Source organism: Roseivivax halodurans JCM 10272 (assembly GCF_000521785.1).
Lineage (GTDB): Bacteria > Pseudomonadota > Alphaproteobacteria > Rhodobacterales > Rhodobacteraceae > Roseivivax > Roseivivax halodurans.
Map to the genome: position 1 here is coordinate 1 of NZ_JALZ01000021.1, position 43,094 is coordinate 43,094.

A 43,094-nucleotide genomic window follows, 5' to 3' on the forward strand; every position below is an offset into this window, starting at 1 on the left:
GACTTCTTCAGCAGCCTGCTAATCGTGAATATTAGGTTGAAGGCCTACGATCTTGAGCAGGGTAACCTGCCGCGACAGTCGCTTAGTCCTCGTTCTGCCTCGCAGCCGTTCTGGCACCGCGCAGAGGATGGGGGCTTCGAGCCCGTTGCGGAAGAAGAAAATTCTCGCTGCGTGCGCTTGCAGCGGCATTTCTATTGCGGGGCAGCGAACCTTCATGCCGCATCGCAGCTGTGGATCCGGTCGCACGAAGTGGGTGCAGCGAAACCCTCGGGAGCGGCGACCGCAGCGCGGGAATTTCTGCCGTTCGACGCGCGTGCTCGGTTCACGATGCAGATGCGCACTCACCCTGGAGGAAGGGCATAGACCCGACCTTCGCTGCGCATCGCATGAATGACCGCGACGCGCAGATAGTGACCTTTGCAAACTCAATGCGAGCAGCATAGCCCGAGAGGCGCGACCTGTCCTATCCGGAAATTCGCCAGGAAGGTCATCGCTGCGGTGCGGCTTCGCCGAACCGGTCGTTCGTTACGGCGGGCAGCGCCACCTTCCAGCCCGAGGCCCGTGGTGCGGCACGTCGCAGTCATTGCCTTGTTTGGTCCAAGGTCGACCTATTCAACCAAAGCGGTCGAGTACGTTGGTGGCGCTCGATACTAACATCCAATTCAGATATCCTCAGACAACCTTGGGGTACTAACGTTCTCACGGACCGAACGTTCAGTTTTGGACCGCCAGTAGGAAAGGGCGTCGGATGTTTGAATTGTTCGCTCTTTCGGAATATCGTTTGATCGAACATCATTTAGAAACTGTGTCGCTTGATCTGTCACAGACCCAAAGAAATGACCGACTTCATTGACATATGCCGCTTTCCGTGGAATACCGAGATATTTCAAACTCCACTGAAGTAGCGCATTTCGCAAGGCGGCCTTCTCTCTCCAATTCTCAAAATCAGTAGAGGATTCATTGGTACAGCCTTTGTGCATTTCCAAAGCAAGCTCGACTGTATCATCAGAAAAGTAATCTAGAGTGGTGTTTAGCGATGGATGCTTGGGTTCAACGGCATGAAACAGATGCCGATCGTCACCTTGCTGGTTCCGCCCGAGTCTAATCCGTTGATACGGAGCTGCGTTTACACCCCACCCCCCGGTAGTTGTAAGTGCGACAATTGGACATCCATACTTTTCTTCAAGGTAGCCAATCACCTCGGGACTAAAGCAAAGTGCTGAGATTAGCTTTCCGAATTTGAGCTTGTCGTAGGGCGGGATCGGAGTTGAAATCGTTACATGAGAAACGTGCAACAATCCTTTGTCACGTCTGGCTTTGGCCTCAACGTCTGGCACCCAGTCATCACCAATCTTATTTCTGATAGGCCCCCAACCCACGTGTCCATCTCGCGCACCATTAAAGTAAACTGGCGACGACAAGCCGATAATTCCCGCTAACGGGCGCGCTTTTACGGAAGCGTCGAAAATACAAAACCTTGCAAAACGTCCGCGAGCAACTTTAGATGCCATAGATTGTTGATGTGCGAAGTATCTAAAGAGTGCTAGTTGATCCGGATCGTCGGAGCACTCTACTATTTCAGGCTCAAATCTATCAGTATCAATATCAAACTCGGTGCTGAATATCCCTGGAAAGTCCTGCTCGAAATTATCCAAAAATTGCCTGTTTTGCTCTAACCTAGATTTCGAAACAGCGGCTCGAAGCGCTTTAGATGCCGTTCTATTGTAAAGAACCGACCACGAAAAAAACGCTTGCTTTCCGACTATTACTAGTGAGATGTCATATCTTCCAAACGCTCGAAGGTCGCGATGGAAGCTTCGAAGGAAGTTGTACTCTGGTGTTGTTCTGCCATCCTTTTCCAGAGTTGAAGATACAACTATGCTTTTATGTTTCATCATTTCTCAAATGCTCTAAGTCTACAAATGTTACTGCACCAGAAGGGTGCTGGTAGGGCACTGGAGGTTGGTAAGCAACGATATTCGTTAGCACCCAAGCATATGTCTTGCTGTTACCGAACTCGTCCGCATATGGTAGTTCCATCGTTTGCTCAAGTTCGGCCAAATCATTAGGGCCGATTTCAGGCGTGTTGAACATTTTCTCTAGTGTCAATGGCCCCAAAACATCCGCGAGAGTAGCTTCGCCAAAAACATGACCACTTCGCGATTTAATAAGGCCAATCCGGCCCCGTATCTTTGTTTGGAAGCCTCTTATCTCCCAACACTTCTTTTGTGCAACAATATCAGTCAAATAGGGGTCTCTTATCATCAGCCCCCTACCGGGTGGACCGATGCTCCCCCAAGTAACCGCCGGAGGGTCCTTGAACAGGGATAGTTGTTCATTTCTAGATAACGCAGTCAACAGAGTCTCCCAATCAGTGCTAAGAGCGTTTAAGTGGGTTCACTGCGCCGGTCCATAGCCAAGTCGCGAGCCAAAACAGCAAAACCGAAAACATTAAGCATGCAATACCTTGTCCAACGTCTTGCCGCATCAGAACGGCGGCGGCTCCTGCTGAGACGAATGCGAAAAGAGCTGCTAGCATCGTAAATAATAGGCGCCCGCGGTTCTTTCTTAACTCCAAAGTCACTTCGATTGACGACCCGGCTGGATACGCTCCCTCATGGTCAGGAATTTCCGTCTCAACAACAAGTTTAGCAAACCTGCTATTCAGAAAGTTAATCTGAGAAACGCCAACTTTCAGTTGATCGGATGCATTGCGTCTAAGCTTCACGTTGTGATCGGGCAGAACCAGTAGCTTTGAAGTATCCTCTTTGACACTAATTGCAGCGCGAGGAGGCAACTCTTTCTCTTCTGCATTAGGAATGTAGTTCCGGACCGATACGGCGTACTCGTTCAGATCATCGACTAGAAAGTCACTATGAAAGCTCTGAATTGAACCAATTTTATTGGTAACCCTTTTTTGTAGTTCCATGTCGGTATTTTCGCTGTTTGAAGAGACTTTGGAAAAGGCATTAAACCTCCAAAACACATCCCCCTCAAACTGAGATGGCGCGCTTGCAAATCTATCCACCACGAGCGGCCAGTTTTTCTCGTCACATTTCGAAAGCATATCAATATCAATATTTTCAGGACACTTTGATACCCACTTGTAGGCCTGCTCACGATCGAAAGGTAGTTGCTTTCGATTTTCTAGCTCTTTAATCAGCTTTGGCAGCTCAGGATTGTCGGGCGAAACGAACTCATCCATTTCGAGATGTAAATACAGATTGTCCCGTTCGCTCTCCGCGTGTGCATCAACGCCAAAATTAACAACGCTTGCGTACCTTGTCGGAATAAAGATTGCATTGTCAAAAGTGAGCATAAAACTAGGGTCTTTCGCACCCTTGGAGTAGTCCCTCACTTGACCATAGAGTAGTAAGGCTGGAATGGGTTCTCGACTACGCAACAGTTGCTCAGCTTCTGCTTGCGCCCCGTCTGTCCATAGTTTTCTCTCATAGTCATATCGAATTATTGCACCTGTGGGGCTTGCCAGTACCTTGTGAACGTCTCCATAGTAGTCAGGCTTGGTACATGTATCGAAGATTATTAACATATCAATTTCTCAAGATTTTATGGACTATTGACTTCAAGCAGATCAATTACGGATACTTATAAAAACATTCTAGTCGAAAAAGGCGCGCAGGACAAGGTGCCCGCAACTTTGAGATGACCAGAGTCGCCGCCCCCCCCCGAAAACGATTCAAAATCTGTGACATCTCAACTTTCAGCATCACCCATCACATAACACCTTTCAATGTTAGCGTATCACTGGCCCAACGTCCATCGGAACGACGACACAAGTGGTCAATAGCTCAGGGTGCTATACTGCCTGACTGTGGTGTGGTGGATACGATATTGCTCGATCAGGATTTAATTTAAGCGATCTGTTTCTAAGATCGTTTGGGCTTTCGTGCCTTCTGCAGCATTCGAAATTCTGGGCTTCGAGCGGTCATGCGGTTGTACAGAAACTTCATAGGTTTCGGCTTCTTCTGAACGTCCGGTCTTTTGGAACCGCACCGGTCACCATGCACCTGCGGAAAATAGCTGCTCTGCGGCCTTAAACGGCTCAAGTTGGTTCTCTTCGTCAAGGGCGGTGAGCACTTCCGCTTCGGGCTGCCTGCTGACTTCGCTTCGGGCGCCCGAGGTTGGAGCTGATGCTCCACCGCCACGATGACCACGCTGCATCGCCGCAGGTCGGCTTCGAGCCCCTAGCTCCCTGTCCCACTCCGGTCGGGACGGCTATATTGGATCAAGTCCCAGCGATTTCCCCACGGGTCCTTCCAGACGACGACCCGCCCGTTGAACTGGCCCCCGTTTCGACAGGACACTTGGGCATAGCCATGGAGGCTTAGGCATATGCCTGAGCACGTGCCTATGTCTGAGATAGAGATCATTACCGATGGCGGCCGTCTGCGCCGCTGGCCTGCCACGGAGAAGCAGCGGATCGTCGAGGAGATGTTGGAGGATGGCGCCAGCATCTGTGTCGTCGCGCGCCGGAATGGTGTGGCTCCAAACCTGTTGTATCGTTGGCGTCGCCTGATGCTGGACGGGGGAGCGGTGGCCGTGTCCGAGGATGATGATGTGACCAGCAATCGCGCTGTTCGGTAGATGGAGGATCGCATCCGCGAGCTCGAGCGCCAGCTCGGCCGCAAGACGCTTGAGGTTGAGATCCTCAAGGAGGCACTCGACAAGACGCGCTCAAAGAAACGGATGTGGCTCGCGCAGTCGCAACCGAAGGGCGGTTCCCGGTGAAGGCCGTGGCCGAGACCCTGGGTGTGTCCCGCTCGAACCTGCATGCTCGGCTGAGCGGGAGCGTGAAGCCGCGGCGGCGCTATCACAAGGCGCAAGACGCGGCGGTGCTGCCGTTGATCGAGGCGCTGGTGGCGGCGCGGCCAACCTATGGCTATCGACGTATCACGGCGCTTTTGAACCGACGGCTGCGGGCGGAGGGCGCGGCGCCTGCGAACCACAAGCGCGTATATCGCATCATGGAGGCCCATGGCCTTCTGCTGGCACGAACTCATGCCGAGAGGACGGAGCGTGTCCACGACGGAAAGGTCGTGGCGATACGATCCAACCTTCGATGGTGCTCCGACGGGTTCGAGTTCACCTGCTGGAACAAGGAGATCATCCGCGGCGCATTCATCATCGATGCACACGACCGCGAGATCATTTCCTGGCGTACCGTGGCTGGCGCCGGCATCAGCGGGTCCGATGTCCGCGACATGATGCTGGAGGCCGTCGAGGCCCGGTTCGGCGGCTACCGCGCGCCACATCCCGTCGAGATGCTCAGCGATAACGGCTCGCCCTACACTGCCCACGACACCCGTATCTTTGCGCGTCAGCTCGGGCTGAAGCCATGCTTCACGCCGGTAAGGAGCCCGGAGAGCAACGGCGTATCGGAGGCATTCGTGAAGACCCTGAAGCGTGACTACGATCACACCACTACGGGGTCAGTTTTCCACGCCGGGTCACAGTTGGGGACAGGCGGGACATTCCGCCTATTTCCTCACGAGGAAGAGGATGAAACTGCCGAGCAGCTGGAAGCTGTAGATCAGCTTCATACCGCGCGCTGCGATTTCGGCGCCGTTACGATTGACCGTGAGCAAATTGTATCCCTGGGGGACGGCATTCAGCAAAACCTACCGGGAGCTCGAGTGGTCGTAGTCGTGTCAGCCGACACTGAGCGGGCCATCTACCTAGATGAGTTCAAGGCTCAGCCGCCTGCAATTGATCGCGCAAAATTTGTAAGGATCGTTGGACAAAGTCCGCAAACGCATGTCGGAAACCGGACCATTATTGTTGAGTTCGGGCCGTTAATGAATTTCGTATCCATCCAAGCAACAGACGAGGCATGGGTGCTCGGAACTCGGGAAAAGTTGAGGCGGGAAATCAAGCCCTATGAAAACTTCTACGTTACGAGTTTCAAGGCCTACGGCATCGGAATAAATCAATTACTGTTGGCGTGGGCTATCGCATTCGTTCCTGGCCTTGGTTCACTTCCAATGCGCCTTCTATACGTCGCCGCGACGGCCATTATCATTATGTCTATTTTTCAGATCCACAAGAGATACATTCCCCTCGCCACCATCTACATCACCCCCAAGAAGCCAAACCTCTTCCAACGCGCTGGACCGGCACTCGGCTCTTGGGCGGTCGCTGCAACAGCGGGATTAGCTGCCGCATTGCTCGCTGCCTACCTTCAAGGGGTGTTGGGATTCGGTGGACCCAAATAACCTGCGACCCTCGATCGTTATGGCTCATGTAATGGGATCGAACCGAGAAACCCATTATGTTGCAAGTTACTTGCAATACATTTGATGGGTGGTGCTGCCGGAGAGGATCGAACTCTCGACCTCGTCCTTACCAAGGACGCGCTCTTCCACTGAGCTACGGCAGCGCATCTGGTGCCCTCGGCTGGACTCGAACCAGCGACCTCTCGCTTCGGAGGCGAACGCTCTACTCCAACTGAGCTACGAGGGCAGGGCGCCGCGGAGAAAAGCGCGGCGCGTGTGGGGCCGGCTCAGACGGCGAGCACGGATTTGACGATGCCCGAGGCGGTGCGGCCGTCGTAACGGCCCGCATGCTCGGAGCTGAGGGCACCCATGATCTGGCCCATATTCTTACCTTCGGCCGCGCGGGCCTCGGCAAAGCCGCGCAATTCGTCCTCGGTCATCTGCCGAGGCAGATAGGCCTCGAGCGCCGCCTTCTCGACGAGGAGTTTCTCGCTCGGGGCGCCGCCGGTATGCCAGATCGTCTCATCGATGCTCTTGAGGAATTTCTTGACCACGGCCACGACTTCCGCGTCCGTCATGGCGCGCGCCGGGCTGAAACCCTTCGTCTTCGTGTCGATCTCGCCGATCAGGGTCACCAGGCCGCCCGCCTCGGGCGCCTTAGACTTGCGTGCGGCAAGCGCGTCGGCGCGAATGGTGTCGAGCAGGCTCATGGGGATCTCCTTGGAATGGCCGGTCGAGGAAAAGCATCTCGCCAGAAGGCGTCGCTCGATGAAGTCTACCTGGATGTTTGCGAAAAACAATAGCAGACGCTGGGTCAGAATTGGCTTCCCGTCGAGGGTTCGAACCTCGGTTTCGAGAGTCAGAGTCTCGCGTCCTACCGGTTAGACGAACGGGAAACAGGCAGAGCCTGATCGGGATCGGACCCTCATCCGAAACCGGAAGGTTCCGTCGTAGAGGAGGCCGGCCTCGGCCAGCTGGCAGGGCTGGGTCGGTGATCCCGCAAGCGGCGCGGATCCGCGCCACGTCGAGCAAGGTCTTTTTCGCTGCGATGTGGCTGGGGGCGCAGAGCGTCGACCCGTTCGACAGGTAATAGCCACCGTCCGTATATAGCTTGCGCTAGAGCACGTGGTGGGCCGCATCCCCGGGTTCCCCGCAGATGATGCAGGCATGCCCGTCGCGGGCAAAGACCGCCTCCTTGAAGGCGCGCCGATCGAGAAGCGCCTCCGGCATGGCTCCGTCCTTTCCGTGGTTCGGTTGTTCTCGACGATCATCGGCACGAGGCCGGCGAGGGACGGGCCCGGGCTGCTGACCCGCTTCCCGTCCTGCTCTCCACTTGGCCGTTACTGACGGCCGCTAAGCCGCGGTCTCGCACCGACCGTTCACCCGGGGCAGCACTCCCGGTCAGCGATTCTGCAGAGATTGCCCAGGGGGTGCCTCCAAAGGTCCCCCTATAGCCCGCCGGCCCCGTGCGGATGATCGTGTGTGTCGTGTCGCAAGAGGCGGGATCCGCCTCGGTGCCCGGTCAATCGACCGTGCAGGTCTCCATCAGCTCCTGCAGGAGCCGCGTGTTCTCGACCTCCTCGGGGTCCTGGTAGGGGCCACGCGCGGCAAAGTAGGATGCCGCGGCCTCGAAGCCGGGATCGCGCTCCGCGAGGCCGAGAGCGATGGCCGCCACCGCGTAGGCACGACCGGCCGCGAGCGGCAGCTCGTGGCTCGCGAACGTGTCGGCGAAGACCCTGGCCGTCTCGATCTCGGTATCGGAGACCGGAAGCACGAAGTCCGCGGGCATGTAGCCCGTGTCGTCGACCCCGCGGATCTCGAGATAGTCGAGGTATTGCTGTCGGGCGCCGAAGGCAAAGAGCATCCGGGTTGCGGCCGGGCTCAGGTCGGCGAGGTACTGCCGGCCGCGACCATAGTACATCTCGAGACGCCCGTCGGCCGCGAAGGGCTCGAAGCAGCGGTCGCACATCGTGCCCCGCGGCGGGACGCCGGCGGCGCCGATGGTCCACACGTAGCGTGCCATCTGCCCGCCGATGCCGTGAAGGAGGACGCCGTCATGTTCCCAGTCGCCGCCGCGCCTGCGGCAGATGCCGCAGCCGGCGTCCTCGATATGGCACGACGCGTAGGCCTCGCCCGGGATGTGGATATTGTCGTGGCCCGCGCGGCCGGGGCCGGTATCGCTGGCGAAGGTCGGACGGTCGGACATGGTCGCTCCTCGAGGCACGTTACGGTCGAAGCCGATGTCTCCGGCCGGTGGGCGGCATGACGACCCGGGACGAAAGAATTCCGTCCCGGCAGAATTGGTGGTGCGAGGCAGGACTCGAACCTGCGACATTCGGCTTATGAGGCCGGCGCTCTACCACTGAGCTACTGCACCATGGTCCGGCGCATGGCTCCGGACGGGTTACGAGGCGGGTACCAGGGCCCACGATAGTCTGGCGGAGGGAGCGAGATTCGAACTCGCGGGACCCGTGAAGGTCCGCCGCCTTTCCAAGACGGTGCAATCGACCGCTCTGCCATCCCTCCATGAGATGCGGCCTGACGGAACTGGTGCCGGACGAGAGGATCGAACTCCCGACAATCTGCTTACGAAGCAGCTGCTCTACCGCCTGAGCTAGTCCGGCCAAGTGGTTGCGCGGGCAGGATTTGAACCTGCGACATGGTGGTTATGAGCCACCCGAGATAGACCGGACTTCTCCACCGCGCGCGACAATGGCTCGCGGGAGCCGCTGTCGGACGAGGTGCCTGCCGGTATGCTGGTGCCCAGGGCGAGACTCGAACTCGCACGGCCTTTCGGCCACCGACCCCTCAAGCCGGCGCGTCTACCATTCCACCACCTGGGCATTGGCCGCATGTCGCTGCGACCGGGCGATCCGTTGGTGCCTCCGGAGGGATTCGAACCCCCGGCCAAACCGTTATGAGCGGCCCGCTCTACCGCTGAGCTACAGAGGCGCAATCGAAGGGCAGGGCGCGCCGTGACGCGCCCCGAGACGACCCTGCCCTGGGCAGGGCCGCCGAACTGGTCCCCGTGGCCTGGTTGCAGCCGTTTCGCCTCCGGTCTCGAGCCCGTCGACTACTTTGGCCTCCACCCCCGTGCGAGGGTTGCCGGGTAGCTACTCCCGGCGCGCCCCGCAGGTGGCTTGCAGGCGTCCTCCGCCCTCCACGGACGGTGCTCTGCCGGAGCTGCACGGAGATCTCGCGAGGGCCCGGGGGCCGGGCCCTGTCTCTGGAACTGGGGCGCCCTACGGATCGCCTGTCGGCTCCCCGTTGTCTTGGTCCCGGCCGACGCCCAGCCGTAACGCATCCGGTTTACCTGGCCGCGCCTGTCCCAAACCGGAAAACGGGGCAGGCCGGAGATTGGTCGTCCCGGGAAAAGTTGAACTTCCGACCTCTCGCTTATCAGGCAAGCGCTCTATCACTGAGCTACGGGACGATATCGGGTGGGCGTCGCTCTTTCTGGTGGGCCGGGATGGATTTGAACCACCGTGGGTTTCCCCGCCTGATTTACAGTCAGGTGCAATTAGCCGGACTCTGCCACCGACCCACGAGAAAGAGCGATGCGCCGCGTTTCACGCGCGCGGCGGGACGTTGGAAAGCGGGCGCCGGCGGCGCCGACCGCGATCAGCAGCGGATCTGGATCTTGTCCTTGCCGACCAGGATCTTCACCGGCGCGCCGTCAGCCCGGGCGAAGGTGAACTCGATGAGATCGAGCACCTCTTTCAGCCGCGCGGCCCCGTCGGGTTCGGGGCAGGAAAAACCGATGCGGCTGAGCGCCGCGAACCGCGGTTTCAGGAACCGCTGATGGTTAAAGTCCCTGTCCCAGGTGATCAGCGTCCGGCCCGCAGCCATCGCTGCTGCGGCCACGACCGGGTCCTTGGCATCGGCGGACATGATGTCGCGCACGCGCACCAGATCGTGGCCGTGGCCAATCAGCAGCTTCGGGACGGACTCGGGAACGTTCTGATCAGTGAGGAAACTGATCGTCGTCCCGGACAGCATCAGGCGGCATGGGAACCGTCGAACGTGCGAGCGGCTTCAATGTCATCCGCCGACAGGTCCGGAAATTCTTCCAGGATCTCGTCGGTACCATACCCACACTCGAGATACCGCTTTACGGAGGCGACCGGGATCCGGGTGCCTTCGAAGACCGGCTGGTTGTTCTGAACGAACCGGCCGCTCAGCACATGACCATACGCGCTTTGGCCCCGGCGGTTCAGATCCTCGATCGCCCGCTTGGTGTCGGAGATCGCGACCCGCAGCGGGATGTCGAAAACGCGCTGTCCGCCCACCACCTCTCGGCGTTTGTCGTCTCGCGGGTCATCGAAGACCACGCGCTTGCCGAGCACGTAGAGGACCGTTGCCGTCCACTTGTCCTCACCCAGGTGGGCGAGTTCGGCGGCGACCTTGCGAAGGTGCTGCATCGGCACACCGTTCTCGTTCCGGAGCGCGTTGAGCACGCGGAGCGAGACGATATCCCGGAATGAGTAGACCCGGCTGTAGGCCTGCCTCCGGTCCTCGGGGGCGTAGCTCGGGCGCAGGAAACCGGACCGATCCCAGTCGCGCAACTGGTAGATCGATACGCCGGTGAGGCGTGCTGCGTCCTCCTCGGAGAAGGCACCTATCAAATCGGTCTCGGTCACGGCGCTTCCTCCGGCGATCATCGGACCGCCATGTCGACAATGGCCGAGGTCCGGGTCACGGACAATGCTGCTTCTGAGCGGCGTAGCCCGGCGCCCCCGCTAGGCCCCGGAGGGAGTGATAGCGGGGAGAGGCTCGCTGCGCTTCTCGCGCGCGGCGCGCATCCAGGCGAGATCCTGGTCGAGGTCGACATTGACGACCAAGCCGGTCAGATCCACGATCCGGTCAGTCGCGCCCTGCGCTGCGAGCACGTGGATCTCGCGCAGAAGCTTGCGCAGGCGGGCCACCTTGGCCGCCTCGATCTCCTCGGGACGGAAGGCGTCATAGGCCGCGCTGATGGCGCCGAGGCGCTCCAGTTCGGCATCGAGGCCCTCGGGTGTGGCCGCGGGCGCCAGGCTGACGCGCAGGCTCGAGGCGCCGGCGGCCAGGCGATGTTTCTCGATGACATCATCGAAGGTCATGACCGGCTCCTCTGGTCTGCTTGGTATTGGCAAGGGTGGCCGGGATCGAACCGACGACATCCGGTTTTGGAGACCGGCGCTCTACCATCTGAGCTACACCCCTATCGTGCCGCGGCCTCGGCCGCGGCGGCTGTATCTGGCGTCCCTGGAGGGAGTCGAACCCACGACCTCCGCAGTAGGAATGCAGCACTCTATCCAGCTGAGCTACAGGGACACGTTCATCTGGACCGACCCCGGGGAGCATATGGCGCTTCGACCCGGGCGGGCCGCAATCCTGGCCGGCAGCGCCGTGGCGCCGCCGGCTTATCCATGACCCGGCGCGGACCGCCCGCCCGCGATCCCGTGTCGGGACCGGAGGGATTCGAACCCATCGACGCCCAGAAAAGGACGCGGCCATGAATGCTGGTCTGGAGGCCACGCGTGGTGCGGGACCTCCCGGAAGTGGCGGAGAGTGTGGGATTTGAACCCACGAGGCCCGTTAAGGCCTGGTCCGTTAGCAGTGGACTGGTTTCGACCGCTCACCCAACTCTCCAGGTCTCCCGCAGGGCACGGGAGGGTATGCGAAAATGGTGCCCACGGACTAGATTCGAACTGTCGACCTGCCGATTACAAATCGGCTGCTCTACCACTGAGCTACGCGGGCATCTTGGTCTCCAGCTCCGCTGGTGTTGGCTCCCCAGGCAAGGATCTTGTCGGCGGCATGGTCGCCGGTGCGCCCTTCGGGCGTCCAGCTCCCTGCCGCTTCGATCCCCGCCCGGTCTCACGCAACCATCCCCCGGATGGTTGCTTGCTCTCCAGCTCGGCTGGTGTTGGCTCCCCAGGCAAGGATCGAACTTGCGACACACTGATTAACAGTCAGCTGCTCTACCGCTGAGCTACAAGGGAATAGGCGCCGAAGCGCCGGTTGTTCGGTGAATGGCTCAGGCCCCGTCCGGCGAAGCGATCTCCGCGGCGTCGACGATGCTGATGCCGTAGTCCTCCGCCTCGACGAGCCAGTCGCCGGGCTTGCGCGGGATCCGCGTGCTCTCGCCATCCCGCCAGTCGAGGCTCCAGAACGTGCCGCCGGCGAAGTCGACCGACGGCTGTCCGCCCGGTATCTTCGAGAAGGCGATCTGCGCGTCGAGCGGCAGGTCCTTGACCCGGTTGCCCGGACGGATCCGGTAGCAGGCAGTCATCCCGATCAGGAAGTCGTAGCCTCGAAGGTCGTCGCATGTCCCATGTCGGGGCCCTTTCGAATTGGAACCGTCTCCAGGAGTTGAACCTGAATCTTCGCGGCCACAACGCGACGCTCTACCATTGAGCTAAGACGGCATGTGTGTCCGGAAGGACGGTATGGCCAGCCCCAACCGAGGGGCGAACCGTGGCGTCGGGATGACGGCACGGCCGGGGCTCGAACCCGTTTAACGATGCATCGCTCGGCCAGTGAGCCGGGATCCAACCGGCATGAACTTCGGACGGCGATCGCCTAAGGGGTCAGGCGTTCGGCAGCGGCTTCGACATTGCGGGCATCGATCTCCTCGAGCGCGTCCGCGAACTCGTTCGTGAGCCCCTTTTCAGAGATGAAGCGCAACGCAAACCGTTCGAGCCGCGCGCCGAGCTTCGGGTTGCTGGCCGCGAGATGTTCGACGCGGTGATCCGCGTCGTCGTGCGTCCAGACATCCATCAGGAGCTTGTCGGGCAGGGACATATCGGTCTTCCTTTGACTTGCGGTTTCCGGTCTATCCTACCGGGAGTTCAAGAAAATTGTCCTGCGCTTGTCTGCGGCCGGGAGCGCGCGAGGCGCTCGACCGGCGGTATTGTTGGTGAACGGTCTGGGGGTCGAACCCAGGACACCCTGATTAAAAGTCAGGTGCTCTACCACTGAGCTAACCGTCCATGGTAGCGGGCGACGGGGTCGAACCCGTCACACCGATACCGGTGGTCTGGTAGGGGGTGACGGGATCGAACCGCCGACATCCTGTGTGTAAAACAGGCGCTCTCCCAGCTGAGCTAACCCCCCACGGTGAACTTGGCGGGCGAGGTCGGATTCGAACCGACGGGCCGCGGAGGCGGCCGGCAGGGTTCAAGCCTGCTGCAATCGACCGCTCTGCCACTCGCCCGAGAATGCGGTCGTGTATCGAAGCCGTTGGCTGGGGTGGCTGGGTTCGAACCAGCGGTACACGGTACCAAAAACCGTTGCCTTACCAGCTTGGCTACACCCCACCATCTCGGCGTCCGGCGCCGCCGGGGGCGCCGAGGATCCTGGCGGACAGGGTGGGGTTCGAACCCACGGAGCCCTTGCAGGCTCGCCGGTTTTCGAAACCGGTGCATTCGACCGCTCTGCCACCTGTCCATGAGGTGCGGCCGCAAAAGAAACGAGAGGCGCGGGTCGAAGGCAGCAAGATGCCCCGCCGGGTCGCTTACTCCGCCCCCTTCGGGTCGGCCTCTCGCCATGCACGGGCAGTCGCGGGATGCGTGGTCCCGACCGTCGCGCAGGCATTCTGGAATTTCGGTTGGCGCCTCTCCTGGTGAAAGCGGACGCCGGGCTCGCCCCCGTTTGTTTTACCTCGCCGAGGGCCTGACCGCGGTCGTGCCGCCCGAGGGCCGGATGTCGGCTTCGTCCGCGTCGTGGCGGCACGCCGATCGATCTCCGGCGAGATACTGGAGCGGCAAACGGGTATCGGGCCGGCAGCATGGTCGGCGCGATAGTCGCTCGAACCGGTGGCGCTCCGCGCGCCTTCCTGCTGCTTCGATCCCCGTCGCCAGGTTATTGGAGCGGCAAACGGGGATCGAACCCGTGACCCCCACCTTGGCAAGGTGGTGCTCTCCCTCTGAGCTACTGCCGCATGTGCCGGCGTCCGGACGGAACGCACCCTGCCTCGCGGATCATGGTGGCGTTCCTTGCGGAACCGGCGATCCCGCGTCTGTCGCGCGGGAGTTTTGGTGGACCTAGGAGAATTCGAACCTCCGACCTTAGCGTTCGCAACGCGGTGCTCTCTCCACTGAGCTTCCGATCCAATTCTTTATTGCTGAGAGACCCGAGGAAAAATCGATTGTTTCTCACTCAAGGGTTGTTTTGTCAGGGTTCATTCGGGATCGTCCCGAGGTAACACTTTAAAAAGTCAGGACTTCACGTGATCTTTCGGAAATACCTCGTCGGCGGCGCCATCCTTGCGATGCTCGGCACATCGACGCCAGCTCTTGCCGCGGGAGAGCCATGGAAAACATCCGCACCGCGTGGGATGACCACACAGCATCAGCAATATGCAGCCGCTGCCCGACAGGTTCACGCCCAGGTCGGAGCGGCACGCTTTGGATATAATCCGCTGCAAGCGGACTGGCGCTACCAGGGGGATCGCCTCCCGACGATGCCCATGTCGAACATGACAAAAGTAGCGGTCTCTTCGGCGATCAATGGACGTTACCACGTCTACCGCAAATATGGTCAGAACTCTTGGTCCGTGCGCTACTATGCTGGTGGCGGAAGGACCTACTTCTGCGAATCCGACAGCCGCGGAAACTACTCCGAGTTCGAGAAAGATAGATACGTCGATCCAACGCCTTTCGGACTTGCCGGGATCATGCATTGGCAAGGTGGAACGCCGCCGGCACTAGAGCGTTTCGGTTGGCCAATGGCTGCCAATCCGTCCACGGGAGAGGTCACTATGTACGGGTGGTACCGAGGCGACTGGATCAGTGAGCCTGGCTGGCTTCAGGATGAATACGCGGCCGGCTTCGCGAAGAAGTGCCCCAATCTGCCGCGCGCCAGCTCGGTAAACAACAACCAGCGCGGCGATACGATTAGCGAGATCGCCCAGGGTGCGCGAGGTTTCCGTGGCTTCAACGTCGCCTTCCCGAACGATCCGCGCAATCCTCTGACCGCTGGTATGTATTACCATCTGTATCCACCGGCGCGCTGATCCTGCAATTGTTTGGTGGACCCTGTCGGACTTGAACCGACCGCCTCCTGCTTGCAAAACAGGCGCTCTCCCAGATGAGCTAAGGGCCCATGGAAGGCAGGGCCCTCACTGAGAGAGCGGCTGCCCGGCGGCCGGTCAAGTCGGCCGCGCTCGTTGCTCGAAACCCTCCCCCGGAGAGTTTCGCGATCCGATGCCCCTCGCCCCAGATGAGCTAAGGGCCCGTGGTGGCAGGGCCCTCACTGGAAGAGCGGCTGCCCGGCGGCCGATCAACTCGGCCGCGCTCGTTGCTCGAAACTCTCCCACGGAGAGTTTCGCGATCTGATGCCCCTCGCCCCAGATGAGCTAAGGGCCCATGGAGGCAGGGCCCTCACTGAGAGAGCGGCTGCCCGGCGGTCGATCAAGTCGGCCGCACATGTTCTCGTGACGGAGCCCCCGAAGCGGCACCGACCCCTCACCGTGCCGGGCAAGGGTGGGGCCCCGTCAGAAGAACATGATCGAGTGCAATTGGAGGTGCCGCCCGGAGTCGAACCGAGATGCGTTCCGGCCGAAGAGACGGCCGGATGAGCATCCATGTTCGCCTCGGGGGTTCCAGCTTCCATTGGAGATGGAGGTGCCGCCCGGAGTCGAACCGGGTCCCAGTGAAGGGGCCATGGATTTGCAATCCACCACGTTACCGTCCCGTCCCGGCACCAGATCCGCCCATGACCCCGGGCGGGAGGGAGTGGCGCTTCCCGAGAGACTCGAACTCCCGACCTTCGCGTTCGTAGCGCGACGCTCTGATCCAACTGAGCTAGGGAAGCATTGCCCCGCAGGGGCGGTCGTCTTGGTGCGGATGGGGAGACTCGAACTCCCACGACCTCCCGGTCACCGGTTTCTGAAACCGGCGCGTCTACCATTCCACCACATCCGCGTAACTGTCGTCGGCCGTTGTTTACCGGGTGGCCGTCCCCGTTTGCGCCGCGGGCGCTTGCCGGGCCCCGGACAGGACGGCCGCCGCGCTCACCCCTGAGAGGGAACGTGGCGGTCTCGCGCCCTGTCCGGGGCCACGAAACTGGTGCGACGGGATGGGATTGAACCACCGACACCCTGGGCTTCAACCAGGTGCTCTACCAGCTGAGCTACCGACGCATGCGCCCCGGCGGTGTGCCGAAGCGGGGAAGACGATGGTTTTCCGTGGGGCCCGGGTCCCTCCAGGATCTGCCAGGATCCCGGCTTCGCCCACTGGCATGAACCGCCCTTCCACGGGGCGCCCGGGCTACCCGGAAAACCATCGCCATGATGATCTGGAGCGGACGACGAGGATCGAACTCGCGACATCCTGCTTGGAAGGCAGGTGCTCTACCGGCTGAGCTACATCCGCAGACGCTTCTTCACCCCGGAAGAAGCTGATTTTCTTGCAAGGCCTGGTCGGAGTAGCGGGGTTCGAACCCACGACCTTCCGTCCCCCAGACGGACGCGCTACCAGGCTGCGCCATACTCCGATGACCAGGTCTTGAAAGAAAACCGCGACCGAGATCCGGATAATCGGACCGAGGCGGGATTTGGCGAAGCGTACGGGGATCGAACCCGTGTTCTCCGGCGTGACAGGCCGGCGTCTTGACCGCTCGACTAACGCTCCATGCGGCCCCGGGACGGCTGCTATATTGGTCGGGGTGAAAGGATTTGAACCTTCGGTCTCCGCGTCCCGAACGCGGCGCTCTACCAGACTGAGCCACACCCCGTCGTCCGCCTCGCGGCGAACCTTGTCATTTCGCTTCATGGTCGGGGCGAGAGGCTTCGATCCTCCGACCTGACGCTCCCAAAGCGCCCGCTCTACCTGGCTGAGCTACGCCCCGCCGACTGCGAGAAAAGAAAGACAAGTTTGTTTATGACACTCAACGTGATCCTTCATCGAAACGCCCCGCCATGTCGCGGCGCTCGGAAGAAAGCTCGGATGACGCGCGGGGGCCGACCTCGGCCGGCCCCTGCACATGGCACATGGGATCGCAGAGCCAACCCCTCAGGGGCGGGTGCGATCATCAGACCCTGACTTGGCATCCGGATGATCGGTCAGCGACTGGGTCGCGTCTTCCTACCGGGAACAGGGTCTTCCGCCAGCGATGTCAAAGAGCGCAGATCCGGAGCATGGAGCTTCGAGTCTGACCGGCTGCGGCACGTTCTTCTTTAGGGGGAAGGGTGCAGGTCGCCGGATTTTGGTGTGGGACGACCCCGCTTGGCGGGAGGTCCGATCCGGCGTGTTCTGCTGATCTACTGGCTGGTGAGCCTCAGCTGCCGGAAACGAGGGGAATGGACTGGCCAAACCATCCGCGAGGGTCATACCCTTGCGAACTGGTATTGCCACAGACCATTGGCATGGAGCGCCGGGACGTCGCGAGAAGGTCGCGCAGTGTCGACGATGCGTGTGCAGCGTGGCGTTTCATGTCGCGTCCTCCTTTCCGTCTGTGGCGCCCATCGGGCCCTGGTTTCGGCAGTGACGAGCGGTGTGCCCGTTCGATCTGTGGAGGAAGTTAGATCAAGGCGATGACATTGAAAAGAGGAAAAATGCTCTTCGGGCAAAGAAAATGCGAAAAACGCTTTATAGCCGATAGGCGGTCACATGCAGAACATCCTCGATGTCCCAAGTTTTATTGAGTTTTCCGGGACGGTTTACTGTGCCACGCCGTGATGGCCGCAGGAAGCGGCGCTGCGGCATGCGGCGAGACAGTTCGCGAAAACCGATATGGATATGGATTTTCGCTGCCGCCTCATAGCCTGGTCCGGTTAAGCACGAGGACCTCGCATGACGCTGGATTCACCCGGGCGGGAGCCCACGCATATCGAAATCGCTCCGGACGTCAGAGCCTGGAAGGTTGGCCGCAGTTATCACATCGCGTTCCCGTACCATCCGGAGGCAAAGCGCGTGATGGACGGGCTCGACTCCGCCTACTGGGCGCCGGCGGCGCATTGCTGGATCGCCGGCGCAAACCGGCACGGGGAGATCGAGGCGGCGCTGCGCAGGATCGACGCCATCCTGGGCCCCGACCGCCATGTCAGGCGCCAGGCGCGAGAGGCCGCGGCGCCTGGCAAGCTCGCGCGCACGCTGGTGCCGGTCGACGACGGCCTCGAGGCGGGGCAGGTCCGGCAGATCGATGGCCGCCATGTAACGGTCGAGCGCTTCGGACGGGAATTTCCGGCCGGCCGCGGGTTCCGGCGTGCGGGGCGTCCCGAGCTCGACGGCAAGATGATCTGCTACGCCTATCACCGGCCAGCCACCGACGCCGAGATCGAGGCATTCGAGGCGCAGCGCGACGAAGGCGACCCCGACCTCGAGATGGCCCCCTGATTTTCGGCGGTTCTTGCGGAACGGACCGGCGTGGCACAGTGCGGGCAACGAGGCTTGCCCCCTGATGGATGAGGCTCGCCCCCGTTGAGCGAGCGCGAGGTTTCTCGAACCGGAGACGCGGCGCCGGCCCGCCGACAGCATTGTGCCCGAAACGGCCCGCCGGCTTGTCCGTGCGGGCCGTTTCGGCGTCTCGCCCCGGGGAACAGCCCGGGATGCTGACCCGATCTCCGACCGGAATCCTCTCGGCACCGCATTCGGCACCCCAGTTGGGCTCGATTAGCGCCGTCATGGCGTTACCGCCCTTATTTCATTGGACCGGGCGGTTTTACTGGTATCGTCGAAAATGCGTCATCGCCCCTGAATGCGGCCCATGAGCCGATCTCGCCGTGTGTCGCTGGAGATAAAAGTAAATAAACTCAATGAGGTAACGGCGTTACATGGCGTTACACTTCAAGATACAGACGTAAGTGGTTGAAAAATATGTCTATTATCTATCTATCTATATATGTAACAAATAAATATAAATAAATATATGAAGAGAGAGAAAGATCCACCCAGAATGACAGAGATAAATACACACTTCTCCGCCGTTACGGGCGATACGGCGTTACATGAGCCTTAAAGCACTGATAAATATAGGGAAACACCGTAACGGGGCCTGAAACAGGCCATTACAGGGGCTCGTCTGGCGTTACGCTCTGTAAAATGCGAAAATGTAAGTTGGCGTTGTCAAGGCTTGTGGCTATGCTGCACGGGACAGAACACGAGAGGCCCCGGACAATGCCACAGACTCCAGATCTCGCGCGGCATGGACTGCACCGTCGGCTGACGCCTGCGCAGCTGCGCGACATCGGAACGTCCCTGTTCGGAAACGGGACCGGATGGCAGGCCCGGCTATCGGAAGCGATCGGCGTAACTCCGGGCGCGGTCACGCGGTGGCTCTCCGGCTGCAACCCGATTCCGACGCCGGTCTCGCTCGTCGCCCAGTACATGTTGATCGCCGGGGTTCCGGATCGTCTTGAACGGCCCACCGTCTGTGAAAACGCGAAGCCATGAGCGGCCGGGGGGACGGACCGCTCGATGCGGCTCTTCAGGCCTGGTGCGCAGAGCTGCGAGATGCGCTCGAGGCCCATGTCCGGCGCAAGCGCGACGATCGCCGCCGTTGGGCACATCCGGCCATCGAATTCGCGGTGAACGATCGCGCCGTGCGGATCGATGGCGACGGGCTCGATCTCGTCGGCATCGCTATGGCGGAAATCCAGCAGCCGGAGCCCCGGCCCTGTTACGAGGCGTTCCTTGCAGCCCTGCGTGCGGAAATGCCCATGCTCGGTTGGCCGGTCCGGATCCGGATCGAGCTCGACGGCATCGCGGACGGCAGCTGGTGGCGGGCCCGCCCTGTCGCTCTCGGCGTCTGCGGAAAGCTTTTCGGAACGCTCGGCGCGCGCCCGAACGACATGGTGACACGGCGGCAGGAGGGCGCGATCTTCGGAGAGGTCCGGGGTCTCGACCGGCTGGTCGAGGGCATGCGTCTCATCGACCGGGTCGCCCCGGCGAGCAACCGCCCGGTCTCGAGCTGGTCCATCGGGAGCGACGTCGTCGGCGCGCCGCATGTTCATGTCGAGAACGTTCATGCCCGCAGCGAGGCCGAGCTGGTCCTCAAGATTGCGCTCTTCCGGCGGGGGCTCGATGAGTTTCGGGACATGATCCGCAGCGGGCGCTTCGAGCCGCTGCGCAACGACGAGCGGTGCTGGTTCGTGGCCTCCGAGCTCGATGGTCTCGAGCACGATCCTCTCGGGGTGCGCCGCGACTTCACCGGCGTCATGGCCGACATCAACGGTCGGCTTGCCATGTTGGGCACACCCGGCCTCGAGCCATAGGAGACCGAGATGACCGACGCAGCAGCTCAGCACCTCGAGGCCGACATCGACGATCGCACGGTGAGCGAGTTCGCGGACGCCATGCGTGCGAAGCTTGCGCGCTCCCGCGCCAAGGGGCGTGGCGGCTGGCATGACCCGCGCCTCTGCACGGTGGAGGAGCTGGCCGCGATGATGGCCGGGCACCTTGCCAAATCGAACCCGGGCAACCTCATCGATATCGCGGTGTTCGCCATGATGCTGCATCATCGGGGCGCGCCGCCGACAGCGCTTGTCGCCGCGATGCAGGCCGCCGGGATCCGCGCATCCGCGCATGCAGGCGACGCTCCGGCATGAGGATCGCGGGCGGCATGAGGCCTGTCGTGGTCGATATCTGCTGGCACTGTTCCGGCACCGGGCGCCGACTGATCTCAGCGGCGCCGTTCCGTTTCCAGATCTGCCCGATCTGCTACGGCCGCCGGGGCCGGCAGGTGGCACGTCACGAGCTTGCCGGAGAGCCGCCGGAACACAAGCATGGAAAGGGGAAAGCACCATGAGCGAGACCGTTGAACACGGCGTCCGCGCAGCCATCCTCGCGCAGGTCAAAGAGTTGCAGACAGTTTTCGGACATCTCGGCATCGCGCGCGCGGCCGACTGCTACATGACGGAAGACGGCAAGGCCGGGCTGCAGGGCGCGGTCTTCCATGGCCATGACGACGAGGTGATGGATGTCGGAGACCGTCCGTTCGGACGGGCATTGTCCGGGATTTACCTTGGGCGGGGCGGCGACATGATCGTCCACGACTTCGATGGCCAGGCCACGCTCTTCGAGGCGACCGCTCAGGTCATGGAGAACCTCACGGAGTTCGTCTACGAGGCGGCGGGCTTCGAGATCGTCAACCGTATCGATGTCGTGATCGAGGCGGCCGGCCGGCCCGGCATCGTTGTCGACGCAAGGGCGGCGGGCGAGGAGAAGCAGATCAACTGGACCTTCGACGAGACAGCCACGGAGTGGCCCGGCCGACCCTGATCCAGGTACCAGGGAGACGGTTCGGTCAGAAAATGCGAAAAACACTCTTACCGGGCAGCTCAACCGATGGTATGGTGATTTGCGAAATACTTTATGTTGCTCCTATAGGGAGGCCGGGATGGCCGAGAACACGAAGATCGAGTGGGCCCAGCACACGTTCAATCCCTGGATCGGATGCCAGAAGGTCGGGCCCGGCTGCGACCATTGCTATGCCGAGGTCGCGAACGGGGGCGCCCATGCCGCGAAATGGGGCCCGCACGCGGAACGTGTCCGCACGCGGCCGCGCAACTGGGCCTTGCCGGCGAAGTGGAACGCGGCAGCGCGCGCGGCGGGCGAACGGCACCGTGTCTTCTGCAGCTCGCTTGCGGATGTTTTCGACACCCATGCCTCGGTCCTCCCGGAGTGGCGCGCGGATCTCGCCGAGCTCATCCAGGCGACCCCGGATCTCGACTGGCTGCTGCTGACAAAGCGCATCGGCAACGCGGATCAGGTGCTGCGCGAGATGTTCCCGGACGGCACGCCCGCAAATATCTGGGTCGGGATCACCGTGACGGGGCAGGCGGAAGCCGACCGCGACATCGTCAAGCTCCTGAAGTTGAAGGCCGACCATGCGCTCAGCGTGGCCTATCTGTCGATGGAGCCCCTGCTCGGTGCGGTGGATCTGACCCGCGTGCGGTTCGCCGGAATCCGGCACGCCACCGGCGCGCACTACCACGACGTGTTGCGCGGCGGGCACTGGTCCCCCGGCGTCGGGTGCAGTCCCTCCGGGCCGAACGATCATCAGGCGGTGTTCACGGGGGCCAGCTATCTCGGCAAGCTGGACTGGGTAATCGTCGGGGGCGAGACGGGCGCGGAGGCGCGCCCGATGCATATCGGCTGGGTGCGCGCCCTGCGCGACCAGTGCGCCGCCGCCGGTACCGCCTTCCTCTTCAAGCAGTGGGGCAACTGGTTCCCGTTCGGCGAGATCGATGCCCATGGATGCGAGAACTCGCGGAGCCGGGGCGAAGAGGGTGGCCTCTGGCACGAGTGGCCTGACGGGGGCGGCTTCTCGGTCCGCATGGACAAGCGCGATGCCGGGCGGCTGCTCGACCGGCGCACCTGGGATGACGTTCCCGCTGACCTCGAGGAGGCCTGATCGATGATCCAGCCGTTCCGACTCCATCTGCCCAAGAATGCCTCGCAGCGGCGCGTGATCGCGCAGCGCGGCTACGAGCGGTCGATCGACCGCCTCAACGCCGCGGTGACGGTCGAAGAGCGCGACGCGGCCCTTGCGGAGGTCCAGCGCAAGAAGCGGGCCTACGGGGCGATCCTGCTCTCGGAGGATCGCATGGCGCGTCCGTGGATGTACGACAAGGGGCGCCGCGGCGTGCGCGCCCGCAATCGGCCGAGCATGCCATAGGCCATGCCGGCGGTTTCCATCCGGGCGGCGGTTGCCGCTTGCCTGGGTGCGAAAAACGATGTAAAACGATTTGCGAAAAACAATTACCTAGATGCTCGGAGCCGGATATGTTCGCCCAGGTGACCTCGATGATCTCTTTTCCCTGCCTGATCGCGGGGCTCGCGGCCAATCATTTCCTCCCGGGCGCGGGCTGGATGGTCGCGCTGCCGCTTCATACAATCGCGCTGGCCTTCTTCTTCCATGACCGTCGCCGCGGGGCATGCGCCTATGCGGCCTGATCCGGTTCTCCCCGCCGAGGACGATCGGCCGATCCGCGACATCTTCGAGGACGCGGTCTCCCGCTGGGAGGCGCTGACCGGCGTGCGTCGGAACGAGACCCGCTTCACGCTCGGCAGTCTCGGCATCAGCGAGATGAACCGGATGCTCGACGAGGCGCTCAAGCTCGATCCCGAGGGCACCACCGCCTACCTGCTGCTCGAGGTGTTCCTGCGGCTCTTTCTCGAGGACAAGACCTTCTCGGCCGCGCAGATCATGCGCGACTACGCCAAGACGACCGGCTTCCTGCAGGATGCCGAGCGGCTTTTCTCCATCGTGCAATCCGATCGTGCGCTCGAGGTTTCGGCCCAGTTCCGGAGGCGGGTGCGCGACGGGCTGGCCGCCTACGGGGCGGATCGCCCGGACGTGCTCGAGCTCGTCGACGGGCCGGACGCTATCCCGTTCCTGCGCCGCGACGCGCTGCGCTCGCTCGACAAGCTCCAGGCCTACCAGTTCCTGGCCGGAGAGGTGGACACAGCCCATCCGCAGGTCATCCGTCACGTCCACATGGCCTGGTCGGCGAACGATCTCCTGGCCGCCGTGCGGGATATGCCCGTCTCTGGCGTGGCGCTGGTCCTCATGCGCGATGCCGCGCACGCCAACCGCAGCTACTTCGCCTTCGTCATGCGCAATGGCGGCAACGTCATTCTCTTCACCGACCGCCGCAAGCCGGTCTATCCGGGGCAGGACGACGTGCTGGAAGCGCGCGGCAGCCGCGGTGTCGCCCGGACCTACGCGGCGCGTGAAAATGCGAACCACTTCCCCTATCAGCTGATCCCCACCAGCTTCGACGACAAGGGCGATGTGGTCTTCGAGCGAGAAACCGCGCCGGTCGCGCACGGGCTGCGGCTGATGCCGCTGATGGAGATCAAGGACCTGCCGCCGACCCAGGCGATCTGGGTCACGATGATGCTGTCGCTGATCTCCGACCGGTTCTGGAAGCAGGGCTGGCGCGCACCGGAGCTCAGCTACACTGGCGAGATGATCCGCCGCCGCGAGCTGCTGGTCGAGGACGGCAACGGCGCCAGGCTGCCCGCGGCGCAGGACTATCGCCCGATCACGCTTGAGGACGTTCGGGTCGAGGAACTGACCGCCGAGGTCATGGCCGAGCAGACCAGCTACCCGCCGGAGGTGATCAATGCCTGGCTCGAGGCGCGGTATCGTGACCGGGTTCCGAGCGCTGTCCTGAACACCTGGCACCGGAACCACGATGAGATCCTGTTTCTCGAGAGTGCGCAGGGCGATCGGGAGAGGGACGGCGCCATCGCTGCGCATTCCGTCGCCCTGACCGATGGCATCCGGTCCATGAGCCGGGAGCGTATCGAGAAGCTGCCGTTCTGGAAGAAGCCGGCCGTGACCGAGCTCGAGGCATTTTCCGGCGCCGATTTCGGGACCGAAGCCGAACTGCAGCGGGACCGCCTCTTCATCGCGCGCAAGAACATGGCCGCCTACATCCAGAAATGCGCCGACGAGGAATTCGACGCGCGCAAGCCGGAAGTCGCGGCCTGGTATTCCCGCGCGATCGGGGCCAACATCGATGCGATCCTGCCCCTCATCGCGGCCGGCCCGGAAGCCTCGACGCGCACCGAGGGCCATATCAAGTCGCCTCTGATGGGCTTCGGAGAGGTCGGGGATGACGACACCTTCGGCATCTATTCCCGCTGGGGATGGGGCAACGAACACGCCTTCGGAGAATACCGCCAGAGGGGCGGCAAGTGGCTCTGCTACCTGACCGGAGCCGTGGCGACCTATCGCGCCACGTTCATCCCGCGCGATGTCGCGGACATCTCCCTGCTCACCGGCCTGCCGGTGTCCGAGATCCCCGATGTCCTGCACCACTGGGGTGATCCGAGCCGGCACAGCGGCAACCATCTCCTGAACCGCCTCGACCCGATGGACACCGACCTGCGGAACCCCTGGAACCGCAAGAACCTCCTGCTCGATGTGAACGTCTACCTGTCGAAGCGCGGCTTGAAGCGCGTGCGCTCCGAGTCCGCCTCGCCCGTCTCTACCCGTAAAGGAACCACGGCATGAGCAACCAATATCTCGTCTTCCGCCATTGCGGGGACGCGGACGGCCGCCTGCAGCTCGTCACGCGGACCCACGACCTCGGCGGCACCGACTACGATCCGATCTTCCGTGCGAGCGTTGCGGATGCCTACGGGATCGGCAGGGCGAACCGGGCCGTCGGCTTTCATACGGGCGACGACGAGGGCGCCCGGGCATCGGCCGAGCCGATGGCGCTCCGGGCGGTTCGCCGCAGCACGCGCCAGACACGGCCATGGGATCTGCTGAAGGTCAGCGGCGAGATGCGCAAGCTGGCGGAGCTCAGCGACGACCAGCTGTCGCGGCTGCGGAAGGGCGTAAGCCTCGACGTCGTCGACACCGATGCGCTGCCGCGCTTCTATCTCGTGCGCTCGGAAGCGGGCGACAGGACCCTTCTCGAGGAGGACGCGTCGACCGACGTCAAGGCGGCGATCCGCGCGTTGCAAACGGCCAATGGCGGCCGGCTGCTCGGTGAGCATCACCTCGAGGACGTGCTCGGCGAGCGGATCGAGGTAATCCTGCCGGCGCATGGCAAGCGCAACTGGAGCGATGGCGACTACGCCAGCAATTGCGCGGCCTGCGGCCATGCCTTTCTCGGACCGAAACGCGCACCGCGCTGCGCGCCGTGCCATGCCGAGACGCTGGCGGAGAACGCCGCCCGCGATGCGGCCGGGCCCGCCGCCAAGCCAGGCAGGCACGGCGTCTACATCGCCTCGAAGGCGGTGGCGCACGGGCCGCGCTGGCAGGAGTTGCGTAAGCGGCTGCCGGTGATCTCCACCTGGATCGACGAGAGCGCGCCCGGTCTCACGCTCGACTGGCCCGATCTCTGGGACCGCTGCATCTCCGAGGTCATCTCGGCCGAGGTGCTGATCGTCTACATGGAGCCGGGCGAGACGCTGAAGGGGGCATGGATCGAGGTCGGGGCGGCACTTGGCGCGGGCGTGCCCGTCCTCGGCGTTGGCATCGACGAGTTCTCGATCGCCAAGAGCGGCAAGATCACCCTGTGCGCGAGCATGGACGAGGCGGTGGAAATGGCCCGCGGGATCATGGACGGCAACGCGCTCGTCCATGGGGCAGGGGAGCTGGAGAGCGCCTGACGGGCGCCAGCCGTTCAGTTCTGGACTTCTGGGCCAGCCAGCATTCGCGCGCATCCTGTTGCGGTCGGGCGGAGACTGAGCTTGGCTTGAGCGGGATCGGCCGGATACCGGTCCATGCTCTATGGGAGATCTCTTTGAAGGCCCAGCTGACCGGAAATGCCGGACTGTTCTATATCTCCTGGCGCCTGACCCGGCTCGGGTGGACCGTGCTCCCCACAAGCCGCAACGCGCGCGGCGCCGATCTCTACCTTGTCGATCCGGAGGACGAGGCGCGGTCCGTGAGCGTCCAGTCGAAGGCGCTCGCCAGGCGATCCGCCGTCCCGCTCGGCACATCCCTCGACCGGCTTCGCTCGCGGTGGTGGATCATCACCGTCGGGGCGACCTCCGATGCGCCCTCCTGCTACGTCCTCTCTCTCGAGGAGGTGAGGGGCCTTGCCAGCCGCGATCAGGGCGGCACGCGGGCCTACTGGCTTGAAGCCAGGATCTTCATGGCTCCTGACTTTGCCGAGGCATGGCACCGCATCGTGCCGGACTGATCGCGACTTGCCCCTGTTTCAGGCCGGGCAGAGCGCGGCCGCGGGCGCGGGGACCCGTATCATCTCGACATGCCCGTCCTCGCCGGGCCCACCGATCGCCTCGAAGTCGAGCGACCGGTAGAAGTCCGGAAGCCAACCGCCGCCGGGCTTGCCCGGCCGCCAGAACGCCTCGAGCGCAATGGTGCAGCCGGCCTCGTCGGCCATGTCGAGGATTTCGCGCATGATCGGGGTGCCGATCCCCTGCCGGCAGAATTCGGGATAGAGCCGGATCGAGCCGATCCAGGCCGTGTCGGGCGACGCGGCGTGCATGGCGAGCTGGCCGACATGGGCGCCATCCCGCAGCAGCGGCACCTCGCCGTAGGGATCGGGGTGGCCGCATCGCTCATGGAGCGCTTTCAGCAGCCGCTCGGCCGGGCTCATGCGGACCTCGGCATGAACATGCCGCAGCTCGCCTTCACGTCGAATCCGACGCGGCTCACGACTTTGCTGCCGGGGACGGCAAGGCCGCCGCCGATACGCTCCAGCGCGGCCGCATAGCGGTCCTCGGACGCCTCGGTGCCGGTCTTTGCGGAATGCGGGTTGTAGCGGACGAGGTTCAGCTTAGCCGCGAGGCCGGAGGCGCGCACGAATTCCGCGATCCGCGCAAAGGTCTCGTCCTGGTCGTTCTCGCCCTCGATCAGTGCCCAGTGCAAGACGACGCGGCCGCCCACGCGCTGCTGCCAGTCAAGAAGGCGTGCCATGGCGCGATCCGGATCCTCCGCCCGCGGCAGCCATCGGCGCCGGAACGCCGGATCGAGCGAATAGAGCGACCAGTAGAGGACGACCGGCGCAGTCCCGAAGGCGGCCACGAGATCCACATCCCCGCTGTCGCGCGGCATGATCGTCGAGACGTTGATCTTCAGCTCGAGGCCGCGCAGGTCCGCCTCGATCCGCGCGAAGCGCCCGAAGCTGTCGAAATCGGTCATCAGGGCCCGGCTCGACAGCGGCTCGCCGCGCGCCATGAAGTTGATGTTGATGCGCCGGGCGGGGGCGCCCTCCGCATCGTAATGCGCCAGGACCCGCGCCAGCTGCGCGTGCAGATCGGGGATCGACGCGGGCGCGAACATCGTCTGCGCCGTCTGCGTCAGATGGCAGAACCGGCAGGCATGTCGGCATCCGCTATGCGAGGACAGATAGGCGATAAAGTAGTCATCCGAGCGGCGCACATAGCGGCATTCGTGCATCCCGCCGTCGGCGGCCGGCACGGTCCAGTTGACCGATGCGTCGATGCGGGACGCGTGTTGGCTCCAGGCGCCGCGTGTTGAAAGACCCATAGCTCGACAGTTCCTATTTTCGCAAACCTACATCGAGATACTGCGAAGCGAAACGAAAAAGAGGGGTTCGTATCGGATCAGGAGGCGGGAGCCGAATGCTCGCGCGGCACGTAGGTATTCGAGCTTGCCGCGAGAATGCGTTCAAGAGCTCTGATGTGCCCGAGCCAGCACCACTCCTCCAGAGACGATCAAGGTGCAGCCGATCCAGGCCGACGGGCCGGGGATCTCACCGAAAAACATGGCCCCGAGGAGCGCTGAGAAGAGGATCCATGAATAATCGATCGGGGCTACGACGGACAACGGGGCCGCGCGATACCCCCGGATTGTGCAATACTGTGCGATCAAGCCTACCGGTCCGAGCGATATGCAGGAGAGCGTTGCCTGCCAGGAAAGCGGCCGCCATTCGAGCCAGGCGGGCCCGCCCATCAGGACGAGCCCGAAGAAGGATACGTGCAGCATTACGGTGCCCGGTCGTTCGGCTCGGCCGAGAACGCTGATGAGCAGGCCTTCGAGCGCGAACATTGCGGCACTGAGAAACGCAACCAGCGCAGGGATCAAGAAGAGCCCGCTCCGGAATGCGCCTTTACCGAGCATCACAAATGCCACCCCGACGACCGCAAGGAAAATTGCAATCCCGTTCGCCCGTCCAAGACGCTCATTCAAGACCGCCACGCCGAGCAATACGGTCAGGACACCGCTCAGCATCCCAATGGCGGTCGCATCGACAAGAGGCATCCTGGTCGACGCCCAGGTGATGGCCACGGCCGCCCCGCAGCCGCAGACGGCACGCGCGAAATGCGCGGATGGCCGAGCGCTGCGATGTTGGGCCAAACGGCCTTGCGCCACTACCGCGCCCGAGAGGAGAGAGAAGCCGCCGACATAACGCAGGAAGGTGATCTGAAACGCGCCGATCTCGCCACCCGAGAGCTTTCCCGCGGCAAAAATCACCGTCCAAAGAAACGTGCTCAGCAGAACCCAGAGGATGGCCGGAAGATGCCCGGCGGTCACGTGGTGGCTTGGTCTCTGGTTGATCATGCATCATGTAGAAGTCTCGTTCGTGATCACTTGCAAACGACTTTTTGTCACCCTGCATCAGGTAAACTCATGCAAACTCCGGAAAATATTTCGCTCAACGCGGTGCGGGTCTTTGTCATGACGGCTGAAGCCGGAAGCATCTCGATGGCCGCTGCCCGCCTTGGGGTGACCCCCGGCGCCGTGAGCAGGCAGATCCAGAATCTGGAGACATCGCTCGGCGTTTCGTTATTTCACCGAACGAACAACGCGCTTCGGTTGACCCCGGCGGGTGATAGGTTTTTCCAAGAGTCACAGCCGGGACTGAGCGCCCTTAATCGCGCAATCTCCTCAGTCGTCAGCGGTGATCAGGCGCTCACCGTAAGCGTGCCGCTGACCCTGGCGACCCGGTGGCTGATCCCCAGGCTGCAGGACTTCAGGCGACGCCGGCCCCGCATCGATGCGAGCATCGAAACCTTCGGCGGATCGGGCATTCCATCAGTGACCCGGGCCGACATTACCATCGCCTACCGTCCCATAACCGCGGAAGACGACGGCGGTATCGTTCTGCTGGAGGATCTCTGTCGACCCTACGTATCCCCGAGGCTTCTTTCGGAGATCGATGACCCCATTGACTTGACCCGCATACCGGCCCTTCAAGCCTCCGCGGGAAATTGGGATTGGAAAGCGTGGCTTTCAGCGACGCACCGCAGTGATCTTGAACTTCGCTACACCGGACGCTTCGATCTCGACGAGATCGCACTTCGAGCTGCGGTTTCTGGCGCCGGTATGGCCTTGGCATCTCCGTTCCTCGTTCAGGACGACGTGGACGCGGGACTCTTGTGCCCACTGCCCAACGAAGCCGGGGCTGTTCTCGGCCACTACATTCTGCGCGCTGGGAAGCCGGTTACCGGAGCGTCCGAGGCGTTTGTGAATTGGATAAGAGCTGTACCTGTGCAGTCCAGAAGTCAGAGTTAGGCCAAAATGCGCCTCGGGCTCGCAGGCCGAAGGGCATTTCACCCGTGATCAGAGAGGTGGGAGCTGCCCTCTCGAGCTGAATCGGCTGAAAGAGGCTCACACAGGCTGCATTAAGTCTTATAATGTTCGCCATGTGAGGCATAGCACTGCGGGCACGGCACATTTGTCTTGCATGCCGTATCACACGGCATACATTGTCGGTATTAAAGTTCTTCTTGTGGAACATCTCATGGAACCCCGTCGCATCACCAACACCTTCCCGGACGCGCTGCGGCCGATCATGCATGAGCTCGGCTCGGACATCGCCGCGGCGCGCAAGGTGCGCAAGCTGACCCAGCAGGACATGGCCGACAGGCTCAATGTCGGCCGGACCACCGTGGTGCGCCTCGAGAAGGGGGACCCGCGGGTGAGCTTCGGCACCTACGCGATGGCAGCCTGGGTGATGGGGCTGGAGCAGGGACTACTTTCCGTTTTCGCACAGGAGCGCGATGCTGGGTTCCAGAAAGCGGCGCGGCACGGTCTTCCGAAACGCGTGCGGCACCCGTCGCCCGAGTCCGAACTCGGCGACCTCGACTTCTGACCGGAGGCCCGTGATGGACTACAAGGCGATCGTCTTCATCGAACTCGGCGGCGAGAGCGTCCCTGCGGGTCGCATCCAGATCTCCGAGGACGGCAACCACACCCGGAGCATTTTCGGCTACGGCCGCGGCTATCTCGAGCGCGCCGATGCGGTGGCGATCGATCCGGTGCAGATGCCGCTCACCAGCGAGGTGATCCGCACGCCGGAGGATTTCGCGCTCTTCAACGGGATCCGCGACGCGGCGCCGGACGCCTGGGGGCGGTCGCTGATCGACAAGTACGTGCTGCGCAAGCTGAACCGGCCGGCGAACGAGGCGGAGTTCCTCCTCGCCTCGCAGAGCGGCACGCGCATCGGCGCGCTGCGTTTCGGTGCGAACCCCACGCGGCCGGGGCAGGCGCTCTCCTTCACGCTGCCCGACTTCTCGCCAAGTCTCGGCGATCTCGCGCAGTTTCAGGAGCTGGTCGACCAGGTCGGCCGGGACGAGCGACCCGAGGAGCACCTGATGGATTTCGTGTCCCCGGGCTCGGATCTCGGCGGCGCGCGGCCCAAGGGCACCGTTCTGGTGGACGGCTTTCCCTGGCTGGTGAAGTTCGGCAAGGAGGGCGACCGGGTATCGATGGCGCGCACCGAGGCGGGCTGTCTCGACCTTTGCGAGATGGCCGGCCTTCCGACCTGCGAGCGCGACGTGACCACGATCGGGGGCCGGGACGCGCTGCTCCTGAAGCGGTTCGACCGCAGCCAGGATGACGAGGGCCGGGTCCGGCGCCGTCACATGGTCTCTTCGCTGACGCTGCTCGGCGCGCACGAGCTTGACCGATCCGCCTCCGGCTATGCCGACATCTACGATGCGCTGCGGCGCTACGGGGCGGCGCCCGCGGGCGAAGAGGTCTATCGCCGGATGGTGATGAACGTCCTCTGCGGCAATACCGACGACCACTACCGCAACCATGCCTTCCTTCTTGGGGAAGACGGGCGCTACGAGCCGAGCCCGGTCTACGACGTCACCCCGTCGCTGCAGGTCAGCAGCTCGCGGGCGATGTTCCTGCATCTCGGCCGCGCCGGTGCGGGCCGTGAAGCAAGGCTCGAGGCCGCGGTCGACGGGGCTGAGAGCCTCGGCCTTCAGCGCGCCGAGGCGGTGACGATCGCCAACGAGCTGTCCCGGATGGTTGCTGCCAACTGGCGCTCTGTGATGCAGGCGCGCGGGTGCTCGGCGCACGATATCGAGATGATCGAAAACTCGTTCTCGGAGGCGGGCCGGACGGTCGAGCCGGAGCCGAAAGACCCCGGCCTCTGAATTCGCCCAGCCTATTCCATCGTGTGCGTATCGCGGCCCGCAGATCCTGCCGGCGCGGAGAGCGCGCCAAGTTCGGCGATGATGCGCTCATAGCGCGATAGCAGCGCGGACAGATCCCCGATCGCGCTGCGCAGCTCTCCACGCACGTCGTTCTCACGGGAGAGGACGTGCCTCGCCGAGAATGCAAACTTCGCCGGATTGTCGCCCTGCAACGCGCGATACGCGTCCTCGAAACGGGCGCCCAGCTCGGCGGCCAGTTCGTCGAGTGCTGCCAAGGAAGACTGCGCCGCGTTCGGGCGAAGTTGTGTCTGGTGCATCATGTCCGGCTCCAATCGATATGCGAAAAACAATATCGCTTGCGACTGCGCCGGTCCATTGATATTTTCGCAATACCGGTCAAACGGCTCACCGCCTTGCATCTCTTTCAAGACGGTGATTTCTCACCACTAAAATAAGCATTGCGAGCACGAACCATGAGCGACGAAATCAATATCGATGCGCTGGACAAAGACGAACTCCTCAAGCTGAGAAAGGACGTCGAGAAAGCGCTCGAAACGATCGAGCAGCGGAATTATCAGCGCGCGATGAAGGCGGCCGACGATGCGGCGCGCGAGTATGGCTTCTCGTTGAGTGATTTGACCAAGGCGAAAAGCGGTGGAGCCGCCAAGCCGGCCAATCCGCCGAAATACGCCAACCCGGACAATCCGAGCCAGACCTGGTCTGGCCGCGGTCGCCAGCCGAAATGGTTCATCGAGGCGCGTGAGGCCGGCAAGTCGGCCGAGGATCTCGAGATCGCCTGATCCCGGGGACGGCCTGATGCCCCGGCGGATACGCCGGGGCGGGCCGGCTCAGACCGCTTTGGGGTCGCGCTTGGAAGCGCGGGCGGCGAGTACCGCCCAGATCATCGCGATCGGCCAGGTTAGGAGGGCTCCAATGCCGAGGGTTGCAGCGCCGATGATCATCGCAACGATGATCAGGAAGATGCCGCCGCCGATCGTGGCGTAGAGCAGCCCGAGCGGGCCGAAGAGGAACGTGAGGAGAAAGGCGGCGATGACGCTTTTCTCCTGGCGGGCGACGATGATCGTGGTGGTGTTCTGCGGCTCGGACATCTGCTGTCTCCTCGGTTTTTTCTGTTGGGCAAAGCCGATGTCGCGATGTCGTGCCGGGTATGACGCGGGGCTGCCGAAAAAATCCTGAAATTCAGCGCGTCGTCACGTGGACGAGGGGGAAAGCCGGCCGGTCGGCCGCGCTCCGAAGCGGAACGGCCGGGTTCAGACCCGACCGTAGGCCGCCTCGTAGGCGACGTCTTCAATGCTGACGCTTGAGATGCCGATGTCGGCCAGATCCCGGTCGGTCATGCGAGCGAGCTCGCCGTAGACGCGGGTGAATTCGCGGCGCCGCGCGCGTTCGGCGCGGAGCGTGTCGAGATAGGCCGCGACGCGGTCGCGGAGGCTGGCACGTGCCGGCGCGAGGGTGATGTCGGCCATGAATGGCTCCTGTTATGCTCGTGTTTATCGCTAACAGGAAGATGGCCATCATGCAGGTCCCGGACCACGTCCAAGACGTGGATGCCGCGTTGCAGCATGGGCATGGCGCCCATTCCGTCGCCGAGTGCGGTCAGATTTTTTGGCCTCGACCCGTCATGGCGGCCCACCCACCGAGACATCGGTTTCGACACTCGACACAGGAGCCCGCCCATGACCGCACCCCACGCCATCGCCCTCGGCCGCACGATCGCCGAAAAGACCCCGCTCGGCTTCGGTGCGGGATCCGCCGCGGCGGCGGGCGAGCTCATCACCGACGAGACCGATGCGGGCCTCGTCACCATCGCCGGCACCGGGACTGGCAAAGGGGTCTCCCAGGTGATCCCGACCGCGCTCACCTATCCCGGCTCCATGGTCATCATGGACGTGAAAGGCGAGATCTCCGCCGTCACGGCACGGGCGCGGCGCGCAATGGGCCAGAAGGTCATCACGCTCGACCCGTTCGGTCCGCGCACCGACGCGCTCAATCCGATGGAGGCGATCGACCCGCTCTCGGACGACGCCTACGACCAGTGCAAGCGCATCGCCAAGCTCATCGGCCCGGGCATGCCCGCACACGCGGATCCGTTCTGGGACGACATGGCCGAACAGATCATCGCCGGGACGCTGCTGTTCCTCGCGACGCATATCCGCCGCCCCGACCGGTCGCTGTCGCTGCTGCACCGGATGTGGGGCGTCGCGGATCACCTCGAGGAGATGCTCGCGGCGATGCGGAGCTGCGATCTCCACGGCGGCGCGATGATCGCAGGCGCGCGCGCCTATGCCGACGCGCCCGACAAGACCGGGGCGTCGATCCTGACCTCCGTCAGGGGCCATATCGCGTTTCTCGCCTCCGAGCGATCGAGCCGGTCGCTGAAGGGCGGCTGGGGCCTGCTGAAGCAGATCCGCGAGAACGAGCCGATGACGATCTACCTGCGCGTTCCCCCGAACATGCTGCAAAGCCACAAGTCGCTGCTGCGGGTCTGGCTCGGCACGATCCTCAACACGGTCACCGAGCGCAAGGTACGTCCGGCCGTCCCGGATCTCTTCCTCGTCGACGAGGCGGCGACGCTCGGGTACCTCGACGAGCTGTTGACCGCGGCCTCGCTGCTTCGCGGCTACGGCCTCAGGACCTGGACGTTCTGGCAGAGCGTCGGCCAGATCGACGCCCTCTACGGACCGCGGGGCGCGGAGATCCTCGACAACGCCGGCACGTTGTCGATGTTCGGCGCCGCGAACGCCTCGGCCGCGAACAACCTCGCCTACCTCACCGGTTACCAGGGGAAGATCCTGGGCATGCCGAAATCCGAACAGGTGATCGTTCGGCAGGGCGACGAGCCGATGCGGGCCAGCAAGCTGAACTATCTCGGGGATCGGGCCTACAAAGGCCGCTTCGATCCGAACCCGTTCCACGCCAGGACCCGGGCTGTCGACCGCAGCGACGAGGTGGCGGCATGAGCTGCGCCGTGAGGGATCAGCAGGGGCTAAGTGCGCTCACCGAGGAGATCCGCTGGCGGTACGGCGACGAATATGAGCCGGCCGTCCGGCTGGACGGGTGGCCGCAGACCGAAGGTGAAAGGAGAAAGACGGCGGCGCGGCTCCTTGAGCCGGTCTATCCGGAAGACCGGGACAACGACCTGTCGCCGGAGGAATGGCTCGAGGTCTGCTGTGTGTCCTGGGACATGCGGATCGGCACCGACGGCAAGCCTGCCGACACACCTCAGGCCCGGATGGCCCGACAGGCGCTCCAGTACCGCCATACCCAGGCCTGGGTGGCTCGCTGCTGGGGCCTCGACGGGCCCGAGCCGCCGGTCCCGGAACCAGAACCGGAGACCGACTGGGATGCGCCCGTCTTCGTCATGACAACCGATGCGGGGGGCGATCCCGATGATACCGTCGATCACGACTTCGATCTCGAGGTCGACCTCGATGACGACGACCTATTCGAACTGGATGAGGACGACACGGCCGCGGAAGCGAACGACCGGCGCCGAGACGGCGAGTATGCACAGACGGTCTCGGCCGAGGAGGTGCTGGCCGAGATCGACGACCTCTTCGACAGCGCGGGTCCGGACACGACGTCGGATCCCGAAGAGATCCCGTTCTAGGAGCCGCCCGGCGTCCGGGTCGTCGATGTCTGGATCCAGTGTCGCGCGGGTGCGCGCGGCGTCTCCCGTACGGGCGCAGTGGCCCTCTCCGGCAAGAGCCTAAGGGGTGCCGCCGCGTCGGCACCCCGAACCTCAAAAAAAGGGCAGGGGATGCGGATTTCGCTTGAGTAAGTCCTCTTCATACAGTAGGTTATCGGCATGAGTTGATCTTTCCCACAGCTGGCCCCGCAAACCGTCACTTCTGGCGGCCGGTGAGCTGTGGAGATCCGTTTCCTTGACATCGAAACGTGCCGGCGAGTGCAACCGCGTCGCCGAGCGTGCTGACCGGCAGAGGTCCGAGCGCGCATCCGGGAAGATCGTCTTCTCGTCCACCCACCAAATCGCGCCCGAGGCGCTCGCAAAAGCCATCCACGGCGCCATCAGCAGAGCAAGCGCCGGCGCCGCATCGCCACACCAGAGAGAGGACCTGGTCGCCGAAACCCACCTCGCCATCGCCGAGCACGCTGCCGCCGGCAAGACGCTCACCGGCAATCTCGCCTCGTTCGCCTACCGCATCGCCTACAACAAGACCTGCGATGCCTTCCGCGACCGCACCGACGCTCTCGCCCGCCGCGCCCATGGCGAGGCCGCCGACATCGCCCTCGACACCGCCCCCGATCGGGGCGAGACCCCCGAAGCCCGCATCCTCCGCCTCAGCGCGACGGCCATGAAGGCCAAGATCCTCACCGGCGCCCTGGCCGCCCTCAGTACCGAACAGCGCTCCGAGATCTACGCGCCGCTCCGTCGCACCGCCCCGCTGGCCCGCGGTACCGCCGCTCAGCGCACCACAGCCAACCGCATCGCGCAGCGGGAAAAGCGCGCCCGGGAGGTGCTGACCCGAGAGGTCGATGATCGCCGAGAGACCCTCTGAAGAAAACGGGGCCGCCCAGACGGGCGGCCCGACCGGCCAGGAAACGCAGGAGATAGACACGAGCGCATCGACCCAGGCCCTGGTCGACACCCGGCCCGCCTACTTTCTCGATTTCGAGGCCAGCTCTCTGGCAGACACGAGCTGGCCGGTGGAGATCGGCATCGCTCGCATCGTGGACGGCGAGGTCGTCGCGGACTCGCGCCTGATCAGGCCGCACCCCACCTGGGAGCCCGAGGGCTGGTCCGACGAGAGCGCGCGCCTGCACGGCATCAACCTCGAACTGCTCGAGGCGGACGGGGCGCCCGCGGAGGAGGTGGCGGCCTGGTTCCGCGAGCGGAACGTCGGACTCGCGATCACCGATAATCCGCATTTCGAGCAACGCTGGCTTATTCGGCTCCTCGCAACCGATCCGCCGTTCCCCGGCGTCGAGCTGCTGGACTACGACAGCTACCTGCGCATGAGCCTGCCCGACGCCGCGGCGCTTGGCCGGGCGGAGCGGGCGCGCAAGGCGGCGGGGCCTGCGCCGCATCGCGCCGGGCCCGATGCCGCGCGCCTTGCCGGCGCCTGGTTGGCGGGCATGGGTACGCCTTAACGTGGCCCCTGCGCCTTGGCCACGCCGGCTCTCGTTGCGTCTACCCTCAGGATGGCCCCAAGCCTTTCCAGGTGTTCACTACGCATCTGCGACTGAGGGAATAAAAAAGAAGAAGATCGGTTCATAACCTTTCAGGATCCACGTGGGCAGCGTTGGGGCAGCTCGGATGGTTATGTCCCCGGACATAGTGTAGCTAAGACGGTCATCGGGTTTGTCGGTAGGGTCGGGTTGCGAACGCCAACCTGAACCGAGGGTGACCCGATGACCAAACCATGATCGACCTGAGAGAGCTCGTTAAGAGGAGCCACTTCACGCCTTCCTCGCCGATCCGCTTGCCCCAATCAGTGAGTGAGGAAGGATAACTGGAAGACGATGCTGGAAGAAGGTCTCCCCGCAAAAACACTGATAGTAACGGTCCTCGACCCACCGCGCGACCACCGCCTCGTCCGACAGCTTGAAGGCATGCTTAAGATATAGCAGTCCCGCGACCGACCGGAGTTCGGAACTAATTTTAAGGGGGATCGCGGTACTCCCGCTCTCCGAGCAAAGCGGGCTACCTAGTCGGAAATGCTTAACTGACATTCCCTTTGACTGACGGCACAGGCTTTACGCGAGGCCGTGGACCGGGCCACTGGGGGTAAGGGGGCCATATTTTCCGCTCTGTTGCAGCCCTGACATCCGCCGCCAAATCGACGCCTTGCATTTCGAACCGGCGGCGATGTCCCCCCCAATTGAGGGCCGGACAAAACACCTTATCGGGTGCCTTTATGAGCTCCGGCATAATTCGTGTCAGTGCAGTGGTACAAAACGTGTCAATTTCCTCGGTGGGGATCATGCGCGTTGCCGTTGGTGGCAAAGCGGGAAGCTTGCGATCCAGCGCGGTCTCGATTTCCGCGGACGACGGAATCTCCGCAACGGCCCGCAGTATGATCGCCGCGCCGCGATTGAGGAGGAGCGGGAACCTCGGAAGGTCTCCACCTTTGGCGAGATTGTCGCTCTGCGGCTCGTCAAAAGTGGTGAAGTACCCTGCCGGATCGCTCAGCAAAAGTAGACAATTCAGCGACGTAGTACGGTCATGCTGCGTTGGATCACCCACCCAATGCGCCGTTTTTAGCAACTGCTTCTCTTTCGAATCTGCCTCCCGTGTCCTCTCTCGCTTCCATGGGCGGAGCGTGGGTTTTGGCGAGTCTGTTTCCGGCAGCGGAAGTGTTCGCAGTGGACGCCGCGCACTAGCCGACATGTGGTAGCCTCCAGGTTCCGTCGGATCGAAGACAGCAAGGGACTGGACTCGGGTGCTAAACGTGGCTTGTACCCGCCGACCCCATAGGGTCGCAGCTGAGGTGCGCGACAGTTCCGTCGCCATTTCACGGATCAACTCGATGCATTCGGGGAGAGCCGACGGCGTGCAGGCGCCCGCCGGTTCCACACCAGATAGAATTGCCCGAGGCTGGTTAGCCTTCGGTCTTTCGAACGAGAACCATTTCGATTCATGCCGGTCCGGATCGATGCGCACATCTCTGTCCTGAAGTTCGGCCTCGGACAACTCATGCTCGGCGATCGTTTGACTTACTTCGTGATAGTTCTGCCACTCCTCCCATTCGAAATTCGCGTGCCTGTTGCGCGCTGCACTCAGTGCATCGGATTGCGACAGGTCTGACAGTTGCACATATAGCTTCGACATGCGGTTTGTTATGCGGCGAGCATCATTCTCGGCGCTCGAGCCATTTATGTGTCGCGGTTCCTGCATCGCGTCCGCCAAAACTCTTACGTCGGGCCAAACAGCGAGACTATCGGCGAGCTCGACCAAAGCGCATACCGCTTCATCGCGCGCTTCGGCGACTTCGGTTTTAAACTTTTCCGAAGACTTGGCCGTACGCGGCACATCTGCAGTCTGTGCAAGGCGGTCCGCCGCTAGTTCCACAGCATTAAAGGCTATCCGGTTGGCGGCGAGGTAATCGCGAAGCGGTCCAATGCTTTCACGAAGTTCACGTTCAGCTTCACGCGCCTCGTCGCGTGCGATTGCACGTTGTTCGACTTCAGAAATGTCATCTTGCTGTTGTAACGAACGAGCGGCGAGCACAATAGCGACGACCGAACCCGACACCGATATTGCGAATCCGGATATTGCTGCGACCGTGTCTGCAGATTGTGAGACATTACCGAGAATAAAATAATATACTAAGGCAAATGTCGCTATGCCGAGCATAGACGCGCCGAGAGTAAACCACGTGAACGCGCTCAGCGGCGCCGTAGACAGATCAATTCGTATGTTTTTTTTCGCCATCGTGCGTATGCCTTTTCCCTTTACTCAAACGACAGGCTAACCTTTACCAACGGATAATTCCTGAGGCACAATGCGAGTGGATGCTACCAGTCAGTTCATCACTGTTGTTTGATGGCAACGGAGACAGGTCCTCGCCTAGACGTAAGGTTAGGCGCGATGGTTCTAGGTTAAGAACCTTGACAACTTGACTGCCCCGGTCAGGCGGTCTCGGACGTACGAGATTGGTCGCCGGACTGCGGCTCGAGCATTTGGACATTGTAGATGCAAAGAGTAGTATGCTGCCATAGATTTCGCGACTTCACAGGGCGCGTATGCGCTCGCGTCATCCTCTGGTAGTACGCTCTGCGCCTACTCTAATTTCGGAGATACCGTGGCGCGGTCGGAATTCATTCGCCAAAGCATCCCTCCAAGTTCGGACCTGTGCCGATTCAGCGCCAAATAAACATCACGTGCCGAGTTTTCGAGAATGGAACCCTCTTCTCGCCTCGGTCCAGTCCCTTCACGAAGCCCGCCAAATCGAACGCATCCCTACCGACGGAGCGTATGGCGTTACCAGCTACCCGACGTAGCCCTCTCAGTATCTCGTGCGATAAAATTGGGGCGTGTGCATCGTCGGCGAGGTACTTTCGCAGACGGATGATGATGAAATCGATGCCAGCGCAGGGGGCGCATCGCGAAGCTCGCCAGTTCGATAGCCTCGGGGCGCAGCTCGGCGATCACGTCGCGAGCCGCCTCATCGACGGTCTCGGCAATCCGGTCCAGAAACTCTTCGAGCGGACGCGCCTCGAGGCAGCCCCGCAGACACCTCTCGAAATGCATCTCGACCTCGCGCACCGCCTGGTCGCGGCGGTCGTGGTCCTGGCCGCCCGGGGCATTCGATCGCCATTTACCCGTGCCGGGAACCTGCAGGACGAGATAACTGAACGCCCAGGCGTCGCCCTCGGCGACCTGCCAGGTGAGGCCGCCGCCGGGCATGTCGCGCCAGGGGATGTCGATCGGGGCTGGGGCGCTCCAGGCGGACTCGGTCATGCGACATGTCTCCAGTAACTCCGGAGAGTATATCTGATATTCGCAAAATTCAGAACAGGGATTTGTTCGGGAAAGATGAACCCGGACTGAGGAGGAGCTGAACACAATCCATGCGCCATCAAAAACCGTTCCCCTGCCTGGTATCCCAGAGGCGCAAAACCTCGATGCGGGTCGGCGCTACCCGGTAAATCAGTGTGAACGGCGTGCGGGTAATTGAAAGCTCGCGCACATTTTCGCAGGCCTCGCTTTTGTGACCGGCATACGGATTGGCCGCGAGTGTCCGCTGTATGCCCTTTAAGTGGGCAGCGGCTTTTGCGCTGCCTTCCGGAAAAACGGACCGATAGTAATAACGGAACCACAGGATGTCCCGTGTCGTGGCTTCGAGAAACACTATCTTCATGAGCGGTCGGGCGTCATGTCTGCTCTCGGAGCGGGACCCTCATCCTCCGTGTCCCATGCATCGATCCAGTCATTCATCGCCTCGGCGGAGATGAACATTTCATTGTCTGCCTGTTCCAGAGCCACCTCAACGGCTGCGCGCTTCGCGACTTTGGCTTCCAGCATCGCGCGAATGGCGCGCACAGCCAGCTGGGCTGGCGGGCGATCTTCGATCGCAGCTTCGCGCTCCAGCGATTGCCTTAGCTCGTCATCGAGACGGAGTGAGTAAGGTGTTGTACCCATGGTAGCCCTCCTGGCTACCTTGTCATACATCGCAATACAGAATCGCTCAATGCCAAACGCCACGCGAGTGATCCAGAACCGCACTGCCGCCCCCTTCACCGTCCCGGCGAGGTGCGGTACTCCGCCGGTCCCGAAGAGTGGGAGGGGCGGCCATGCCGACGCGGGCCCGGATCATCGAGATGCTGACGGCGGAGCTGCACGAGACGGGGCGCGGTGCGCGGCTTCTCGAGGCAATGTTCGACCGCGCGAAGCGGATCCCGGACTACGCGGCGGACCTGCAGGACTGGCTTGATACGGGGACCTGGCTGATGTTGCGCCGGGCGGCGGCGCCGTTCGGGGACTTCCACGGCAGCGCCGCCTTTGCCGGCGCGCTTTACGAGCTCGACGCGGTGATGGCTCAGGTGCGCGACTCCGTGCGCATTCCACGGAAGATGGGCATCGATTCCACGGCATCGTGGGCAGCCATTCCACGCCTCGGGCAGTCAGGCCGACTGGTGCATGGGGTCAGGCTCGACGCTTTGGGTCAAGCGGTTTCAATGTGGCGGCGCGCTTGCGCATGCTCTCGCCGGCGAGGGGAAGTCTGTGGGCGTTGTGGACGAGCCGGTCGAGAATAGCGTCAGCCAGGGTCGGATCGCCGATGGCCTCGTGCCAGTGCTCGACCGGGAGCTGGCTGGTGACGATCGTGGAGCCGCGGCCGTGGCGGTCCTCGAGGATTTCCAGCAAGTCGCGCCGTTCGGATGACGTCAGGACCGAGAGCCCCCAATCGTCAAGGATGAGCAACTCGGTCCGCTCAAGGGCTTTCAACATCCTGGCATGCCGGCCGTCTCCGCGGGCGATAGCGAGCGCCTCGAACAGCTTCGGCACCCGGTGATACGCGACGCGTTGGCCGTCCCGGCAAGCCTTGTGGCCGAGAGCGCAAGCGATCCAGCTCTTTCCGAGGCCGGTTTTCCCAGTGATCAGCAGGTTCTCGTGACGCCTGATCCAGCCGCCGTCGACGAGATGGGCCATCACGGCGCGGTCGATACCGCGGGGTGTGCGCAGGTCGAGGTCCTCGACACAGGCGGCCTGTCGAAGGGCAGCAAACTTGAGGCGGGTGGTCAGCCGCTTGGTGTCTCGTTCAGCGGCCTCCCGATCGACCAGCAGGCCCAGGCGGTCTTCGAAGCCGAGGCTGTCGAAGGTGGCTCCGGCCTGGCGCTGCTCGTCCAGCGCCTTGACCATGCCGGTGAGGCCGAGGGCGATGAGCCGCTCGGAGGTGGGATGGATCAGCAAGATGGGATCTCCTTTCAATGGTAATAGCCTTGTCCGCGGATGTTCGGGTGCTGAAGCGGGCGCTGGTCGGGGCCTTCTTCGAGGAAGGCACTGTCGAGCCCGTTCTTCAGGATCGATCTGATGGAGGCGACGGAGCGGGCCCGGATAGACAATCCACGCCGGCAGGCGGCATCGAGGCGGGCTGGCTCGTAGCTCTTGGCCAGGGCGAGAACGCCAAGGCAGCTTCGAAAGCCCTGCTCGGGATGTGGGCGGTCGGCCATTACGGCCTCGCAGAAGGCCGTCACAGAGGGGCCGAGCTTCTCGGCCTGCGCCAACACTCGAGCCGGCGTCCACTCCGCATGGCGTCGATGGGACGAGGGCATGTGCTCCGGGACCGTCACATGGCTGCGTCGGCCGGGGCAGCGCGGATGGCTGGCAACCCGTTGCCCTTTATGGAAGATCTCGACAACTGCTCCGCAGACACGGAGATCAACCTCCTGCCGGATCAGTCCGAACGGCACGGAATACCACGAACTGTCGATCTCGACGTGATAGTCGGGCGCGACGCGGGCCCGCTTCCAGCGGGCGAACTTGTAGGGCTCGGGCGGCAGCGGCTCGAGGTTCGGCCGGTCAATCGTGGCGAAGAGATCGGCGCGGCTGGCGCCGTAGCCGCGGGTAGTGCCCCACCGGTTGGTGTAGGAGGCCGCGCGCGGA

The 43,094-nt window shown here is 62.8% G+C and carries 43 protein-coding genes, 33 tRNA genes and 2 pseudogenes; 22 read left to right on the forward strand and 56 right to left on the reverse strand.

The annotated features are described in order from the left end of the window. The coding region (locus OCH239_RS23355; RefSeq protein WP_037264581.1) for a hypothetical protein at window positions 1-363 on the forward strand (363 nt) is incomplete at its 5' end. Between the two features lie 299 nt (window positions 364-662). Here OCH239_RS23355 and OCH239_RS22145 read toward each other — a convergent pair. The 3 genes from OCH239_RS22145 to OCH239_RS22740 all read right to left on the reverse strand — a co-directional run bounded on the left by OCH239_RS22145 (window position 663) and on the right by OCH239_RS22740 (window position 3,550). Further along, on the reverse strand, window positions 663-1,895 hold the full coding sequence (locus OCH239_RS22145; protein ID WP_211241997.1) for a Druantia anti-phage system protein DruA: 1,233 nt from the start codon (window positions 1,893-1,895) through the stop codon (window positions 663-665). Continuing rightward, window positions 1,885-2,265, reverse strand: a complete 381-nt coding sequence (locus OCH239_RS22150) for an ASCH domain-containing protein (protein WP_084782521.1) — start codon at window positions 2,263-2,265, stop codon at window positions 1,885-1,887. Before OCH239_RS22150 ends, OCH239_RS22145 begins: the two co-directional genes overlap by 11 nt. A 112-nt stretch (window positions 2,266-2,377) precedes the next feature. Further along, window positions 2,378-3,550, reverse strand: a complete 1,173-nt coding sequence (locus OCH239_RS22740; RefSeq protein ID WP_157577890.1) for a hypothetical protein — start codon at window positions 3,548-3,550, stop codon at window positions 2,378-2,380. An 803-nt stretch (window positions 3,551-4,353) separates the two neighbouring features. On the opposite strand from OCH239_RS22740, the pseudogene OCH239_RS22160 reads away from it, so the two are divergent. After that, window positions 4,354-5,444: pseudogene (locus tag OCH239_RS22160) on the forward strand (IS3 family transposase); the annotation flags it as partial. Between the two features lie 878 nt (window positions 5,445-6,322). Here OCH239_RS22160 and OCH239_RS15425 read toward each other — a convergent pair. The 30 genes from OCH239_RS15425 to OCH239_RS15570 all read right to left on the reverse strand — a co-directional run bounded on the left by OCH239_RS15425 (window position 6,323) and on the right by OCH239_RS15570 (window position 14,157). After that, a tRNA-Thr gene (locus tag OCH239_RS15425) sits at window positions 6,323-6,397 on the reverse strand. Between the two features lie 5 nt (window positions 6,398-6,402). After that, a tRNA-Arg gene (locus OCH239_RS15430) sits at window positions 6,403-6,480 on the reverse strand. Between the two features lie 40 nt (window positions 6,481-6,520). Then, the gene (locus OCH239_RS21740) at window positions 6,521-6,943 is read right to left on the reverse strand and encodes a GatB/YqeY domain-containing protein (RefSeq protein WP_051489519.1); all 423 of its coding nucleotides are present in this window, start codon (window positions 6,941-6,943) and stop codon (window positions 6,521-6,523) included. Between the two features lie 111 nt (window positions 6,944-7,054). After that, window positions 7,055-7,129, reverse strand: a tRNA-Gln gene (locus OCH239_RS15440). Window positions 7,130-7,755: 626 nt separating this feature from the next. Beyond that, on the reverse strand, window positions 7,756-8,439 hold the full coding sequence (locus tag OCH239_RS15445; protein WP_037264587.1) for a hypothetical protein: 684 nt from the start codon (window positions 8,437-8,439) through the stop codon (window positions 7,756-7,758). Between the two features lie 95 nt (window positions 8,440-8,534). Continuing rightward, window positions 8,535-8,610 (reverse strand) — tRNA-Ile (locus tag OCH239_RS15450). Window positions 8,611-8,669: 59 nt separating this feature from the next. Then, window positions 8,670-8,759: transfer RNA gene (locus OCH239_RS15455), tRNA-Ser, on the reverse strand. A 22-nt stretch (window positions 8,760-8,781) separates the two neighbouring features. After that, window positions 8,782-8,857: transfer RNA gene (locus OCH239_RS15460), tRNA-Thr, on the reverse strand. Window positions 8,858-8,861: 4 nt separating this feature from the next. Further along, window positions 8,862-8,940 (reverse strand) — tRNA-Met (locus OCH239_RS15465). 50 nt (window positions 8,941-8,990) lie between these two features. Beyond that, window positions 8,991-9,076: transfer RNA gene (locus tag OCH239_RS15470), tRNA-Leu, on the reverse strand. Between the two features lie 34 nt (window positions 9,077-9,110). Beyond that, window positions 9,111-9,185: transfer RNA gene (locus OCH239_RS15475), tRNA-Ile, on the reverse strand. A 406-nt stretch (window positions 9,186-9,591) separates the two neighbouring features. After that, window positions 9,592-9,666, reverse strand: a tRNA-Ile gene (locus tag OCH239_RS15480). Window positions 9,667-9,690: 24 nt separating this feature from the next. Then, a tRNA-Tyr gene (locus OCH239_RS15485) sits at window positions 9,691-9,777 on the reverse strand. A gap of 77 nt (window positions 9,778-9,854) precedes the next feature. Beyond that, complete coding sequence (locus tag OCH239_RS15490; RefSeq protein ID WP_037264589.1) at window positions 9,855-10,232, reverse strand: DUF5615 family PIN-like protein; 378 nt, start codon at window positions 10,230-10,232, stop codon at window positions 9,855-9,857. Continuing rightward, the gene (locus OCH239_RS15495) at window positions 10,232-10,873 is read right to left on the reverse strand and encodes a DUF433 domain-containing protein (protein ID WP_211241998.1); all 642 of its coding nucleotides are present in this window, start codon (window positions 10,871-10,873) and stop codon (window positions 10,232-10,234) included. Before OCH239_RS15495 ends, OCH239_RS15490 begins: the two co-directional genes overlap by 1 nt. 99 nt (window positions 10,874-10,972) lie before the next feature. Then, complete coding sequence (locus OCH239_RS15500) at window positions 10,973-11,332, reverse strand: hypothetical protein (RefSeq protein WP_037264591.1); 360 nt, start codon at window positions 11,330-11,332, stop codon at window positions 10,973-10,975. Window positions 11,333-11,359: 27 nt separating this feature from the next. Beyond that, window positions 11,360-11,435 (reverse strand) — tRNA-Trp (locus OCH239_RS15505). A gap of 34 nt (window positions 11,436-11,469) precedes the next feature. Then, window positions 11,470-11,546 (reverse strand) — tRNA-Arg (locus tag OCH239_RS15510). Between the two features lie 228 nt (window positions 11,547-11,774). After that, window positions 11,775-11,864 (reverse strand) — tRNA-Ser (locus tag OCH239_RS15515). A gap of 35 nt (window positions 11,865-11,899) precedes the next feature. Continuing rightward, window positions 11,900-11,975 (reverse strand) — tRNA-Thr (locus OCH239_RS15520). A 167-nt stretch (window positions 11,976-12,142) separates the two neighbouring features. After that, window positions 12,143-12,217: transfer RNA gene (locus OCH239_RS15525), tRNA-Asn, on the reverse strand. 35 nt (window positions 12,218-12,252) lie between these two features. Further along, window positions 12,253-12,507: a hypothetical protein gene (locus tag OCH239_RS15530; protein ID WP_037264592.1), complete on the reverse strand. Its 255-nt coding sequence runs from the start codon at window positions 12,505-12,507 to the stop codon at window positions 12,253-12,255. Between the two features lie 62 nt (window positions 12,508-12,569). After that, window positions 12,570-12,643 (reverse strand) — tRNA-His (locus OCH239_RS15535). Window positions 12,644-12,797: 154 nt separating this feature from the next. After that, the gene (locus OCH239_RS15540) at window positions 12,798-13,019 is read right to left on the reverse strand and encodes a hypothetical protein (protein WP_037264594.1); all 222 of its coding nucleotides are present in this window, start codon (window positions 13,017-13,019) and stop codon (window positions 12,798-12,800) included. Between the two features lie 113 nt (window positions 13,020-13,132). Next, a tRNA-Lys gene (locus OCH239_RS15545) sits at window positions 13,133-13,207 on the reverse strand. Window positions 13,208-13,255: 48 nt separating this feature from the next. Further along, window positions 13,256-13,331 (reverse strand) — tRNA-Val (locus OCH239_RS15550). Window positions 13,332-13,341: 10 nt separating this feature from the next. Next, window positions 13,342-13,431: transfer RNA gene (locus OCH239_RS15555), tRNA-Ser, on the reverse strand. A 27-nt stretch (window positions 13,432-13,458) separates the two neighbouring features. Then, window positions 13,459-13,534: transfer RNA gene (locus OCH239_RS15560), tRNA-Gln, on the reverse strand. Window positions 13,535-13,574: 40 nt separating this feature from the next. Further along, window positions 13,575-13,664: transfer RNA gene (locus tag OCH239_RS15565), tRNA-Ser, on the reverse strand. A gap of 418 nt (window positions 13,665-14,082) precedes the next feature. Continuing rightward, a tRNA-Gly gene (locus tag OCH239_RS15570) sits at window positions 14,083-14,157 on the reverse strand. 288 nt (window positions 14,158-14,445) lie between these two features. Here OCH239_RS15570 and OCH239_RS22745 point away from each other — a divergent pair. Continuing rightward, on the forward strand, window positions 14,446-15,231 hold the full coding sequence (locus OCH239_RS22745; RefSeq protein WP_157577891.1) for a hypothetical protein: 786 nt from the start codon (window positions 14,446-14,448) through the stop codon (window positions 15,229-15,231). Between the two features lie 13 nt (window positions 15,232-15,244). Here the strand turns inward: OCH239_RS22745 and OCH239_RS15580 are convergent. The 10 genes from OCH239_RS15580 to OCH239_RS15620 form a co-directional block, all read right to left on the reverse strand. Then, a tRNA-Ala gene (locus OCH239_RS15580) sits at window positions 15,245-15,320 on the reverse strand. Window positions 15,321-15,836: 516 nt separating this feature from the next. Further along, window positions 15,837-15,922 (reverse strand) — tRNA-Cys (locus tag OCH239_RS22750). 31 nt (window positions 15,923-15,953) lie between these two features. Continuing rightward, window positions 15,954-16,031, reverse strand: a tRNA-Arg gene (locus OCH239_RS15585). A 24-nt stretch (window positions 16,032-16,055) separates the two neighbouring features. Beyond that, a tRNA-Leu gene (locus OCH239_RS15590) sits at window positions 16,056-16,141 on the reverse strand. Between the two features lie 142 nt (window positions 16,142-16,283). After that, window positions 16,284-16,359 (reverse strand) — tRNA-Phe (locus OCH239_RS15595). A 156-nt stretch (window positions 16,360-16,515) separates the two neighbouring features. Next, window positions 16,516-16,591, reverse strand: a tRNA-Gly gene (locus OCH239_RS15600). Between the two features lie 44 nt (window positions 16,592-16,635). Beyond that, window positions 16,636-16,712: transfer RNA gene (locus OCH239_RS15605), tRNA-Pro, on the reverse strand. A 61-nt stretch (window positions 16,713-16,773) separates the two neighbouring features. Further along, a tRNA-Asp gene (locus OCH239_RS15610) sits at window positions 16,774-16,849 on the reverse strand. 26 nt (window positions 16,850-16,875) lie between these two features. Continuing rightward, window positions 16,876-16,952: transfer RNA gene (locus tag OCH239_RS15615), tRNA-Pro, on the reverse strand. Window positions 16,953-16,989: 37 nt separating this feature from the next. Next, window positions 16,990-17,066: transfer RNA gene (locus tag OCH239_RS15620), tRNA-Pro, on the reverse strand. A 944-nt stretch (window positions 17,067-18,010) separates the two neighbouring features. Between OCH239_RS15620 and OCH239_RS15625 the strand changes: the two genes are divergently transcribed. The 11 genes from OCH239_RS15625 (at window position 18,011) to OCH239_RS15670 (ending at window position 26,829) form a co-directional block, all read left to right on the forward strand. Next, complete coding sequence (locus OCH239_RS15625; protein ID WP_037264599.1) at window positions 18,011-18,553, forward strand: hypothetical protein; 543 nt, start codon at window positions 18,011-18,013, stop codon at window positions 18,551-18,553. Window positions 18,554-19,333: 780 nt separating this feature from the next. Next, window positions 19,334-19,609: a helix-turn-helix domain-containing protein gene (locus OCH239_RS23360; RefSeq protein WP_037264602.1), complete on the forward strand. Its 276-nt coding sequence runs from the start codon at window positions 19,334-19,336 to the stop codon at window positions 19,607-19,609. Then, on the forward strand, window positions 19,606-20,430 hold the full coding sequence (locus OCH239_RS15635; RefSeq protein ID WP_037264604.1) for a hypothetical protein: 825 nt from the start codon (window positions 19,606-19,608) through the stop codon (window positions 20,428-20,430). Before OCH239_RS23360 ends, OCH239_RS15635 begins: the two co-directional genes overlap by 4 nt. 9 nt (window positions 20,431-20,439) lie before the next feature. Beyond that, complete coding sequence (locus OCH239_RS15640) at window positions 20,440-20,763, forward strand: hypothetical protein (protein WP_051489521.1); 324 nt, start codon at window positions 20,440-20,442, stop codon at window positions 20,761-20,763. Window positions 20,764-20,959: 196 nt separating this feature from the next. Beyond that, on the forward strand, window positions 20,960-21,436 hold the full coding sequence (locus OCH239_RS15645; RefSeq protein ID WP_037264607.1) for a hypothetical protein: 477 nt from the start codon (window positions 20,960-20,962) through the stop codon (window positions 21,434-21,436). Window positions 21,437-21,554: 118 nt separating this feature from the next. Next, window positions 21,555-22,571: a phage Gp37/Gp68 family protein gene (locus tag OCH239_RS15650; RefSeq protein ID WP_037264609.1), complete on the forward strand. Its 1,017-nt coding sequence runs from the start codon at window positions 21,555-21,557 to the stop codon at window positions 22,569-22,571. Window positions 22,572-22,574: 3 nt separating this feature from the next. Further along, a complete protein-coding gene (locus OCH239_RS15655) occupies window positions 22,575-22,835 on the forward strand; it encodes a hypothetical protein (protein WP_037264611.1) in 261 nt (86 codons plus the stop codon). Window positions 22,836-22,942: 107 nt separating this feature from the next. Next, window positions 22,943-23,113, forward strand: coding sequence for a hypothetical protein (locus OCH239_RS22755; protein ID WP_157577892.1), 171 nt, complete (start codon window positions 22,943-22,945; stop codon window positions 23,111-23,113). Then, entirely contained in the window at window positions 23,103-25,184 is a 2,082-nt protein-coding gene (locus tag OCH239_RS15660) for a hypothetical protein (protein WP_037264613.1), read from the forward strand. The genes OCH239_RS22755 and OCH239_RS15660 overlap by 11 nt, the downstream gene beginning before the upstream one ends. Beyond that, window positions 25,181-26,293 carry a hypothetical protein gene (locus tag OCH239_RS15665; RefSeq protein WP_037264615.1) on the forward strand — a complete coding sequence of 371 codons (1,113 nt, stop codon included), beginning with the start codon at window positions 25,181-25,183 and terminating at the stop codon, window positions 26,291-26,293. The genes OCH239_RS15660 and OCH239_RS15665 overlap by 4 nt, the downstream gene beginning before the upstream one ends. A 134-nt stretch (window positions 26,294-26,427) precedes the next feature. Continuing rightward, on the forward strand, window positions 26,428-26,829 hold the full coding sequence (locus tag OCH239_RS15670) for a hypothetical protein (protein ID WP_157577893.1): 402 nt from the start codon (window positions 26,428-26,430) through the stop codon (window positions 26,827-26,829). Window positions 26,830-26,847: 18 nt separating this feature from the next. On the opposite strand, the gene OCH239_RS15675 is transcribed toward OCH239_RS15670, so the two are convergent. The 3 genes from OCH239_RS15675 to OCH239_RS15685 all read right to left on the reverse strand — a co-directional run bounded on the left by OCH239_RS15675 (window position 26,848) and on the right by OCH239_RS15685 (window position 29,177). Beyond that, complete coding sequence (locus OCH239_RS15675; protein WP_037264617.1) at window positions 26,848-27,249, reverse strand: GNAT family N-acetyltransferase; 402 nt, start codon at window positions 27,247-27,249, stop codon at window positions 26,848-26,850. Beyond that, window positions 27,246-28,142, reverse strand: a complete 897-nt coding sequence (locus tag OCH239_RS15680) for a radical SAM protein (protein WP_037264619.1) — start codon at window positions 28,140-28,142, stop codon at window positions 27,246-27,248. Before OCH239_RS15680 ends, OCH239_RS15675 begins: the two co-directional genes overlap by 4 nt. A gap of 141 nt (window positions 28,143-28,283) precedes the next feature. Beyond that, window positions 28,284-29,177, reverse strand: coding sequence for a DMT family transporter (locus OCH239_RS15685; protein ID WP_037264621.1), 894 nt, complete (start codon window positions 29,175-29,177; stop codon window positions 28,284-28,286). 69 nt (window positions 29,178-29,246) lie between these two features. On the opposite strand from OCH239_RS15685, the gene OCH239_RS15690 reads away from it, so the two are divergent. From OCH239_RS15690 to OCH239_RS15700, 3 genes are all read left to right on the forward strand, one after another. Beyond that, window positions 29,247-30,131, forward strand: coding sequence for a LysR family transcriptional regulator (locus OCH239_RS15690; protein WP_162150004.1), 885 nt, complete (start codon window positions 29,247-29,249; stop codon window positions 30,129-30,131). A gap of 229 nt (window positions 30,132-30,360) precedes the next feature. Next, the gene (locus tag OCH239_RS15695; protein WP_051489523.1) at window positions 30,361-30,711 is read left to right on the forward strand and encodes a helix-turn-helix domain-containing protein; all 351 of its coding nucleotides are present in this window, start codon (window positions 30,361-30,363) and stop codon (window positions 30,709-30,711) included. A 13-nt stretch (window positions 30,712-30,724) separates the two neighbouring features. Further along, window positions 30,725-32,005, forward strand: a complete 1,281-nt coding sequence (locus OCH239_RS15700; protein WP_037264624.1) for a type II toxin-antitoxin system HipA family toxin — start codon at window positions 30,725-30,727, stop codon at window positions 32,003-32,005. 11 nt (window positions 32,006-32,016) lie between these two features. On the opposite strand, the gene OCH239_RS15705 is transcribed toward OCH239_RS15700, so the two are convergent. Further along, the gene (locus OCH239_RS15705; RefSeq protein WP_157577894.1) at window positions 32,017-32,433 is read right to left on the reverse strand and encodes a hypothetical protein; all 417 of its coding nucleotides are present in this window, start codon (window positions 32,431-32,433) and stop codon (window positions 32,017-32,019) included. Window positions 32,434-32,478: 45 nt separating this feature from the next. On the opposite strand from OCH239_RS15705, the gene OCH239_RS15710 reads away from it, so the two are divergent. Continuing rightward, window positions 32,479-32,805, forward strand: a complete 327-nt coding sequence (locus OCH239_RS15710; protein WP_037264631.1) for an H-NS histone family protein — start codon at window positions 32,479-32,481, stop codon at window positions 32,803-32,805. Between the two features lie 48 nt (window positions 32,806-32,853). On the opposite strand, the gene OCH239_RS15715 is transcribed toward OCH239_RS15710, so the two are convergent. Then, window positions 32,854-33,114: a hypothetical protein gene (locus OCH239_RS15715; RefSeq protein WP_037264633.1), complete on the reverse strand. Its 261-nt coding sequence runs from the start codon at window positions 33,112-33,114 to the stop codon at window positions 32,854-32,856. 162 nt (window positions 33,115-33,276) lie between these two features. Then, window positions 33,277-33,492, reverse strand: coding sequence for a YjiS-like domain-containing protein (locus OCH239_RS15720; RefSeq protein WP_037264635.1), 216 nt, complete (start codon window positions 33,490-33,492; stop codon window positions 33,277-33,279). A gap of 210 nt (window positions 33,493-33,702) precedes the next feature. On the opposite strand from OCH239_RS15720, the gene OCH239_RS15725 reads away from it, so the two are divergent. From OCH239_RS15725 to OCH239_RS15740, 4 genes are all read left to right on the forward strand, one after another. Beyond that, window positions 33,703-34,986 carry a type IV secretory system conjugative DNA transfer family protein gene (locus tag OCH239_RS15725; protein WP_037264636.1) on the forward strand — a complete coding sequence of 428 codons (1,284 nt, stop codon included), beginning with the start codon at window positions 33,703-33,705 and terminating at the stop codon, window positions 34,984-34,986. Further along, window positions 34,983-35,636, forward strand: a complete 654-nt coding sequence (locus OCH239_RS15730; RefSeq protein WP_037264638.1) for a hypothetical protein — start codon at window positions 34,983-34,985, stop codon at window positions 35,634-35,636. Before OCH239_RS15725 ends, OCH239_RS15730 begins: the two co-directional genes overlap by 4 nt. Window positions 35,637-35,910: 274 nt before the next feature. After that, on the forward strand, window positions 35,911-36,546 hold the full coding sequence (locus OCH239_RS15735) for an RNA polymerase sigma factor (RefSeq protein ID WP_037264641.1): 636 nt from the start codon (window positions 35,911-35,913) through the stop codon (window positions 36,544-36,546). Continuing rightward, window positions 36,524-37,138, forward strand: a complete 615-nt coding sequence (locus OCH239_RS15740) for a 3'-5' exonuclease family protein (RefSeq protein WP_051489524.1) — start codon at window positions 36,524-36,526, stop codon at window positions 37,136-37,138. The genes OCH239_RS15735 and OCH239_RS15740 overlap by 23 nt, the downstream gene beginning before the upstream one ends. A 298-nt stretch (window positions 37,139-37,436) precedes the next feature. Here OCH239_RS15740 and OCH239_RS22165 read toward each other — a convergent pair. The 7 genes and pseudogenes from OCH239_RS22165 to OCH239_RS15765 all read right to left on the reverse strand — a co-directional run. Next, window positions 37,437-37,633 (reverse strand): annotated as a pseudogene (locus tag OCH239_RS22165) (transposase); the annotation flags it as partial. Between the two features lie 76 nt (window positions 37,634-37,709). Next, on the reverse strand, window positions 37,710-39,422 hold the full coding sequence (locus OCH239_RS22760) for a hypothetical protein (protein WP_157577896.1): 1,713 nt from the start codon (window positions 39,420-39,422) through the stop codon (window positions 37,710-37,712). Between the two features lie 549 nt (window positions 39,423-39,971). After that, window positions 39,972-40,451 carry a hypothetical protein gene (locus OCH239_RS15745; protein WP_037264642.1) on the reverse strand — a complete coding sequence of 160 codons (480 nt, stop codon included), beginning with the start codon at window positions 40,449-40,451 and terminating at the stop codon, window positions 39,972-39,974. Between the two features lie 118 nt (window positions 40,452-40,569). Beyond that, window positions 40,570-40,851 (reverse strand): type II toxin-antitoxin system RelE/ParE family toxin, encoded by a 282-nt coding sequence (locus OCH239_RS15750; RefSeq protein ID WP_037264646.1) that lies wholly within the window; start codon window positions 40,849-40,851, stop codon window positions 40,570-40,572. Continuing rightward, on the reverse strand, window positions 40,848-41,216 hold the full coding sequence (locus tag OCH239_RS15755; protein ID WP_157577897.1) for a CopG family ribbon-helix-helix protein: 369 nt from the start codon (window positions 41,214-41,216) through the stop codon (window positions 40,848-40,850). Before OCH239_RS15755 ends, OCH239_RS15750 begins: the two co-directional genes overlap by 4 nt. 420 nt (window positions 41,217-41,636) lie before the next feature. After that, window positions 41,637-42,401, reverse strand: coding sequence for an IS21-like element helper ATPase IstB (gene istB, locus OCH239_RS15760; RefSeq protein ID WP_037264653.1), 765 nt, complete (start codon window positions 42,399-42,401; stop codon window positions 41,637-41,639). Between the two features lie 14 nt (window positions 42,402-42,415). Continuing rightward, the coding region (locus tag OCH239_RS15765; protein WP_162150005.1) for a transposase at window positions 42,416-43,094 on the reverse strand (679 nt) is incomplete at its 5' end.

Coding starts and splice junctions, on each gene's coding strand:
- OCH239_RS15685 (WP_037264621.1), bottom strand. CDS start 29,177: ATGATCAACCAGAGACCAAGCCACCACGTGACCGCCGGGCATCTTCCG.
- OCH239_RS15680 (WP_037264619.1), bottom strand. CDS start 28,142: ATGGGTCTTTCAACACGCGGCGCCTGGAGCCAACACGCGTCCCGCATC.
- OCH239_RS15655 (WP_037264611.1), top strand. CDS start 22,575: ATGATCCAGCCGTTCCGACTCCATCTGCCCAAGAATGCCTCGCAGCGG.
- OCH239_RS15625 (WP_037264599.1), top strand. CDS start 18,011: ATGACGCTGGATTCACCCGGGCGGGAGCCCACGCATATCGAAATCGCT.
- OCH239_RS15690 (WP_162150004.1), top strand. CDS start 29,247: ATGCAAACTCCGGAAAATATTTCGCTCAACGCGGTGCGGGTCTTTGTC.
- OCH239_RS15715 (WP_037264633.1), bottom strand. CDS start 33,114: ATGTCCGAGCCGCAGAACACCACCACGATCATCGTCGCCCGCCAGGAG.
- OCH239_RS15660 (WP_037264613.1), top strand. CDS start 23,103: ATGCGGCCTGATCCGGTTCTCCCCGCCGAGGACGATCGGCCGATCCGC.
- OCH239_RS15530 (WP_037264592.1), bottom strand. CDS start 12,507: ATGACTGCCTGCTACCGGATCCGTCCGGGCAACCGGGTCAAGGACCTG.
- OCH239_RS15750 (WP_037264646.1), bottom strand. CDS start 40,851: ATGAAGATAGTGTTTCTCGAAGCCACGACACGGGACATCCTGTGGTTC.
- OCH239_RS15730 (WP_037264638.1), top strand. CDS start 34,983: ATGAGCTGCGCCGTGAGGGATCAGCAGGGGCTAAGTGCGCTCACCGAG.
- OCH239_RS22145 (WP_211241997.1), bottom strand. CDS start 1,895: ATGAAACATAAAAGCATAGTTGTATCTTCAACTCTGGAAAAGGATGGC.
- OCH239_RS15720 (WP_037264635.1), bottom strand. CDS start 33,492: ATGGCCGACATCACCCTCGCGCCGGCACGTGCCAGCCTCCGCGACCGC.
- OCH239_RS15745 (WP_037264642.1), bottom strand. CDS start 40,451: ATGACCGAGTCCGCCTGGAGCGCCCCAGCCCCGATCGACATCCCCTGG.
- OCH239_RS15675 (WP_037264617.1), bottom strand. CDS start 27,249: ATGAGCCCGGCCGAGCGGCTGCTGAAAGCGCTCCATGAGCGATGCGGC.
- OCH239_RS22150 (WP_084782521.1), bottom strand. CDS start 2,265: ATGATAAGAGACCCCTATTTGACTGATATTGTTGCACAAAAGAAGTGT.
- OCH239_RS15445 (WP_037264587.1), bottom strand. CDS start 8,439: ATGTCCGACCGTCCGACCTTCGCCAGCGATACCGGCCCCGGCCGCGCG.
- OCH239_RS15665 (WP_037264615.1), top strand. CDS start 25,181: ATGAGCAACCAATATCTCGTCTTCCGCCATTGCGGGGACGCGGACGGC.
- OCH239_RS15740 (WP_051489524.1), top strand. CDS start 36,524: ATGATCGCCGAGAGACCCTCTGAAGAAAACGGGGCCGCCCAGACGGGC.
- OCH239_RS15700 (WP_037264624.1), top strand. CDS start 30,725: ATGGACTACAAGGCGATCGTCTTCATCGAACTCGGCGGCGAGAGCGTC.
- OCH239_RS15710 (WP_037264631.1), top strand. CDS start 32,479: ATGAGCGACGAAATCAATATCGATGCGCTGGACAAAGACGAACTCCTC.
- OCH239_RS22740 (WP_157577890.1), bottom strand. CDS start 3,550: ATGTTAATAATCTTCGATACATGTACCAAGCCTGACTACTATGGAGAC.
- OCH239_RS22760 (WP_157577896.1), bottom strand. CDS start 39,422: ATGGCGAAAAAAAACATACGAATTGATCTGTCTACGGCGCCGCTGAGC.
- OCH239_RS22755 (WP_157577892.1), top strand. CDS start 22,943: ATGTTCGCCCAGGTGACCTCGATGATCTCTTTTCCCTGCCTGATCGCG.
- OCH239_RS15500 (WP_037264591.1), bottom strand. CDS start 11,332: ATGACCTTCGATGATGTCATCGAGAAACATCGCCTGGCCGCCGGCGCC.
- OCH239_RS15490 (WP_037264589.1), bottom strand. CDS start 10,232: ATGCTGTCCGGGACGACGATCAGTTTCCTCACTGATCAGAACGTTCCC.
- OCH239_RS23360 (WP_037264602.1), top strand. CDS start 19,334: ATGCCACAGACTCCAGATCTCGCGCGGCATGGACTGCACCGTCGGCTG.
- OCH239_RS15650 (WP_037264609.1), top strand. CDS start 21,555: ATGGCCGAGAACACGAAGATCGAGTGGGCCCAGCACACGTTCAATCCC.
- OCH239_RS15635 (WP_037264604.1), top strand. CDS start 19,606: ATGAGCGGCCGGGGGGACGGACCGCTCGATGCGGCTCTTCAGGCCTGG.
- OCH239_RS15695 (WP_051489523.1), top strand. CDS start 30,361: ATGGAACCCCGTCGCATCACCAACACCTTCCCGGACGCGCTGCGGCCG.
- OCH239_RS15640 (WP_051489521.1), top strand. CDS start 20,440: ATGACCGACGCAGCAGCTCAGCACCTCGAGGCCGACATCGACGATCGC.
- OCH239_RS15645 (WP_037264607.1), top strand. CDS start 20,960: ATGAGCGAGACCGTTGAACACGGCGTCCGCGCAGCCATCCTCGCGCAG.
- OCH239_RS15725 (WP_037264636.1), top strand. CDS start 33,703: ATGACCGCACCCCACGCCATCGCCCTCGGCCGCACGATCGCCGAAAAG.
- OCH239_RS15540 (WP_037264594.1), bottom strand. CDS start 13,019: ATGTCCCTGCCCGACAAGCTCCTGATGGATGTCTGGACGCACGACGAC.
- OCH239_RS21740 (WP_051489519.1), bottom strand. CDS start 6,943: ATGAGCCTGCTCGACACCATTCGCGCCGACGCGCTTGCCGCACGCAAG.